54 protein-coding genes (2 of these 54 cut by a window edge) are annotated in these 56042 nt (G+C 64.6%); 9 read left to right on the forward strand and 45 right to left on the reverse strand.

All coding sequences use genetic code 11. The features are described from left to right. Nucleotides 1-480, forward strand: partial view of a response regulator transcription factor gene (locus ACEWPM_RS07005; protein ID WP_393963352.1) — the 3' portion only. The gene continues 234 nt to the left of window position 1, outside the view; 480 of the gene's 714 nt are visible here — the last part of the coding sequence; its start codon lies off the left edge, out of view; it ends in the stop codon at nucleotides 478-480. Here ACEWPM_RS07005 and ACEWPM_RS07010 read toward each other — a convergent pair. Beyond that, a complete protein-coding gene (locus ACEWPM_RS07010; RefSeq protein ID WP_393963351.1) occupies nucleotides 455-2404 on the reverse strand; it encodes an ATP-binding protein in 1950 nt (649 codons plus the stop codon). The two genes, ACEWPM_RS07005 and ACEWPM_RS07010, sit on opposite strands and share 26 nt — an antisense overlap. A 236-nt stretch (nucleotides 2405-2640) precedes the next feature. Between ACEWPM_RS07010 and ACEWPM_RS07015 the strand changes: the two genes are divergently transcribed. After that, on the forward strand, nucleotides 2641-3444 hold the full coding sequence (locus ACEWPM_RS07015) for a Crp/Fnr family transcriptional regulator (protein WP_393963350.1): 804 nt from the start codon (nucleotides 2641-2643) through the stop codon (nucleotides 3442-3444). A gap of 47 nt (nucleotides 3445-3491) precedes the next feature. Here the strand turns inward: ACEWPM_RS07015 and recN are convergent, their stop codons facing one another. From recN to ACEWPM_RS07090, 15 genes are all read right to left on the reverse strand, one after another. Further along, the gene (gene recN / locus ACEWPM_RS07020) at nucleotides 3492-5141 is read right to left on the reverse strand and encodes a DNA repair protein RecN (RefSeq protein WP_393963349.1); all 1650 of its coding nucleotides are present in this window, start codon (nucleotides 5139-5141) and stop codon (nucleotides 3492-3494) included. Nucleotides 5142-5180: 39 nt separating this feature from the next. Then, the gene (locus ACEWPM_RS07025; protein WP_393963348.1) at nucleotides 5181-6080 is read right to left on the reverse strand and encodes an outer membrane protein assembly factor BamD; all 900 of its coding nucleotides are present in this window, start codon (nucleotides 6078-6080) and stop codon (nucleotides 5181-5183) included. Between the two features lie 123 nt (nucleotides 6081-6203). Beyond that, the gene (gene lpxC / locus ACEWPM_RS07030; protein ID WP_393963347.1) at nucleotides 6204-7124 is read right to left on the reverse strand and encodes a UDP-3-O-acyl-N-acetylglucosamine deacetylase; all 921 of its coding nucleotides are present in this window, start codon (nucleotides 7122-7124) and stop codon (nucleotides 6204-6206) included. Nucleotides 7125-7387: 263 nt separating this feature from the next. Beyond that, the gene (ftsZ, locus tag ACEWPM_RS07035; RefSeq protein ID WP_393963346.1) at nucleotides 7388-9058 is read right to left on the reverse strand and encodes a cell division protein FtsZ; all 1671 of its coding nucleotides are present in this window, start codon (nucleotides 9056-9058) and stop codon (nucleotides 7388-7390) included. A 173-nt stretch (nucleotides 9059-9231) separates the two neighbouring features. After that, entirely contained in the window at nucleotides 9232-10563 is a 1332-nt protein-coding gene (gene ftsA / locus ACEWPM_RS07040; RefSeq protein WP_393963345.1) for a cell division protein FtsA, read from the reverse strand. Continuing rightward, the gene (locus tag ACEWPM_RS07045; protein WP_393963344.1) at nucleotides 10560-11465 is read right to left on the reverse strand and encodes a cell division protein FtsQ/DivIB; all 906 of its coding nucleotides are present in this window, start codon (nucleotides 11463-11465) and stop codon (nucleotides 10560-10562) included. Before ACEWPM_RS07045 ends, ftsA begins: the two co-directional genes overlap by 4 nt. Continuing rightward, nucleotides 11453-12373, reverse strand: coding sequence for a D-alanine--D-alanine ligase (locus ACEWPM_RS07050; RefSeq protein WP_393963343.1), 921 nt, complete (start codon nucleotides 12371-12373; stop codon nucleotides 11453-11455). Before ACEWPM_RS07050 ends, ACEWPM_RS07045 begins: the two co-directional genes overlap by 13 nt. 88 nt (nucleotides 12374-12461) lie before the next feature. Continuing rightward, on the reverse strand, nucleotides 12462-13427 hold the full coding sequence (gene murB / locus ACEWPM_RS07055) for a UDP-N-acetylmuramate dehydrogenase (protein ID WP_393963342.1): 966 nt from the start codon (nucleotides 13425-13427) through the stop codon (nucleotides 12462-12464). 8 nt (nucleotides 13428-13435) lie between these two features. After that, complete coding sequence (locus ACEWPM_RS07060) at nucleotides 13436-13714, reverse strand: hypothetical protein (RefSeq protein ID WP_393963341.1); 279 nt, start codon at nucleotides 13712-13714, stop codon at nucleotides 13436-13438. Then, a complete protein-coding gene (locus ACEWPM_RS07065; RefSeq protein WP_393963340.1) occupies nucleotides 13711-13986 on the reverse strand; it encodes a DUF2484 family protein in 276 nt (91 codons plus the stop codon). Before ACEWPM_RS07065 ends, ACEWPM_RS07060 begins: the two co-directional genes overlap by 4 nt. Nucleotides 13987-13989: 3 nt before the next feature. Next, on the reverse strand, nucleotides 13990-15405 hold the full coding sequence (gene murC, locus ACEWPM_RS07070) for a UDP-N-acetylmuramate--L-alanine ligase (protein ID WP_393963339.1): 1416 nt from the start codon (nucleotides 15403-15405) through the stop codon (nucleotides 13990-13992). Further along, nucleotides 15406-16509 carry an undecaprenyldiphospho-muramoylpentapeptide beta-N-acetylglucosaminyltransferase gene (murG, locus tag ACEWPM_RS07075; RefSeq protein WP_393963338.1) on the reverse strand — a complete coding sequence of 368 codons (1104 nt, stop codon included), beginning with the start codon at nucleotides 16507-16509 and terminating at the stop codon, nucleotides 15406-15408. Further along, nucleotides 16506-17672: a peptidoglycan glycosyltransferase FtsW gene (locus ACEWPM_RS07080; RefSeq protein ID WP_393963337.1), complete on the reverse strand. Its 1167-nt coding sequence runs from the start codon at nucleotides 17670-17672 to the stop codon at nucleotides 16506-16508. Before ACEWPM_RS07080 ends, murG begins: the two co-directional genes overlap by 4 nt. A gap of 168 nt (nucleotides 17673-17840) precedes the next feature. Continuing rightward, complete coding sequence (locus ACEWPM_RS07085; protein WP_393963336.1) at nucleotides 17841-17981, reverse strand: hypothetical protein; 141 nt, start codon at nucleotides 17979-17981, stop codon at nucleotides 17841-17843. Then, nucleotides 17978-18268, reverse strand: coding sequence for a redoxin domain-containing protein (locus ACEWPM_RS07090; protein ID WP_393963335.1), 291 nt, complete (start codon nucleotides 18266-18268; stop codon nucleotides 17978-17980). Before ACEWPM_RS07090 ends, ACEWPM_RS07085 begins: the two co-directional genes overlap by 4 nt. Nucleotides 18269-18394: 126 nt before the next feature. On the opposite strand from ACEWPM_RS07090, the gene ACEWPM_RS07095 reads away from it, so the two are divergent. After that, nucleotides 18395-19585 carry a BaiN/RdsA family NAD(P)/FAD-dependent oxidoreductase gene (locus ACEWPM_RS07095; RefSeq protein ID WP_393963334.1) on the forward strand — a complete coding sequence of 397 codons (1191 nt, stop codon included), beginning with the start codon at nucleotides 18395-18397 and terminating at the stop codon, nucleotides 19583-19585. Nucleotides 19586-19693: 108 nt separating this feature from the next. Here ACEWPM_RS07095 and map read toward each other — a convergent pair whose 3' ends face one another. From map to ACEWPM_RS07115, 4 genes are all read right to left on the reverse strand, one after another. Beyond that, nucleotides 19694-20518, reverse strand: coding sequence for a type I methionyl aminopeptidase (gene map / locus ACEWPM_RS07100; RefSeq protein WP_393963333.1), 825 nt, complete (start codon nucleotides 20516-20518; stop codon nucleotides 19694-19696). Between the two features lie 75 nt (nucleotides 20519-20593). Next, complete coding sequence (locus ACEWPM_RS07105) at nucleotides 20594-21553, reverse strand: OmpA family protein (RefSeq protein WP_393963332.1); 960 nt, start codon at nucleotides 21551-21553, stop codon at nucleotides 20594-20596. After that, the gene (locus tag ACEWPM_RS07110) at nucleotides 21550-22290 is read right to left on the reverse strand and encodes a GNAT family N-acetyltransferase (RefSeq protein ID WP_393963331.1); all 741 of its coding nucleotides are present in this window, start codon (nucleotides 22288-22290) and stop codon (nucleotides 21550-21552) included. The genes ACEWPM_RS07105 and ACEWPM_RS07110 overlap by 4 nt, the downstream gene beginning before the upstream one ends. After that, complete coding sequence (locus ACEWPM_RS07115; protein ID WP_393963330.1) at nucleotides 22287-23006, reverse strand: competence/damage-inducible protein A; 720 nt, start codon at nucleotides 23004-23006, stop codon at nucleotides 22287-22289. Before ACEWPM_RS07115 ends, ACEWPM_RS07110 begins: the two co-directional genes overlap by 4 nt. Before the next feature lie 65 nt (nucleotides 23007-23071). Between ACEWPM_RS07115 and sfsA the strand changes: the two genes are divergently transcribed. Beyond that, entirely contained in the window at nucleotides 23072-23779 is a 708-nt protein-coding gene (gene sfsA, locus ACEWPM_RS07120; protein ID WP_393963329.1) for a DNA/RNA nuclease SfsA, read from the forward strand. A 5-nt stretch (nucleotides 23780-23784) separates the two neighbouring features. On the opposite strand, the gene ACEWPM_RS07125 is transcribed toward sfsA, so the two are convergent. The 10 genes from ACEWPM_RS07125 to fnrL all read right to left on the reverse strand — a co-directional run bounded on the left by ACEWPM_RS07125 (nucleotide 23785) and on the right by fnrL (nucleotide 33218). Further along, nucleotides 23785-23979 (reverse strand): hypothetical protein, encoded by a 195-nt coding sequence (locus ACEWPM_RS07125; RefSeq protein ID WP_393963328.1) that lies wholly within the window; start codon nucleotides 23977-23979, stop codon nucleotides 23785-23787. Nucleotides 23980-23981: 2 nt separating this feature from the next. Continuing rightward, on the reverse strand, nucleotides 23982-24161 hold the full coding sequence (gene ccoS / locus ACEWPM_RS07130) for a cbb3-type cytochrome oxidase assembly protein CcoS (protein WP_393963327.1): 180 nt from the start codon (nucleotides 24159-24161) through the stop codon (nucleotides 23982-23984). Then, entirely contained in the window at nucleotides 24158-26272 is a 2115-nt protein-coding gene (locus tag ACEWPM_RS07135) for a heavy metal translocating P-type ATPase (protein WP_393963326.1), read from the reverse strand. Before ACEWPM_RS07135 ends, ccoS begins: the two co-directional genes overlap by 4 nt. Beyond that, on the reverse strand, nucleotides 26269-26745 hold the full coding sequence (locus tag ACEWPM_RS07140; RefSeq protein ID WP_393963325.1) for a FixH family protein: 477 nt from the start codon (nucleotides 26743-26745) through the stop codon (nucleotides 26269-26271). Before ACEWPM_RS07140 ends, ACEWPM_RS07135 begins: the two co-directional genes overlap by 4 nt. 1 nt (nucleotide 26746) lies before the next feature. Continuing rightward, nucleotides 26747-28450, reverse strand: coding sequence for a cytochrome c oxidase accessory protein CcoG (gene ccoG, locus ACEWPM_RS07145; RefSeq protein WP_393963324.1), 1704 nt, complete (start codon nucleotides 28448-28450; stop codon nucleotides 26747-26749). A 140-nt stretch (nucleotides 28451-28590) separates the two neighbouring features. After that, on the reverse strand, nucleotides 28591-29616 hold the full coding sequence (gene ccoP / locus ACEWPM_RS07150; RefSeq protein WP_393963323.1) for a cytochrome-c oxidase, cbb3-type subunit III: 1026 nt from the start codon (nucleotides 29614-29616) through the stop codon (nucleotides 28591-28593). After that, nucleotides 29609-29857 (reverse strand): cbb3-type cytochrome c oxidase subunit 3, encoded by a 249-nt coding sequence (locus ACEWPM_RS07155; RefSeq protein ID WP_393963322.1) that lies wholly within the window; start codon nucleotides 29855-29857, stop codon nucleotides 29609-29611. Before ACEWPM_RS07155 ends, ccoP begins: the two co-directional genes overlap by 8 nt. Nucleotides 29858-29867: 10 nt before the next feature. Then, nucleotides 29868-30698, reverse strand: coding sequence for a cytochrome-c oxidase, cbb3-type subunit II (gene ccoO / locus ACEWPM_RS07160; RefSeq protein ID WP_393963321.1), 831 nt, complete (start codon nucleotides 30696-30698; stop codon nucleotides 29868-29870). Between the two features lie 4 nt (nucleotides 30699-30702). Continuing rightward, a complete protein-coding gene (ccoN, locus tag ACEWPM_RS07165) occupies nucleotides 30703-32307 on the reverse strand; it encodes a cytochrome-c oxidase, cbb3-type subunit I (protein ID WP_393963320.1) in 1605 nt (534 codons plus the stop codon). 179 nt (nucleotides 32308-32486) lie between these two features. Continuing rightward, entirely contained in the window at nucleotides 32487-33218 is a 732-nt protein-coding gene (gene fnrL, locus ACEWPM_RS07170) for a transcriptional regulator FnrL (protein WP_393963319.1), read from the reverse strand. Nucleotides 33219-33288: 70 nt separating this feature from the next. Between fnrL and hemN the strand changes: the two genes are divergently transcribed. Next, complete coding sequence (gene hemN, locus ACEWPM_RS07175) at nucleotides 33289-34632, forward strand: oxygen-independent coproporphyrinogen III oxidase (RefSeq protein ID WP_393963318.1); 1344 nt, start codon at nucleotides 33289-33291, stop codon at nucleotides 34630-34632. 215 nt (nucleotides 34633-34847) lie between these two features. Beyond that, entirely contained in the window at nucleotides 34848-35528 is a 681-nt protein-coding gene (locus ACEWPM_RS07180) for a L,D-transpeptidase (RefSeq protein ID WP_393963317.1), read from the forward strand. A 4-nt stretch (nucleotides 35529-35532) separates the two neighbouring features. Here ACEWPM_RS07180 and ACEWPM_RS07185 read toward each other — a convergent pair whose 3' ends face one another. The 7 genes from ACEWPM_RS07185 to ACEWPM_RS07215 form a co-directional block, all read right to left on the reverse strand. Then, complete coding sequence (locus ACEWPM_RS07185) at nucleotides 35533-35820, reverse strand: hypothetical protein (protein ID WP_393963316.1); 288 nt, start codon at nucleotides 35818-35820, stop codon at nucleotides 35533-35535. A 264-nt stretch (nucleotides 35821-36084) separates the two neighbouring features. Further along, on the reverse strand, nucleotides 36085-36924 hold the full coding sequence (locus tag ACEWPM_RS07190; protein WP_393963315.1) for an NAD-dependent epimerase/dehydratase family protein: 840 nt from the start codon (nucleotides 36922-36924) through the stop codon (nucleotides 36085-36087). 68 nt (nucleotides 36925-36992) lie between these two features. After that, nucleotides 36993-37766: an HpcH/HpaI aldolase family protein gene (locus tag ACEWPM_RS07195; RefSeq protein ID WP_393963314.1), complete on the reverse strand. Its 774-nt coding sequence runs from the start codon at nucleotides 37764-37766 to the stop codon at nucleotides 36993-36995. Continuing rightward, nucleotides 37766-38983 (reverse strand): NAD(P)/FAD-dependent oxidoreductase, encoded by a 1218-nt coding sequence (locus tag ACEWPM_RS07200; protein WP_393963313.1) that lies wholly within the window; start codon nucleotides 38981-38983, stop codon nucleotides 37766-37768. Before ACEWPM_RS07200 ends, ACEWPM_RS07195 begins: the two co-directional genes overlap by 1 nt. Beyond that, on the reverse strand, nucleotides 38983-40686 hold the full coding sequence (locus tag ACEWPM_RS07205; protein WP_393963382.1) for a hydantoinase B/oxoprolinase family protein: 1704 nt from the start codon (nucleotides 40684-40686) through the stop codon (nucleotides 38983-38985). Before ACEWPM_RS07205 ends, ACEWPM_RS07200 begins: the two co-directional genes overlap by 1 nt. Nucleotides 40687-40703: 17 nt before the next feature. Then, nucleotides 40704-42782, reverse strand: coding sequence for a hydantoinase/oxoprolinase family protein (locus ACEWPM_RS07210; protein WP_393963312.1), 2079 nt, complete (start codon nucleotides 42780-42782; stop codon nucleotides 40704-40706). A 134-nt stretch (nucleotides 42783-42916) separates the two neighbouring features. Further along, nucleotides 42917-43822, reverse strand: a complete 906-nt coding sequence (locus ACEWPM_RS07215) for a LysR family transcriptional regulator (protein ID WP_393963311.1) — start codon at nucleotides 43820-43822, stop codon at nucleotides 42917-42919. A 148-nt stretch (nucleotides 43823-43970) separates the two neighbouring features. On the opposite strand from ACEWPM_RS07215, the gene ACEWPM_RS07220 reads away from it, so the two are divergent. From ACEWPM_RS07220 to ACEWPM_RS07230, 3 genes are read left to right on the forward strand one after another with little or no spacing between them, the layout of a single operon-like run. Continuing rightward, a complete protein-coding gene (locus ACEWPM_RS07220; protein WP_393963310.1) occupies nucleotides 43971-44696 on the forward strand; it encodes a phosphatidylserine decarboxylase in 726 nt (241 codons plus the stop codon). Continuing rightward, entirely contained in the window at nucleotides 44693-45466 is a 774-nt protein-coding gene (pssA, locus tag ACEWPM_RS07225) for a CDP-diacylglycerol--serine O-phosphatidyltransferase (protein WP_393963309.1), read from the forward strand. Before ACEWPM_RS07220 ends, pssA begins: the two co-directional genes overlap by 4 nt. 2 nt (nucleotides 45467-45468) lie before the next feature. Continuing rightward, on the forward strand, nucleotides 45469-46092 hold the full coding sequence (locus ACEWPM_RS07230; RefSeq protein WP_393963308.1) for a class I SAM-dependent methyltransferase: 624 nt from the start codon (nucleotides 45469-45471) through the stop codon (nucleotides 46090-46092). Nucleotides 46093-46107: 15 nt separating this feature from the next. Here ACEWPM_RS07230 and ACEWPM_RS07235 read toward each other — a convergent pair whose 3' ends face one another. The 8 genes from ACEWPM_RS07235 to ACEWPM_RS07270 all read right to left on the reverse strand — a co-directional run. Continuing rightward, nucleotides 46108-46494: a response regulator gene (locus ACEWPM_RS07235; protein ID WP_393963307.1), complete on the reverse strand. Its 387-nt coding sequence runs from the start codon at nucleotides 46492-46494 to the stop codon at nucleotides 46108-46110. A 45-nt stretch (nucleotides 46495-46539) separates the two neighbouring features. Further along, nucleotides 46540-48000 carry a sensor histidine kinase gene (locus tag ACEWPM_RS07240; protein ID WP_393963306.1) on the reverse strand — a complete coding sequence of 487 codons (1461 nt, stop codon included), beginning with the start codon at nucleotides 47998-48000 and terminating at the stop codon, nucleotides 46540-46542. After that, nucleotides 47997-49514 (reverse strand): ATPase domain-containing protein, encoded by a 1518-nt coding sequence (locus tag ACEWPM_RS07245; RefSeq protein ID WP_393963305.1) that lies wholly within the window; start codon nucleotides 49512-49514, stop codon nucleotides 47997-47999. The genes ACEWPM_RS07240 and ACEWPM_RS07245 overlap by 4 nt, the downstream gene beginning before the upstream one ends. A gap of 299 nt (nucleotides 49515-49813) precedes the next feature. Beyond that, complete coding sequence (locus ACEWPM_RS07250) at nucleotides 49814-50788, reverse strand: serine hydrolase domain-containing protein (protein WP_393963304.1); 975 nt, start codon at nucleotides 50786-50788, stop codon at nucleotides 49814-49816. A 99-nt stretch (nucleotides 50789-50887) separates the two neighbouring features. Then, on the reverse strand, nucleotides 50888-53095 hold the full coding sequence (locus ACEWPM_RS07255) for a xanthine dehydrogenase family protein molybdopterin-binding subunit (protein ID WP_393963303.1): 2208 nt from the start codon (nucleotides 53093-53095) through the stop codon (nucleotides 50888-50890). Then, nucleotides 53092-54084 carry an FAD binding domain-containing protein gene (locus ACEWPM_RS07260; protein ID WP_393963302.1) on the reverse strand — a complete coding sequence of 331 codons (993 nt, stop codon included), beginning with the start codon at nucleotides 54082-54084 and terminating at the stop codon, nucleotides 53092-53094. Before ACEWPM_RS07260 ends, ACEWPM_RS07255 begins: the two co-directional genes overlap by 4 nt. Then, complete coding sequence (locus ACEWPM_RS07265; RefSeq protein WP_393963301.1) at nucleotides 54081-54587, reverse strand: 2Fe-2S iron-sulfur cluster-binding protein; 507 nt, start codon at nucleotides 54585-54587, stop codon at nucleotides 54081-54083. Before ACEWPM_RS07265 ends, ACEWPM_RS07260 begins: the two co-directional genes overlap by 4 nt. Before the next feature lie 140 nt (nucleotides 54588-54727). Further along, nucleotides 54728-56042, reverse strand: partial view of a mechanosensitive ion channel family protein gene (locus tag ACEWPM_RS07270; RefSeq protein ID WP_393963300.1) — the 3' portion only. 338 nt of this gene lie beyond the right edge of the window; only the last 1315 of its 1653 coding nucleotides appear in the window; its start codon lies beyond the right edge, outside the window; its stop codon occupies nucleotides 54728-54730.

Raw genomic sequence — 56042 nt, forward strand, 5'->3', positions numbered from 1 at the left:
ATGATCTCGGGCCGAAGTGAGCCCTATGACCGCGTCCGGGGTCTGGAATGTGGCGCGGACGACTATATCCTCAAACCGTTTCACATCCGCGAAGTCATTCTGAGATTGGAAAAAACGCTGGAGCGTTATCGCTCGGTCGTCGAGGCGCCGTCCAAGGTCTTATTCAATCACAGCGAATTGGATCTGACCCGCAAGACCGCCCGGCATCTGGATGGCACCCCGCTGGATCTGACTGCAATGGAATTGCAGTTGCTGGAACTTTTCGTGCGCCATCCCGGGCGCGTGCTAAGCCGTGACGAGATTTCCAATGCGCTCTACGGGCGCGACTGGTCGCCTTGTGATCGGTCCATCGATGGCCATGTCGCGCGCCTGCGCCGCAAGATCGAAACACCGGATGATGAGGTCCTGCTCATCCGGTCGGTCCGCGGGGTGGGCTACGTTTTTAGCGGCGAGGTTACTCCCGTGCCTCAGCAGGCCTGAGCGCGCGCTCCACCGCCTGAGCAAGAACCGCCATCGAATACGGTTTCTTCAGCAGCTCCGGAACTGGCCCTGCTCCTTTATGCGGCGCGCGGCGGATCGAGATGTGACCTGAGGTCAACAGCACAGCCACTTGCGGATAATGCTGCGCGACTTCATCCGCCAGATCATAGCCCGAGATCCCGCCGGGCATGACCACGTCGGAAAACACCAGGTCCACCGGCTCGCCCTCGGCCAGCAAATTCAGCGCGCCAGAGCCATCGGAGGATTCGATCACCGCATATCCAAGCGCTTCCAGACGTTTCAGCGTCGCCTCACGGACCCTGTCGTCATCCTCGACGACGAGTATGAGTTCGCCATTTCCGAGCGGCATGTCCCGCTGCCTGATGCTTTGGGACGAGACGCACTCGGCAATCGGCAGGAAGAGGGATACCTTGGTTCCCTGCCCCGGCTCTGACTCAATCGTGATGAACCCGTCCGCCCGCGCAACCGAGGCGGCAACGCTGGTCAGGCCAAGCCCGGTGCCCAGTGTCGGCGGCTTGCTGGTGAAAAACGGCTCGCGCGCCTTTCGAATATCCGCCGCGGACATGCCGATACCGCGGTCCGACACGCTGAGCTCCAGAAACCGCCCCGGTCTTCCGTCTTCATAGCTTTTGGCCCGGTCCTCACTGATATCGACCGTGCGGGTTGCGATGACGATCTCGCCGCCCTCGGACTGAGCGTCGCGCGCATTGAGAACGAGGTTCAGAATGGCGCCGTCCAGTTCAGACGGGTTCATGCAAATGCAATGGTCCTCTCCGCCGGGCACGAAATGCAACGCCGCATGCTCGGTCAGCAGGCGTTCAAGCATGGCCCATGTCTTGAGGATATGATCGTCCAGCCTGATCAGCGGCGGCACGGCATCCTTCTGACCTGAGAGACTGAGCAGCTTCTTGTTGAAATCACCGCCCATTTCGGCCGATTCGATGGCGGATTGCAGCAGATCACTTGTCACCGGGTCGGTCACCCGCAGGGCTGCCAGTTCCAGATTGGCCAGAATGACGGAAAGCAGATTGTTGAAATCATGCGCGATGATGCCCGCAATCCGTCCCACCGTCTCCAGCCGCTGTGACCGGGCCAGCGACATCTGCAATTCGCTGTATGCGGTGCCGTCGATCAGGATGCCGACAAAGCGCGAGGGCTGTTTCTGGCCATCCCGCTCGGCGAACACGACGCGCCCGATGAGCTGCATGTCGCGCTTCTGGCCTTCGACGGTCGGTCTGACCTCGGATTTGAAAAACCCGTCCCCCGCGGGGTCTAGCGCGCGGCGCCGTGCCTCGCGAAAGGCCGCAGGATCAGGCGGCCTGAGCAGCTTGATCCAGCTATCCAGATCAGCGGGCACGGCGTCCTCGGCCAAGCCAATCAATCGCCGGAAAGTCGCGCTGGCCGCGCCCTCGCCAGTCTCCAGATCCCGCTCTACAAGACCGATCCCAACCGCGTCGATCATAAGGCGCAGCCGTGTTTCGCTATCGCGGCACCGGTCCCCCGCCGCTTTTTGCTCGGAGATGTCTTCGCAGTAGACAGCGACCCCCAGAACGTCCCCATTGGAGTCGCGTACCGGGGTGACGCGCCACCGCTCCCACGCGGTGCGCCCATCTTCACACTCGATGGCCTGTTCATCGCAGGACAGCTCTTCGCCTGCCAGCGCACGCTGATACGCATCATTCAGGCGCTTGGGCAGGCTGGGTGTCCCTTGCCCGTCCGCCGCGTCCTGCCGATCGGAGGTATCCGCCGCGTAGTGTTGCAGCCATTGTTGCGATCCCGCAACATACTGCATTTCGCGATCGAACATGGCCACAGCAACTGGTGCATGCGAGATGAACATGGACAAACGGACGTCAACACCTTGGGCATCCGATCGCTGGCCTTCGCGTGACGTGTCGCTCATGGTCGTTCCTTTTTCGAAGCCATGCGACACCAATCCGGCATCCCACGCACAATTCTATACAAATCTAGCCCGGACGTCGCGGCTGTAAAATCTTAAAATACCGCCATGTTTCCTGCGCTGGCGTGAAAGAATTTGCAACCATAGCACGCGATCGAAACCGGGGGGGGGCAATGGTTTATTCAACGACATCACCGCAACAATTCTTGGATGTTTGCGCATCCTGCGAGGCGGGCCGTGTGGGTCTTTGCAGCCTTCTTGACGGTATGGCCGCGACTGCCGTCTCTTCGAGAACCCAGAATATCCGCTACAAGGCCGGTGAAGAGATTGCCTTGCAGGGCGAAGTCTCGGATCGGATCGGAATTATTTCATCCGGCCTGGTCAAGATCGTATTGCTGACCCCCGATGGCGAGAACCACCTGCTGGAGCTTCTGAAACCGGGCCGTGTTGTCGGCGATCTGAGCAAACGGGAAAACGCCTTTTCTTGGGAGACCGTGACACCGGTAACGATATGCTGGTTCAACCGTGACACGCTGGATCAGCTCATGCATGAGCATCCGCAGGTCTATCGGGCGTATCTCGAGGTAGCAGCCCGCCAGCTTGAGGAGAACCGGCTGTGGGTGGCGGCCATGCGCGGGCGCAAGACACTGCAGCGCATCGCCTTCTGGGTGGTTCACCAGATATCGGTTGAGCATGAGCTTGGTACCCCGGTCATCAATATCGAGCTGAGCAGGCGCGATCTGGCGTCCCTTCTGGATATGACGGTCGAAACGCTGTGTCGCGGATTGCATCAGCTCTGTGACAAGGGCGCGATCAGATTGCAAACGTCGGACAGGATCGAAATTTCGAACCTTGCCAATCTGAGAAAAATCGCCAGATGCGAGAATTGCCGGAAGGATCAATCGCGCGGCGTAGAAAGACAAAAACGGGGCGTCGATAATCTGCTGTCCATTTCGCGCTACGCGCCGGGCAGTCAGGACCTCCGCAATGCTGTAAATGCAGGCCACGGAGGGCGCACCGCCCCCAAGGCGCGGCAATCCTGAAGGTATCGCGCGAGATGGTTCGCCGTCAGCAGCAAGAGTAAGCCGGCTCAGCCCGCCATCAACGCCTCGGCAGCCGCGCGTGCGGCGGGGGTGATAGTATCGCCCGAAAGCATGCGGGCGATCTCGGCCACGCGATCCTCTGGGTCGAGCGATGTGACGGTCGAAAGGGTCATCCCATCCTCCACGCGCTTTTCCACGCGCCAGTGATGCCTCGCCAGTGCGGCCACCTGCGGGCTGTGCGTGACCACCAGAACCTGCCCGCCCGAGGCCAGATCGGCAAGGCGGCGTCCCACCGCATCCGCCGTCGCGCCACCCACGCCGCGGTCGATCTCGTCAAAGATCATTGTGAGACCGGGCTGGCTGCCCGTCAGGCAGACCTTCAGCGCCAGCAGAAAACGGCTCAGCTCGCCGCCTGACGCGATCTTGGCCAAGGGGCCGGAGGGCGCGCCGGGGTTAGTAGCGACGCGAAACGCCACCTCGTCGATGCCGTCAGGGCCGGGCGGGATTTCGGTCATCGTGGTCTCGAACACCGCCCGCTCCATCTTGAGCGGGGCAAGCTCGGCCATCACGGCGGCATCGAGGCGGCCTGCCGCCTCGGCGCGGGCGGCGCTGAGGGTGCTTGCGGCATCGTCATAGAGCTTGCCCGCGCGCTTCAGCTCGGCGCGCAGAGCCTCAAGTTCGGCATCGCCTGCATCAAGTGCGGCCAGCCGCGCCTCCAGCCCCTCGGCAAAGCTGCCAAGCTCGTCTGGGATTACGTCATGCTTACGGGCAAGGGCGCGGATGGCAAAGAGGCGCTCCTCGGTTTCCTCCAGCTCGGCGGGGTTGAAGGCCAGCGCCTCAAGGCAATCCTCGACGCCGCGCGCGGCCTCGTCCAGCTCGGCCATGGCGCGGCCAAGGGCGGCAATCGTCGCCTCCAGCTGGCCATCCACCTGCGCGCTGGCATCCTCGAGCCAGCGCAGCGCGTCGCCTGCCGCACCCTCGGCCCCGTCATTGCCCAGCGCCTGCGCGGCCTTGGCGATATCGCTGCGCACGCGCTCGGAGGCCTGCATCATGCGGCGGCGGGCGTCCAGCGCGGCATCCTCACCCGGCTCGGGACTCAGGCTGCGCATCTCGGCCACGGCATGGCGCAGGAACTCCTCTTCGCTACGCACGGCCTCAAGGGCCGCTTCCGCGCGCTCCAGCGCCTTTTGCGCGGCCTGGCGTGCGCTCCAGGCGGCACGCACATCAGCCTTGAGCGCGTCAAGCTGGCCGTAATCGTCCAGAAGGATGCGGTGACCGCGCGGGTTCAGAAGGCCGCGATCGTCATGCTGTCCATGCAGCTCGACCAGCGTCTCGCTGAGGCTGCGCAACACTTCGCCCGAGCAGCGGCGATCATTGACCCAAGCCGTCTTGCGCCCGTCCACGGTATTGATGCGCCGCAGGATCAGCTCATCGGCGGCGGGCAGACCCGCCTCCTCCAGCACCGCATGGGCGGCGTGGCCTTCGGGCAGGTCGAAGACCGCCGTCACCTCGCCCTGCTCGGCGCCGCTGCGCACCAACTCGGCGCGGCCGCGCCAGCCGAGTACAAAGCCGAGGCTGTCCAGAAGGATCGACTTGCCTGCCCCCGTCTCGCCGGTCAGCGCGTTGAGGCCCGGCTGAAACCCCAATTCCAGCCGGTCGATGATCAGCATGTCGCGAATGTCCAGACTGCGCAGCATTGCGTGAACCCGTAGGGTGAGCCTAGCCCACCGCCTGTGTTACAGCCACTGGCCCTTGATCATCTGGCGATAGATCTGTGCCAGCCAGCTGTCACCGCGCGCCTCGAGGGCAAGACCGCGGCGCGTGAGCAGCTCATAGCTGTCCTCGTACCAGCTGGTTGCGCGGAAGTTATAGCCCAAGATGGCCCCGGCTGTCTGAGCCTCGTCCGTCAGGCCCAAGGACAGATACGCCTCGACCAGGCGATGCAGCGCCTCGGCGGTATGCGAAGTGGTCTGGAAATCCTCGACCACGACGCGGAAACGATTGATCGCCGAGGTGAAGTGATCGCGGCGCAGGTAGTAGCGCCCCACCTCCATCTCCTTGGCGGCCAGATGATCGAAAGCGAGGTCGAATTTCAGCATCGCGGTGCGCGCGTATTCGCTCTCGGGATAGAGCTCGATCACCTTGCGCAAGGCTTGCAGCGCCTGAAATGTCAGGCCCTGATCGCGGCCGACCTCGTCGATCTGGTCATAATAGCTGAGCGCGAGGAGGTATTGCGCGTAGGCCGCATCCTCATCCGTCGGATAGAAGTCGATATAGCGCTGTGCCGCGCTGCGGCTGGCCTCGTAATCGGCGTCGCGGTGATAGGCATAGGCCTGCATGATGACCGCGCGCTTGGTGAGGTCCGAATAGGGATATAGCCGCTCGATCTCGGCAAAGCTCTGCGCGGCCAGCGCGGGCTTGTTCGAGGCAAGATCGAACTCGCCCCGCTCGAAGATCTGCTGCGCCGTGTAATTCTCGTAATCGACATCGCCGCGCTCGACCCGGCTGTTGATGCCCCCGCAAGAGGCAAGCGCCGCCGTCAAAAGAAGTGCGCCAGCGGTCTTGGACGCCAGAAATCTTGCTTGTTGTGCCGCCAGTGTCGCGCGCCGTGTTGCGCCCTGTCTGCCAAACGTCATGCCTGATATGCCCTTCTTCGCCTCTGATCGGTTTGTAGCCCAATCATCCAGCCGGTGCCAGCACGGAATCCGGCGTGGCGAGGCAGGGACGCCGAGGGAATGACGGGGCGGATACGGGGTCACTCAGGCGACCTGCGGCACCTCGCCCCAATGCACACCGGCCCCCGGCAGACGCGCCGCCAGCGCCGCATCGCATGTCACCCATTCCACCGCGCCCGGCTGATCGAAAAGCGCGCGCAGCAGGTCGTTGGTCAGTGCATGCCCAGCTTTGTGGCCATGATAATGCGCCAGAAGCGGCGCCCCGGCCAGTGCGAGATCCCCCAAGGCATCCAGCATCTTGTGGCGCACCGCCTCGTCCCCGTGCCGCAGACCACCGGGGCTGAGCACTTGCGCGCCATCCACGACCACGGCATTTTCCAGCGAGCCGCCAAGGGCAAGGCCATTGGCGCGCATCAGGTCAACATCAGCCTTGCGGCAGAAGGTTCGGCTGCTGCTCAACTCTCGCACGAAACTGCCATTGGCCATGTTCAGGACCTTTTTCTGAGTCCCGATCGCGGCGTCGTCAAACATGATGTCGAACTCGATGGTCAGCGTGTCGCTGGGCGTCAGACTTGCCCACGCATCGCCGCGGCGCACGGTCACTTCGCGCATTACGCGCAGAGCCCGCACGGGGCTGGTCTGGCGGCCCACACCGGCGGCAAGGATACCGCGCACAAAGGCAAGCGAGCTGCCGTCCAGAATAGGCACTTCGGGACCATCCACTGTTACCAGCGCGTTATGGATCCCACACCCCATCAGCGCCGCCATCACATGCTCGACCGTCGAAAGCTGCAGACCCTCCGCATTTTCAAGACGGGTGCAGAGAGGCGATTGATGGACAAGGTTCCAGCGGGCCGGGATGTCGCCCGCGCCATCCTCGCAATCGAGGCGGCGGAAGATGATCCCGCTATCCACATCCGCCGGATGGATCACAAGACGCGCAGGCCGACCTGAATGCAGGCCGACGCCGTCGAAGGTGATGGGAGTGGACACAGTATTCTGCACGATGATCCTCAGATAAATTCTATGCGGGGACATCGCCCGCACTTGATTAACAGGGATTTACTGACCTTGTTCCCGAGGCTCAACTCAATCTTTGCAACCGATTGAAACATGCAGGAAAGACCTATGCGCGGCATTTCGCCGAAAGCCTTTTAATCGTTTAAGGTCAGCGTGTTACGCAGGCGAATTATCCCCGTTCATCACGGAAAAAGGCCGCCCAAAGACGGCCTTTTGTCATCATTTGCTGCACTGCCGTGAGGCCGCGATCAGTTGGCCTGACGGCGCAGGAACGCGGGGATCTCGATCTGCTCGTCGCGCTCTTCCTCGGGCTCGGCGCGGGCTGGCTGTTGCGCCTGCACGCTGGGCTGCTGACGCGGCTGGCGCGGCGCTTCACCTTCTTGGCCGTGACCGGTCATCCGATTCAGCAGCGAATTGATGCCAAAACGCGGACGCTCGGACTGCGGTTGCTGCTGAGGCTCGCGCGGCGGCTCTTGTTGTGCGCGGGGCTGCGGGGCCTGCGCGCCTTCGGGGCGGCGCGAGGCCGCGTTACCGACGGCGTGATGCAGACGTTCCATCGCCTCGGGCGAGGGCGTGCCGGGCGTCGGCGCGCGCGGGGCGACATAAGCGTTCAGATCTTCCTCATCCTCCTCCGTTGCGCGCGGCACGTAGGCGGGGGGAGGCAGATCGTCATCCGCGCGGGCCGCAGGACGCGGCGCGGGCGCGGCGCGCTCCTCACGCGGCTCGAAGATGTCTTCCATCTGGTCCTCGGCAGCGGCGCGCTCGGCCTCGACCTGGGTAAAGAGCGACGGCTCTCCCTGCTCTTCGCTGCGGGCAGCGACAGGCTCGGGCTGGGGCGCCGGGGCGGCGGGTGCAGGCTTGGCCGCGATGTCCTCACGCTCTTCGACGCTGGAGGTCTGGCGCAGCGGCTCGGCCAGCGACCGGCGGGGGACCGGAACTTCGGTGGTGGCGGGGGCGGCGTCGATGCCGGTTGCCACAACGCTGACGCGCATCATGCCTTGCATGCCGGGATCCATGGTAGAGCCGACGATGATGTTCGCCTCGGAGTCCACTTCTTCGCGGATGCGGTTTGCCGCCTCGTCCAGCTCGAACAGGGTCAGGTCGGTGCCGCCTGTGATGTTGATCAGCACGCCCTTGGCGCCTTTGAGGCTGATCTCGTCCAGCAGCGGGTTGGCGATGGCCTTTTCGGCGGCCTGGATCGCGCGATCCTCGCCCTCGGCCTCGCCGGTGCCCATCATCGCCTTGCCCATCTCGTCCATCACGGCGCGCACGTCGGCAAAGTCGAGGTTGATCAGGCCCGGACGGACCATCAGATCGGTAACACCCTTGACGCCCTGATAAAGGACATCATCGGCCATCGAGAAGGCTTCGGTGAAGGTGGTTTTCTCGTTGGCGAGGCGGAACAGGTTCTGGTTGGGGATGATGATCAGCGTGTCGACGACCTTTTGCAGCGCATCAACGCCGTCCTCGGCCTGCTTCATCCGCTTGCCGCCCTCGAACTGGAAGGGCTTGGTCACGACGCCGACGGTCAGTACACCCAGCTCGCGCGCGGCCTGCGCGATGATCGGCGCGGCGCCGGTGCCGGTGCCGCCGCCCATGCCGGCGGTGATAAAGCACATATGCGCGCCTGCAAGGTGATCGACGATCTGCTCGATGCTCTCTTCAGCAGCGGCGGCGCCGACCGAGGCACGGGCGCCCGCGCCCAGGCCTTCTGTCACCTTGACGCCCAGCTGGACGCGGTTCTCGGCGTTCGACTGCTGCAGCGCCTGGGCGTCCGTGTTCGCAACGACGAAATCGACCCCATCCAGCTCTTTTTCGATCATGTTGTTGACCGCGTTACCGCCAGCACCGCCGACACCGAAAACGGTGATGCGGGGCTTGAGATCTTCGCGTCCGGGCATGGTGAGGTTCAATGTCATTGCTCTGTCCGCCTGTGTTTGCGCCCACATTCGCGGGCCATTTTTCTGCCTTAATTGGAATTATTACCGGGGATTACCCGGATCGTCACCTAAAAAACGCTCTTTCTACACCAAATCTAGTCATTTTTTCGCGCTTTTTCGCGGGATTTTGCCGATGACACCCGATCTTGCGGTCACCAGTTGTCCTTGAACCATTTCACCGCGCGTTTGAGCGATCGCTGAGGATAGCGGTCGACCGGCAATTCGAAGTCCCACCATTCGTCCTGCGGGTTGGCAGCAAAGAGGCACATGCCCACCGCACTGGCAAATCCCGCGCCCGTCGCCGCCTGTGGCAACCCGTGCACGCGCAGGGGCCGTCCAAGGCGCACCTGCTGGCCGAGGATGCGCGAGGCCAGTCCGTCGAGACCGGGGATCTGGCTGCCCCCGCCCGTCAGCACGATCTGCTGGCTGGGCAGGCAATCGAAGCCCGCGGCATCCAGCCGCGCGCGCACTTCCTCCAGGATCTCCTCGACGCGGGGGCGCATGATGCCGATCAGCTCGGCGCGGCTGACGCTGCGGCGGTCATGGTCCCAGTCGCCGGTATCGCCATGGATCTCGATCATCTCACGGTCGTCCATCCCGGTGGCGACGACGCCGCCGTAGAAGGTCTTGATCCGCTCGGCGGTGGCCGTGGGCACCGACAGGCCCATGGAGATGTCGGACGTCACATGCTCGCCGCCCATGCGGACGCTGTCGCAATAGATCATGTGCTTCTTGATGAAGATCGATATGCCGGCGCTGCCGCCACCGAGGTCGATACAGGCGGCGCCCAGTTCCTGCTCGTCCTCGACGAGGCTTGAGATGCCCGCGACATAGGCCGAGCTGGCGACGCCCGCCAGTTCCAGATCGCAGCGCTTGACGCAATGGGCAAGGTTCTGGATCGCGGCGCCGTCAACCGTCAGCATATGCATGTCGGTGCTCAGCGTGTTGCCGATCTGACCGCGCGGATCGATCAGCCCCGAGCGGTGATCAAGCGCGAAATTCACCGGCTGCGCGTGGAGCACCTCGCGCCCGTCGCCGAAATCCGGGACCTCGCAGGAGGACAGCACCCGGCTCACATCCTGTTCCGAGACGTTATGTCCCTCAAGCTCGACCTGCCCGGCCAATCCGTAGCTGCGCGGGGAGGCGCCGGAGAAGCACGCGATGACATGATCGACGCGCATGTTCGCCATCTTCTGCGCGGCCTGAACCGAAGTTCGGATGGCGCGCTCGGTCTCGGCCATCGCGTCGATCTCGCCGAAACGCACACCGCGCGAGCGGGTGGTAGCCGCGCCGATGACGCGAAAGCCCGCCTGCCCCGCCATTGCGCCGATGCCGTCATCCTTGCGCGGGCTGGTCCCGTCGAAGCGCAACACGAGGCAGGCGATCTTGGAGGTGCCCACGTCCAGCACCGCCACGACGCCCCGCTGCATTGCCGCGCGCCGCATGTTGCGCATCGCGCGCTGGGATTCATAAAGTTCGATCATTCTGCGCCTGTCCCCGTCTTTTCATTCCGCACGCGCCACCATTCGGTCTTGGCTCGCTCTTTCATTCGCAGCGTCGGGCGATCCGACAGCCGCATGTCCACCACCGCGATATCGCGCTCCAGCATGTCCTGAGCCTCGCTGAGCACGATCACGCGCTCGAGCGCGCGCACCGGATCGTCCTCGGGCAGAAGGATGCGCTGGTCTCGGTCCAGCACCAAATCCCAGCGCCGCTCGCCCATGCGCACGAGGCCCCGCAGCCGTCCGGCAAGCGGCGCGGCGGCGGCGCGGATAGCCAGCGCCTCGGCCACGGCCTCTTCGGCGCCGGGGCCGGTCAGCACGGGAAGGTGGGGCCGCTCGCCGCGATGCGCAGCGGCATCCAGCGCAACGCCAGCCTCGTCCACGACGATCAGGCCGCCCTGCACGCGGATCATGGCGGCAGGGCGCCGCTCGCTGATGCGAATTTCCAGAACGCCGCCCTGGCGCACGCGCACGGCGGCGGCGGCAACGGCCGGAATTTCCTCGACTGCCAGACGTACGGCGTCGAGGTCCATGTCGAAGGAGCTGGCCGGAAGCGTATAGGCGAAGCTATCGCGCACGTCTTCGGCTACCCGGTCGCTGGCGCCCTCGACGGACATCAGCTTGACCATGAATTCGGGGCGTGTCTGGATCTGGTGACGCAAATCGACAATGGCCAGCCCTATGCGCTGCTGCACGGCGGGGTCCGAGAAATACCAGGTCCCGATGCCGAAGCTGAGGCAGAACGGAATGCCGAAACGCAGCATCCGGCGATACATTGGCGTCAGCAGCACGCGCTGCATCCGGTAGGACCAGCGCGACGGCGCGGGATCGGCCTTGGCGCCCGTCTGGCGGGCACTGCTTTGGCGGAGGCTCAGCGATCGCATGAGGCGTCCTCCACCATCCAGCGGCAGAGCGCGCCAAAGCTCATGCCTGTGGCCTGCGCCTGTTCCGGCGAAAGCGAGGTGGGCGTCATGCCCGGCTGCGTGTTCGTTTCGAGCAGGATCAGACCCGCCTGCCCCTTGCTTTCGTCCCAGCGGAAATCGGTGCGGCTGACACCCCGGCAGCCGAGGATTTCATGCGCCTTGAGCGCGTAATCCATGCACAGATCAAAGATGTCCTGCGGGATCCCGGCGGGCACGACATGGCGCGATCCGCCCAGCTCGTACTTGGCCGAGTAATCATACCAGCCCTCGGTGATGATGTCGGTCACCGTCAGTGCGCGGTCGCCGACGACCGTGGTGGTCAACTCGCGGCCGGGCGCATAGGCCTCGACCATCACGCGCTCGGGCATGTCATCGCTCAACTGCGCGGGGCCGTTGGCGTCCTCATGCACGATATAGACGCCGACGCTGGAGCCTTCATTATAGGGTTTGACCACGTAGGGCGGCTGCATCGGGTGCGCCGCGCGCACGTCATCGCGATTGGCAATGATACTGGGCACGACCGGCAGGCCTGCGGCGCGGTAGGCGGATTTGGTCGCCTCCTTGTCCATGGCGAGGGCCGAGGACAAAACGCCCGAATGGGTGTAGGGGATGCGCAGCCATTCCAGCAAGCCCTGCACGCAGCCATCCTCGCCCCAGCGGCCATGAAGCGCGTTGAAGACGACATCGGGTGCAATCTGGGACAGTTTTTGCGCGAGGTCCGCGCCAGCGTCCACCTCGGCTACATCATAGCCTTCATCCCTCAGCGCGGCGGCGCATTCACGCCCTGATGACAGCGACACGTCGCGCTCTGCCGACGACCCGCCCATGATTACCGCGACTTTGGGGTTTGTTCTGCTCGAACGAACCACCGATCTGCCTCAATGTCCCGGGCCGTTTGCGGCCCTTTTTTGATTTTTGGCCGTTCACGGCCCTGTTTTTATTGGTATCGGGCTGTTTTCAGCCCTGGTCTTTTTGGTCTTTCTTAGTGTCCTGTGCGGGAGCACCTCCCGAAGGGGCCGGTTCGCCGACCCTCATGATTTCCCACTCTAACTCTATTGCGCTGGTTTGAAAAACCTTTTTTCTGACATCTTCGCCCAGCCCCTCCAGATCGGCGGCCGTGGCGCCGCCGGTATTGACCAGAAAGTTCGAGTGCATCGGGCTCATCTGCGCGCCGCCGCGTCGCGCGCCGCGCATGCCGGCGTCGTCGATCACCTTCCATGCCTTGAGATCATGGACATCATCCGCCGCGCCCGTGCTGCTGAACCCTGCCGGATTGCGAAAGGTGCTGCCGGCGGTGCGGTCCTTGGTCGGCTGCGTCTCGTCCCGCTTTTTCAGCTGCGCCTCCATGCGCGCGGCCAGATCGGCAGGATCGCCCTCAGGCCCGGTCAGCGTGGCCGAGGTCAGCACCCAGCCCTCGGGCAGATCGGTCTGGCGGTAGCGGAAATTCAGATCCTCCGCCCCCAGCGTGACAATCTCGCCCTGCCGCGTGACCGCGCGGGCACTGACAAAGACGTCAGCCGTATAGGTGCCATAGCAGCCCGCATTCATCCTGAGCGCGCCGCCAATGGCGCCCGGAATGGTGCGCAGGAAAGTCAGATCGACCCCCGCCTCCGCCGCGCGCCGCGCGACATGGGCATCGAGCGCGGCGGCACCGGCGGTGACACGGGTGCCGTCGACCTCGATGGTGTTGAAGCCGCGCCCAAGGCGGATCACCACGGCGCGCAGCCCTCCATCACGCACGATCAGGTTGCTGCCGACGCCCATGGGAAAGACGGCGATGCCTGGGTCCAGATTGCGTAGGAATTCTGCCAGATCCTCTTCATCCGCAGGCTGAAACAGCCAGTCGGCAGGTCCGCCGACGCGCAGCCATGTGAGGTCCGCAAGGCTGCGCTGCGCCGTCAGGCGCCCGCGCGGGGTGGGCATGGGGCGGCTCATTTCTGGACTGCGCGGCGGACAAGGCCGACGATCAGGCCGACCAACGCCCCCATCATCCAGACGGGCAGGATCAGCCCGGTAAAGATCGCCGCACCCGGCCCGGCCTGCAACGCGTAGGCTGCCCATCCCAGAGCGACGACGACGGCACCGCAAACGCCCCAGCCGATCAGCGCGGCATGGCGGCTGTGCTGCATCGCCACGCGGTAGAAGATGCCCGCGCCCACGCAAAAGGCGGCAATCATCAGAAGGGTCAGCGTCGGCGGCAGGCCGGTCATGGATCTTCGGCCAGTTCAGGCGCGGGGGCGGCCCCGTTTCTGCGCAGCCAGCGCCACAGATAGATCACCGGCCAGCGCAGCATCGACATGGCCGCCAGAAGGCACAGCACACCCATCAGCGGACCGGTCTGATACGTCACATAGCCCACGATCGGGATTCCCACCGCGATCAGGACATAGGCCGCGCGCCAATGTTTGTCCCGGCTGGGGGTCATCGCCAATAGGTTGGCACCAAGCGCCCAGAGGCAGGCCAGTATCAGCGACGCGGGCATGGGCTATCCTTCCTGCATTTCCGAGACTTTCAAGGCGTCCGGCAGGCGGTTGGCCCAGCCGCTGATCGTGCCCGCGCCAAGGCAGACCACCATGTCGCCGGGGCGGGCATGGGCGCGGATCAGGTCGGCCAGATCCTCTTCGCCTTCGATGGCATGGGCGTCGCGGTGGCCTCTATCAATGAGGCCCGCGACCAGATCGTCGCGGCTGGCGCCCTCGATCGGATCCTCCCCCGCCGCATAGACCGGCGCGATGGCCACCACGTCGGCCTCGTTGAAGCAGGCGCAGAACTCCTCGAAATGGTGATGCAGGCGGGTGTAGCGGTGCGGCTGGTGCACGGCGATGACGCGGCCCTCGGTGGCATGGCGCGCGGCCTTCAGCACGGCAGAAATCTCGGTCGGATGGTGGCCGTAATCGTCGATGATCGTGACGCCATCCACCTCGCCCACGCGGGTAAAGCGGCGATTGACGCCGCCGAAGCTGGCCAGTGCATCGCGGATCTCGGCCGTTTTCATGCCCAGATGGCGCGCGATGGCCACGGCGCTGAGCGCGTTCGAGACGTTGTGATCGCCCGGCATCGGCAGGGTGCAGCCTTCGATCATCTTGCCTTCGGCCTGCAGCGCCACGTCGAAATGTGCGACACCCTTGGCATAGCGCAGGTTGACCGCGCGCACATCGGCCTGCGCGTTGAAGCCGTAGGTCACGACGCGCCGGTCGGTGATCTTGCCCACCAGCCGCTGCACATCGACATCATCGGTGCAGCAGACGGCGAGCCCGTAGAAGGGGATATTGCTGACGAAATCCTCAAATCCCTTGTGCAGCGCCTCTTCCGTGCCCCAGTGATCCATATGCTCGGGGTCGATATTGGTCACGATGGCGATGGTGGCGGGCAGCCGGTTGAAGGTGCCGTCGCTTTCATCGGCCTCGACCACCATCCATTCGCCGCCGCCGACGCGCGCGTTGCTGCCATAGGCGTGGATGATGCCGCCATTGATCACCGTGGGATCGAACTGGCCATAATCCAGCAGCGCCGCGACCATCGTGGTGGTGGTCGTCTTGCCATGCGTGCCGGCGACCGCGATGTTCGACTTGAGGCGCATCAACTCGGCCAGCATCTCGGCCCGGCGCACGACGGGCAGGCCCTGGCGGCGCGCCTCGTCCAGTTCGGGATTGCCCGGCTTGATTGCGGAGGAGATGACGACCACCTCGGCGTCCGCGAGGTTCTCGGCCCGCTGGCCTTCGAAGATCCGCGCGCCCTTTTCGGCCAGACGATCTGTCAGCGGCGAGCGCTTGAGGTCAGATCCCTGCACCGTGTAGCCATGGTTCAGCAGCACCTCGGCAATGCCGGACATCCCGATGCCGCCGATACCGACGAAGTGAATGGGGCCGACATCGCCGGGAAGTTTCGTGGCTGCGTTCATCTAGCCTTGGCCTTTCTGTGCGATGCTTTGGACGAGGTTCGCCAAATGCTGGGTCGCATCCGGCATGGCGCAACTCAGCGCCGCGCGCGACATCTGCGCCGCGCCTTCGGACTGGGTCATCACGGTTTCGATCTGCTGGGCCAGCGCCGTGTGATCCAGCCTGCTTTCGGGCACGATGATGGCGGCGCCCGCCTCTTTCAGCCCCTGCGCGTTGGCGGTCTGGTGATCGCCCGCGGCAGCGGCGTAGGGGATCAGGATCGACGGGCGGCCGATCACGGCGATATCGGCAATGGAGGACGCGCCCGCGCGGCTGATGATCAGCTGTGCCTCGCTCATGCGCCGCGGCACATCATCAAAGAATTCCTGCACATCGGCGTCGATGCCGTTCTCGGCGTAGTAGTGGCTGACCCGCTCCAGATCCTCGCCGCGCGCCTGATGCGCGACGCGCACGTTGCGCAGCAGATCCATCGGCAGGGCGGCAATGGCGGGCGGCACGACATCGCTGAGGATGCGCGCGCCTTGGCTGCCCCCGATCACGAGGATCGACATGGGATAATCGCCGGGCGCGATATAGCCCGCGCCAGCCCGCTCGGCCACGGCGGCGCGCACCGGATTGCCCACATGGTAGCCCTCGACGCCCTCGGGCAGATCGGTGGGCCATGTGCCGCAGGCCACCGCATCGACGCGCTTGGCAAAGACGCGGTTGACGCGGCCCAGCACACCGTTCTGTTCATGCACGGCGCGCGGAATGCGCAGGATCCACGCAGCCGCCAGCGCCGGAATGCTGGGATAACCGCCAAAGCCAATCACGACGTCGGGCCGCTCGCGCAGCATCCGCCATGTCGCAGCCACCGTGCCCGCCGCGATGCGCAAGGGCGCCAGCAGCTTGGCCGCCAGCCCGCCGCGCGCGAAACTGGCGCTGGCAATCTGCTCGATCCGTGTGCCTTCCGGAAAGCCCCCGGTATAGCGCGCGCCGCGCGCGTCGGTGCTGAGGCGCACCTGCCAGCCCTCGGCCAGCATGTATTCGGCGAGCGATTGCGCGGGGAACATATGCCCGCCGGTGCCGCCAGCGGCCATCACGATGAGGGGCTGGCGCGCGCTCATCGCGCCCGCCCTCGCAGGATATCCCCGATCTCGCCCTGGGGCCGCGAGCGGGTGAAGGCAAAGAGCATCCCCACCGCGATCCCGCCGGCGATCAGCGAAGAGCCGCCATAGCTGACGAAGGGCAGCGTCATGCCCTTGGCTGGCAGAAGGCGCACGGCAACGCCCATGTTGATCATCGCCTGCACGCCAAACATGCAGGCAAGGCCGGTGCCCGCGAGGCGGATGAAAGGATCACGCTCGCGCATCAGCCGCATCAGCGAACGCACGACGACCGTGCCGTAAAGCGCGATGATGCAAAGGACCAGAACCAACCCGTATTCCTCGGCCGCGACCGCGATGATGAAATCGGTATGTGCATCGGGGAGTGACCATTTCACCGTCCCCTCTCCCACGCCGACGCCGAAGAACCCGCCCTCCTGAATGGCATTCGTGGCAAAGCCCAGCTGCGTCGTCGGATCAACGTCGGGCGACAGGAAGCCGTCGATGCGGCGCGCGAAATGCTCGGAATTGGAATAGGCCAGCGTGCCAACCAAGACGACCCCGCCCGCCATCAGCGCCAGCAGCAGGATGGGAGCCCCGGCGACGAAATACATCACACCCCAGGCAAACAGCACCAGCGACGCCTGACCGAAATCCGGTTGCAGCGCCAGAAAGGCCACGATGATGATTGCCAAAATGAAGGACCAGCTCAGGCCCGGCGGCCCGCCAATCTCGCGGCTGGCGGCCATCATCCAAGCAGCGACCACGACAAAACCGGGTTTGAGGAATTCCGAAGGCTGCACCGAGGCGAAGCCAAGGCTGTACCAGCGCACCGCGCCCTTACCGAAATCCGTGCCAAGAAAGGGCAGCATCATCAGCGCGGCAAGAGAGGCCAGAAAGCCGATCACGGCAAGACGGCGCACCAGCAAGGGCGACATCATCGATGTCAGCAGCATGGCCAACATCGCGAGGCCGCCAAAAAACATCTGGCGCTGAACGTAATGGAACGGGGCGAACCCGTTCTTTTCCGCCAGAGGCGGCGAGGCCGCAAACCCCAGAAGCAGGCCGATGCCGAACAGCATCAACACACATGACATCGACCATTTGTCGATCGTCCGCCACCACTTGGGAAGGACCGGCTCGACATCCCGAACGGGTGCCGATCCATAGACCATTTCTGTCATTTGAGCCGCCGCATCTGCCTCGAACACCGCCCCTTTGCGGGGTCTGTTTTGCCAGCTTAGCAGCAATGGCAGGTTCTGGAAAGCCTCGTTTGACGCGGCAGCGCCGCCTTTTCGGCCCGCGCCGGCCCCGCGATCCCAGGGGGTCAGCGCAGCGTCTTGCAGCGCGCGCTATTCCTGATGGGTGCCGCGCACCGGGTAATCCTTGTCCCGGACGAAGGCGAGGCCACGCGCCAGCCGCGTCAACTCGGGCCGCGCAAAAGGCGCGCACGAGACGTCGACGATCTGCACCTTGCTCGCGCCATTGATCACGAAGACCGCCGGTTCGGGGAAAGGCCGGTCTTCTCGGCTATCTTGGTGGCCTTTTCCTCGGGATCGCCCGACAGGGCACCAACATCGACGCCCGCGTCAAGAAACTCCGGCTTAATCTCTTCCAGCTGGGTGAGGTATGTCTTGCAGATCGGGCAATGCAGTCCGCGATAGACGACGACCGCCCGCCAGTCATGGCCGCCGTCGGGCTGGCCCAGCGTCAGCGTGCCACCCCCGAGGCGCTGCACCTGCGACCGCGGAAAATCCTGCCCTGCATCAAGCGTATTCATCGTCTCTCTCCAATTCTGATGGTCATCTCACACCAGACCTGACTGCCCGCTTCTGGGTCACAAGCCGCAGGTGGCGGCCATCACACGATCTTGACCGCGCCGGGCGCTTCGGGCATCGCGTGGCCCATGCAAGTCGATACGCTGATCCTGGGCGCCGGAGCCGCCGGCATGATGTGCGCGGCCCACTCTGCGGGCCGCACGCTGGTCATCGACCATGCCCGCGCACCGGGCGAGAAGATCCGCATCTCGGGCGGTGGGCGCTGCAACTTCACCAATATCCATACCGAGCCTGCGAATTTCCTCTCGGCCAACCCGCATTTCTGCAAATCGGCCCTCGGGCGCTATTCGCCTTGGGAGTTCGTCGCGCTGGTCGACGCGCATGGCATCAGATGGCACGAGAAAACACTGGGCCAGCTATTCTGCGACGTGACGGCCAAGGACATCGTCACCATGCTGCGCACCGAGATGACCCGCGCGGGCGCCGATCTGTGGCTGAGAACCGAACTGACTGAGATCACCCATGACGGCAGCCAGTTCCGCGCACGGGTGACGCGCGAGGGCGCCCAGCACCACATCACCGCCCGCAATCTCGTGCTGGCCACGGGCGGCAAGTCGATCCCCAAGATGGGCGCGACCGGCCTTGCCTATGACATCGCCCGCCAATTCGGCCTGAGTGTCACGCCGACGCGGGCGGGCCTCGTGCCCTTCACCTTCCCGGATGGACGCTTTGCCGACCTCTCAGGCACCGCCCTGCCCGTCCGGGCCAGTGCCGGCGGCGCGTCCTTTGACGAGGCGATGCTTTTTACCCATCGCGGCCTCTCCGGCCCCGCCATGCTGCAGATCTCGTCCTATTGGCAGGAGGGCACCCCCATCACGCTCGATCTCGATCCCGGCGGCACACTCTACGAGACATTGCGCCATCAGCGCGCCCAATCGGGCCGCCACCAGCTCACCACCGAGCTTGCGCGCCACCTGCCTGCCCGCCTCGTCGCGGCCTTGCCGCAGCAGACCGGCCTCAGCCTCACCGGCAACCTCGCCGATCAAAGCGACGCGGCCCTCGGCCAGCTTTGCAGCGCACTGCAGGCATGGCAGCTGACCCCCGGCGGCACCGAGGGCTACCGCACCGCCGAAGTGACTCTCGGCGGCATCGACACGGATGGCATCAGCTCGAAAACGATGGAGGCGCACACACAGTCCGGCCTTTACGTCATCGGCGAGGCGCTGGACGTGACGGGCTGGCTCGGTGGTTACAATTTCCAATGGGCCTGGGCGTCGGGCATCGCAGCAGGCCGCGCGATCAGCCAGCGCCGCGCATGATGCGCCGCATGCCCAACTTCATCTTGGTAAAAATACTCACTGTTCCAAAGATTTTTCGCGAAAAACCTTGGCGCCGCGCGCCGCATCGGCGGCGCGCAACTCCTTGGCTCAGGCCTTGGTCGGATGAAACAGCCCGCCGGGCGAGAGGGTGAAAATCTCGGCCCCGTCTGCCGTCACGCCCACCGAATGCTCGAACTGCGCCGACAATGACTTGTCGCGCGTCACCGCGGTCCAGTCATCGGCAAGCGTCTTGACCTCCGGGCGGCCCAGATTGATCATCGGCTCGATGGTAAAGAACATGCCTTCTTCCAGCGTCGGCCCCGATCCGGGGCGCCCGAAATGCACCACGTTGGGCGGTGCATGAAAGACGCGGCCCAGCCCGTGACCGCAGAAATCGCGTACGACCGACATCCGGTGCCCCTCCGCATAGGCCTGGATGGCGTGGCCGATATCGCCGAAGGTGTTGCCGGGACGCACCGCGTCGATCCCGATCATCAGCGCGTCATGGGTGACCTGGATCAGGCGCTCGGCCTTGCGGCTGAGAGTGCCCGCGACATACATGCGGCTCGTATCGCCGAACCAGCCATCAACGATGACGGTCACGTCGATGTTCAGGATATCGCCGTCCTTCAGCACCTTGTCACCGGGGATGCCGTGACAGACGACGTGGTTGACGCTGATGCAGCTGGCATGGCGATAGCCCTTGTAGCCGATCGTCGCGGACTTGGCGCCAGCCTCGTTGACCATCGCTTCGATCATCTCATCCAGCGCGCCGGTGGTTTGCCCCACGGTCACATGCGGCGCTATATCGTCAAGGATCTGCGCGGCAAGGGCGCCCGCCTTGCGCATGCCTTCGAAATCCGCCTGATCGTGGATGCGGATGCCATCGCGCGTGGTGCGTCCGCTGTGCTTGTTCTGCATATCGGGCCTCATGTCCTTGCGTATCGCGCCCTACTTAGTGCCCTCGCGCGAAAAGGGCCAGAGGGTGCCGCCACACTGCCCCAAGGATCACTGCCCGCTCAGCAGAACCGCTTCGACCCGCCGGTTCGCCTCGCGCCCGGCCGCGTCCGTATTCGGCGCCTGCGGGGAGAGATAGGCGATGCCATCGGCCTCCAGCTGGTCGGCGGGGACATCCAGCGTCTCGACCAAGTGCTCCATCACTGCCCGCGCGCGGCGGCGCGACAGCACCAGATTGGCCTCGTATCCGCCCACGGTATCGGTATGGCCCACCAACGCGACGCGGCGCGAGGCATCCTCCATGAGAAACGCCGCCAGCGCCTGCAAGGACGCGTAAGGCCCTGCGCCAAGGCCTGCGGCCCCAGTACCGAAATCCAGGTCGCTCAGAATGACATGGCCATTCGCCCTGAGCGCCGCCACCAGCGCGGCATCGCCCACCTCGGCGCCGACCTGCGGACCGGATGACGCCGGCTTCTCGGGCGCCACGCCTTCGCCGCCCGTCTCGACCGCGCCCGTGGGCGTGATCCGTGTCACCTGCACATAGGTCGTCGCCCCTGACCGGCTGACCAGCAGCGTGACATAGCGCGCATCCGCCCCCGTCCCGCGCCGCGCCGACAAGAACCGATAGTCGAAGAGGTCGACGAACATTTCAGGTGGCGGCATGACCGGCAGCCCAAAGCGAAAGTCAAAGCCCCCGCACGCGGTGTCCTCGCAGCGGTAGAGCGCTTCAAACTCCGCCGCCTCGATCTGGGCAGCCAAGGTGTTCATGAGCTGCAGAGTGGTGATCGAACTGCCGGAAAGGCGCCACGCGCGGCGGGTCATCTTGCCCTGCGCCGTTACCGTCTGGGCCTGCCCGGCCGCCCAAGGGCCAGTAGGCACCGGATGGCTGCCCGGCGCGCTTTGCAATTCGCGTACCATCTCGGCATTGGATGGAAGCGTCAGCTGCTGCGCGCCCGCTGGCAATGCCACGGCAAGCGCGGCGCAGGTGAAAAATGATGCGCGGCGCATCATGCGGCCTCGCCCGGATGCTGGCGGTAGTGATATCGCCCCACCAGCGTCATCCCCATCCCGGAATACAGTGCATTGGCGGCCACGTTCTGCGCGGTGCAAATGACGGATAGGATCTCGGCCCCCTCGCCGCGCGCCCAGATGGCCGCCTCGGTCATCAGTGTGCGCGCCACGCCGCATCGGCGATGCTCGGGCAACACCTCCAGCGTGTGCACCATGGCCGTCTTGCCATCCATCGCGGCAAAGCCCGTGGCCGCCGCGCGCCCAGATGTTCGTCCCAGAAGCGCAGTCTTGGGGCCACGTACGCGCTCCATCACCGCAATCCGCGCCGGCCCGATGCCGCCGCTGGCCCAGATATCGCGCTGGATCGCCAGAGGCTCCCACAAGTGAAAGCTGGCAGTGGCTTCGGGCGGGGTCAGGTCCAGATCGGCAAGGGCGATCGCGTATATGTTGACAGGATCGACGATGTCGTAGCCCGCCTCCTCCAGCAGCGCATCCAGCGGCGCATCACCCTCGCGCAGCATGAAAAGCGGACGCTGCCCCATCTTGCGCATCGCCGCCTCGGCCTTGGCCACATCCTGTGCGCCCACATCACCGCGGGCCGTCGCCGCCGACACGCGCTTGCCCCCGCCCTGCCCGTCGCGCAAGGTCCACGGCCCCTCTTGCCACCGGGCGGCGGGGGGCCATGTGGCCTCGATCACATCATAAAGCTGCGCCGCGCCCGGCAGGGAGGTTGTCACCCGAAGAGGTCCTTCATCTCGGCCAGCGCCGCGTCCAGTTCGGCCGTGTCCTGACCGCGTGCAACGATGTTCGTGCCATAGGCGCCCTGCCGCTGGTAGGGGTAGGAGCCGAAGCTGAGCGTCGGAAAGCGCGCCGCAAGCTCGGCCAGCGGCGCGGCCACATCACCCTCGCCGCGCTGCACATCCATGCTGCGCGACACCACGGGCGCGCCGCCCGTCAGCATGGGTACGACCGAGGCAACCATTGCGCGAAAGATGCTGGGCACCCCCGCCATCACATGCACATTCCCCAGGATGAACCCCGGCGCCGCACTGACCGGGTTGTCGATCAGCGTGGCGCCGTCGGGGATGCGCGCCATGCGCAGGCGCGCCTCGTTCAACTCGATCCCGGCCCTGTCGTAATGCTCGGCCAGGATGGCGCGCGCATCCTCGCGCACGTCGATCTTGCGGCCCATTGCCCGCGCCACTGCGTCGGCGGTGATGTCGTCGTGGGTCGGGCCAATCCCGCCCGAGGTAAAGACATGGTCGTACCGCGCGCTCAGCGTCTGGACCGCCGAGATGATCGCCGCCTCTGTATCGCTGACGACGCGCGCCTCGCGCAGGTCGATACCGGCCTCGGTCAGCATCCCGGCAAGATGATGCGTGTTGCTGTCATGGGTACGGCCCGACAGGATCTCGTCTCCGATGACCAGCATCGCGGCGGTGGGGTTGGGCATCTGGCCTCCTTCATGCGTCACGGGCGCGCTTGATCGGCCCTTGTCTTGGGTATAGGCCCCGGCACATGCGGTTTCAAACCCCACTTTTGCGCGCAAGGCTGCTGCGGCGCTACAAGCGTTTCCTGGCCGATATCCGGCTGGAGACGGGTGAGGAGGCCGTGGCCCATTGCGCCAACCCCGGCAAGATGACCGGGCTGGCCGAGCCCGGCAGCACGATCTGGGTCGAACGGAACGACGATCCCCGGCGCAAGCTGCGTTATGCATGGCGTCTGGCGGGTTTAACAGACGGACATATGGCCTGCGTCGATACCGCCGCCGCCAACCGCGTGATCCGCGAAGCGCTGGAGGCGGGCGCGATCCCCGAGCTTGCGGGCTATGGCACCCTGCGCCCCGAGCAGAAATACGGCACCGCCAGCCGCATCGATTTCCTGCTGCAAGACGGCGCAGGGCCGGACGCCTATGTCGAGGTGAAATCGGTGACGCTCTGCCGCCAGAGCGGTCTGGCGGAATTTCCGGACACCCGCACGTCACGCGGCACGCGCCATCTTCAGGAACTGGCCGAGGTCGCGCAGTGCGGTCAGCGCGCGGTGCTGCTCTACCTGGTTCAGCGCAGCGATTGCAGCCATGTCACGACCGCCGCGGATATCGACCCCACCTATGCGGCTGCGCTGGCCGAGGCCCGCGCATCGGGCGTCGAGGTGCTGGCCTTCCGCGCGCGGATCTCGCCCGAGCAGATCACGCTGGGTCCTGCCCTGCCCGCCCCGGCGCAGTAAGACGCCTAGCGGCGGGATTTCCACATAAGCCAACCGATAAAAAGCAGCGCCGCGCCACCAAGTGCGGTGAAGTATCCCACCGGAATCAGCCATCGCGGCAATCCGGTAGCCGTGGCGAGGAATGTCAGGGCCAAACCCGCAACAACCGCCAACAGCGAAACCCACGCAAGGCGCGAGCGCGTCAGGTAACTGGGTGCCATTTCTAGTCCTCCTTGGACGAAGGCTCGGGCGCGCGTGGTGCATCGTCATCATCCAGCAGAATGCGCGCGGCGTCACCTTCCAGATCTTCGTACTGGCTATGACGTAGCGTCCAGATACAGGCGACAAGGCCAAGCGCCCCAAGAAAGACGGAAACGGGAATGAGGACGATCAGGATATTCATCGGCGCACCGCGTTCATGACAACCGTGACCGAGGATAACGACATCGCCAGCGCGGCGGCAAGCGGCGAGGCAAACCCGGCCAGCGCGATGGGAATGGCAATGGCGTTATAGCCCGCCGCGATCCCCAGGTTCTGCCGGATCCGCCGCAGTGCCATGCGGGCCGAGCGGAGGGTCTGGGGGATGGCCATCAAGTCGCTGGCCAGTATCAGCCCATCCGACGCGACTCGCGCCGCGTCCAGCGCGCTGGCAGGCGCAAGCGACACATGCGCCGCCGCAAGCGCTGCCGTATCGTTCAGCCCGTCGCCCACCATCAGCACGCGGCGGCCCGCTTTGCCCAACTCCTCTACCAGCGCGGCCTTGTCCTCGGGGCGCATGGCGGCGTGAACATGGGCAATGCCCAGCTCATCGGCCAGCTTGCGCGCGGGCCCCGTCCGGTCGCCCGACAGCATCCGCACCTCGTAGCCCGCCTTGCCGAGGGCCGCGACCATGCGCGCGGCGCCGGGGCGAAGCGCTTCGGTCATCGGCAGCGGGGTGATCTGGCCCTCGATGGTCAGCTCGGTGCCCTGCGGCCCGCGCGCCAACGATACCGGCGCTCCGTTCCACATCCCGCTGACACCCTCGCCGGCGACCTCGCGAATATCGCTCACGTCGGCGGCGGCGTGGCCCGCCAGCGCGGCGGCGATGGCGCGCGAGACCGGATGATCCGAGGCCAGCGCCAGCGCCAGTGCGACGCCGGTCGCGTCCTCGTCCAGCTTGGGCAACTGGGGCGTGCCCTGCGTCAGCGTGCCGGTCTTGTCCAGAAGCACGCAGTCGACATCGGCCAGACGCTCAAGCGCGGTTTCGGACTTCAGCAGAACCCCGCTGCGGAACAGGCGTCCCGTCACGCTGGCAGTGACGGCAGGCACGGCAAGGCCGAGCGCGCAGGGGCAGGTGATGATCAGGACCGCCGTGGCGATGCCGATGGCCAGATGCATGTCGCCCGTGCCGATATACCAGCCAACAAAGGCCAGCGCGGCCAGGCCATGAACCAGCGGCGCATAGAGGCGCGCGGCGCGGTCGGCGATGCCGGAATAGCGGTGGCGGCCCGTCTCGGCCACCTCGACCAGCGCCGCAAGGCGGCGCAGCGCGCTGTCCTCGGCACGCGCGGTGGCGCGCAGGATCAGCGGCGCCTCCATCACTGTCTCGCCCGCGCAAATCACCTCGCCGGGGGCCACGCGCACCAGCGCCGACTCGCCCGTCAGGGCCGATCGGTCGAGCGTCGCCGCCTCTTCGGCCACACCATCCACGGGCGCGCGCGCGCCCGTGGAAAGCGCGATACGGTCGCCCGGCGCGATATCAGCCACGGCGACCGTGCGGCGCGCATCACCCTCCAACAGCGTTGCGCGCGGCACTTCCAGCGCGGTCAGTTCGGCCGCCGCCGAGCGCGCAGTGGCGCGCGCGCGGTGGTCCAGATAGCGCCCTGCGAGGAGGAAGAAGGTCAGCGACAGCGCCGCGTCGAACCACGTATCGGCGCCCGCGCCGAACATCGTCTCATGCAGCGAAGTGGCGCAGGCCAGCGCGATGGCCAGCGCGATCGGCACATCCATGTTGACGCGCCGCGCCCGCAGCGCGGAGGCGGCGGAGGCAAAGAACGGCACGGCGGAAAAAGCCAGTGCAGGCAACGCGATGGCCGCCGAAATCCAGTGAAACATCGCCTCGGTCGTGGCGCTGGCGCCGGACCATACGGCGACCGAAAGGGCCATGACGTTCATCATGGCAAAGCCCGCAACAGCAATGCGCGCGAGAAGCGCGCGGCCCGGATCGTCGGCCTCGCCGCTCAGGGCGGAATTGTCCAGTTCATGCGCCTCGAAGCCGGCAGCGTCCAGCGCGGCCAGCGCGGGCGCGGCGCCCAGCCCCGGCTGGGTCACGATGCGCACGCGGCGGCGGCCCAGATTGACCCGCGCGGCGCGCAAGCCCGGCACGTTCGCCAGCGTGCCCTCAACCCCCGCGATGCAGGCGGCGCAGCTGATCCCCGGCAGCGACAGGTGCAGCACCTCGCCCGAGGCATCCCGCGCCGTCTGCGCCGCCGAAGGCGCGGCCGAGCAGGCCGGGCATGCGGCGAGTGCGCTCATCGCGGCACCCTCAGGGGGATGCGGCGCCGGAAGGGCGTGCCATCCTCGGCCCGCAGATCGATCCTCAGGTTCCAGTTACCCGGCGCCAGGTCCACGGGCGCGACATAGCGCATGCCGTCCCACTCAAAGGCCGGCGTGCGGTCCTCGGTCACGGTCGTCGCGCGGCCCAGAGTGGCCTCGACGATTTCCGGCGCGACCGCGTTGCCGTAGGCATCCACGATCTCCAGCGCCAGCAGGCCGTCCGCCAAATTCAGACCCACGTCCCAGCCCAGCGCATCCTGAGCCGCGCGGTCCTCGTCGAATGTCTGGCTGGCCACGTAGGAACTGTCGGTTTCGATCCCCGGAAAGGTGCGCACCGCGCTGAAGGCGAGCCAAAGGTTGACGCCAATGATGATGACAAAGCCCCCGACGAACATGGCCAGGACATGCCAGCCCGTCAGGCGGCGCTCACCCCGCGTTGCCGCTTCGCCCATCTCAGCTCTCCTTGCCATTGAAAATGGTATCGCGATACGCCCGCTCGCCCGAGGCCGTGTCCTCGACCCAGAAGCGGAACGGGCTGCGTTCGGCATCCGCCGCCGGTGTGCCCGGCTGGGCGATCACATAGACCCGCTGCAGCATGGTGGAGTCGGCGGGCACCTCGACGGTCGTGCCCTCGGCGCCTTCCAGCGCAATATCGAGCGCGCCCTCGGAGGTCAGCGACAGCTGGAAATCACGCGCCTCGCCATGCTTGTTACGCAGACGAATATCGTAGGTGTTGCGGATCGAGCCGTCAGATAGCGTGACGTAGGTCGGATTGCGCACCGGCGCGACCGTCAGTTCGATCTCGGGCCGGATGAAGAGCGCAAAGACCAAGGCGATTCCGATGGTTGCCCAGATCGCCGTATAGATCAGCGTCCGGGTGCGCAGCACATGCTTCCACACCGGCTGCGGCTGCCAGTCGCGGCTGTGGGGCGTGATGAAGGGCGCATCGGCGGCGTTGGGTGCGGGCGCGGCGTCGCCGGCGACGGACGCCGTCGCGGTACCATCCGAACTCACGTCCGATCGCGCGGCGGCCGTTGGCGCGGGAACGCCCGTTTCGGCGCCCTCATTCTCGGGCGCATCGGTGCCCATGGGGCGCACCGGCGCATGCTCGCCCGGCAGCACCGGGGGGCGGTCGTCCAGCGCGAGGTAGTCGATCAGGCCACGCGGGCGGCCGATCTTGGCCATCACCTCGTCGCAGGCGTCGATGCAGAGCGCACAGGTGATGCACTCCATCTGTTGCCCTTCGCGGATGTCGATGCCCATCGGGCAGACGTTGACGCAGGCCATGCAGTCGATGCAATCGCCCAACTCTTCGCCGGTGCGCGACATGCGGGGCGCCGCGACATCCTTACTGGCGCCGAGGCCATAGCGCACCTGCTGCGCGTTGCCGACATCATCGGCCACGGCCTTGCGTTTCGCACCACCCCGGCCGCGCGGCTCACCGCGCCAGTCGCGGTATCCCACGGTCAGCGTGCCCTCGTCCATCATCGCGCCCTGGATACGCGGCCAGGGGCACATGTAGATGCAGACCTGCTCGCGCATGAACCCGCCAAAGACGAAGGTGGTCGCCGTCAGGATGCCGATGGTGATATAGGCCACTGCGGCCGCGTTCCCGGTAAAGAGCTGCACCGCCAGCGTCGGCGCGTCGGCAAAGTAGAACACCCATGCGCCGCCCGTCGCGATCGCGATCACCAGCCAGATGACCCATTTGGTCACGCGCAGGCGCCATTTATGAAAGTTCCACGGCGCCTTCCAGAGGCGCAGTCGCGCGTTTCGGTCGCCCTCTACCCATCGCTCGACCAGGAGGAAGAGATCGGTCCAGACGGTCTGCGGACAGGTATAGCCACACCAGACCCGGCCCAGCGCCGAGGTAAAGAGGAAAAGACCCAGCCCCGCCATGATCAGCAGGCCTGCGACGAAATAGAATTCGTGCGGCCATATCTCGATCCAGAAGAAGTAGAAGCGCCGCGACGCCAAGTCGACCAGCACGGCCTGATCGGGCAGGTTCGGGCCACGATCCCAGCGGATCCACGGCACGAAGTAATAGATGCCCAGCGTGATCGCCATGATCCACCACTTCAGGCGCCGGAAGAAACCCGAAACCCGGCGCGGAAAGATCGGCTCCTGCGCGGCGAAAAGAGGGGGATTGTCGGACATGGCTGTCGCTTTCATTCTGGCTGTGCGTTGCCGCCTTCTCCTCCAAGCGAGGCGGGCACGCTTTGAGATGGATCAACCGCCGCCTGCCTTTCCAAGGGGCATGCGGCGGTTTACCTGTTTTTACGGGCTGTTAGGCTGCGCTATTCAGTCGCAGACTGGCCTTCTTCGCCCGTATCGGCCTCGGGTGTGACCGCAGGCTCGCCGGCCTCGGTCGGAGTTTCCTCGGCATCCGCGGGATAGCTCGCGTCCGGCACGCTGGCCGCCTCTTCGGCCTCGGCTTCGGTGGCCGGATCGGCTACGCTGGCCTCGCCGCCGCCCAGGCCATGGACATAGGCCGCAACCGCGCGCACCTGCGCCTCGCCAAGACGTTCGTCCCAGGGGGGCATCACGCCGAACCGGGAGTTCGTGATGGTCTCGGTCACGGCTTCCTCGGTGCCACCGTAGAGCCAGATCGCGTCGGTCAGGTTGGGCGCGCCCTGCATGCGGTCGCCCATGCCCTCCGCTCCGTGGCAGGCGGCGCAGTTCATGTCGAAAAGCTCGGCCCCCACTTCGGTGCCCTCGGCAAGGCCCGACAGGCTGCGCACATAGGTCGTCAGCTCGGCGATCTCGTTTTTCTCCAGCAGGTCGCCAAAGGCGGGCATCTGCGACCAGCGCGCGTCGGGATCATCCTCGTTGCGGATGCCATGACGCACGGTCATTGCGATATCCTCGAGCGTGCCGCCCCAGAGCCAGTCATCGTCCAGCAGGTTGGGATAGCCCGCGGCCTGCACCCCTGCCGCACCCGCGCCATGGCACTGCGAGCAGTTGTTGGCAAAGACCGACGCGCCCGCCGAGACTGCGAAGCGGTGCAGATCCTCGTTCTTGGGCAGAACGGCAAGATCCACGTTCACGAGGCTTTCCGTGATCTCGGCGTTCGACAGGTTCACCGCCTCGATATCGGCGGCAACGAGGCCACGCGTCGACCAGTTGAGGATGCCCTGTGTGGTGCCCGAAACCAGCGGCCATGCCGGGAAGAGGATGGTATATATGACCCCCCAGACAATGGTCGCGTAAAAGGTCCAGAGCCACCAACGCGGGAGCGGCGTATTCAACTCTTCGATGCCGTCCCAGCTATGGCCGGTCGTCTCGGTGCCTGTCGCTTCGTCTATGCGCTTGTCATCAGACATCACCGCTTCCTTTCACATTATGCGCAGCGCCCGCCTGGCGCCCGGATGAGGGGGTCGCGCGGGCCTCCGTGCGCGGGGCCGGCCGCTCGTCGTCATTGCGAAACGGCACATCCGCCGCATCATCGTGGAGCGGGCGCGATCCGGGGCGGAAGGCCCAGAAAATAACGCCCAGAAAGATCACCGTCAGGGCCAGCAAGGCCCAGCTGTCGGCAAACTGCCTCAGGACAGAATAGGTTTCCATCGTGCCCTCCTCAGCGAACCGCGTCAGGCGTGAAGGTCGAGAAATCGACCAGCGTGCCCAGCATCTGCAGATAGGCGATCAGCGCATCCATTTCCGATGTGCCCGGCTGCCCGTCGAAATTGCGCACCTGCGCGCCGGGATAGCGCTCGACCATGGCGTCCCAATCTCCATCGGGATCGGTCTGCACCTGGAAGTCGGCAAAGGACGCTTCGACCATTTCATCGGTATAGGGAACGCCGACAAAGCGGTGCGTCGAAACCAGATCCTCGATGTGCTCTCCGTCGATCAGCGTATCGGCGAGGAAGGCATATTTCGGCATCACGCTTTCGGGGACAACGGATTGCGGGTCGGTCAGGTGATCGACATGCCATTCGTCGCTGTAGCGCCCGCCGATCCGCGCCAGGTCGGGCCCGGTCCGTTTGGAGCCCCACTGGAACGGGTGGTCATACATCGACTCGGCGGCCAGGCTGTAATGGCCGTAACGCTCCACCTCGTCCCGCATGGGGCGGATCATCTGGCTGTGGCAGACATAGCAGCCCTCGCGGACATATATTTCGCGCCCGGCCAGCTCCAGGGGGGAGTAAGGGCGCATGCCCTCGACTTCCTCGATGGTGTTCTCCAGCCAGAAGAGCGGCGCGATCTCGACGACACCGCCGACGGCCACCACGGCAAAACTGGCCACCAGCAGCAGGGTCGCGTTCCGCTCGAGCCGCTGGTGAAAGGTGATCGTCTGCGTCTCGGGCGGCAGCTCGTTCGGGATGTCGCCCGGCAGGTCGCCCGCGGTCGAGACCTTGGGATCGTCCTTGGGGTCGTAGTCGGGGCTTTTGGGGTCTTTTGTCATGCTCTTACTCCGCAGGCGTTGCGACAGCGGCGGTGCGCGGTTCGCGAATTGTCATCCACATGTTCCACACCATCAGCAAGGCGCCCGTCAGATAGAACACACCACCAAGGCCACGGACCACATACATCGGGAACTTGGCATCCACCGTGTCGGCAAAGGAGTTGACGAGGAACCCGTTGGCGTCGACTTCGCGCCACATCAGACCTTCCATGATGCCCGACACCCACATCGAGGACGCGTAGAGAACGATACCGATCGTGGCGAGCCAGAAATGCGCGTTGATGGCCGGGATCGAGTACATCTCTCTGCGGCCCCACAGCTTGGGCGTCAGGAAGTAGAGCGCGCCGAAAGTGATCAGGCCGTTCCAGCCAAGCGCGCCGGAGTGAACGTGACCGATGGTCCAGTCAGTGTAATGCGACAGCGAATTGACCGCGCGGATCGACATCATCGGGCCTTCGAAGGTCGACATGCCGTAGAAGGCGAGCGAGGCCACGAACATCCGGATGATGGGATCGGTGCGGATCTTGTCCCAGGCGCCTTGCAGCGTCATCAGGCCGTTGATCATGCCGCCCCAACTGGGCATCCACAGGATGATCGAGAACACCATGCCCAGCGTCGCGGCCCAGTCGGGAAGCGCCGTGTAGTGCAGGTGGTGCGGACCCGCCCAGATATAAAGGAAGATCAGCGCCCAGAAGTGGATGATGGACAGCTTGTAGGAATAGACCGGACGGCCGGCCTGCTTGGGCACGAAGTAGTACATCATGCCCAGGAAGCCCGCGGTCAAGAAGAAGCCGACGGCGTTATGGCCGTACCACCACTGCGTCATCGCATCCTGCACGCCCGAGAAGAGCGAGACGGACTTGGAGCCCCAGATCGACACCGGAATTGCCAGATTGTTGACGATATGCAGCATCGCGACGGTGACGATAAACGCCAGATAGAACCAGTTGGCGACGTAGATGTGCCGCTCGCGGCGCTTGATGATCGTGCCCATGAATACGGCCAGATAAGCCACCCAGACGATGGTCAGCCACAGGTCCGTGTACCATTCCGGCTCGGCATATTCGCGCGATTGCGTTGCGCCCAGCAGGTATCCGGTCGCCGCCAGCACGATGAAGAGGTTGTATCCCCAGAATACGAACCACGCCATGTTGCCGCCCCAGAGGCGGGCCGAGCAGGTGCGCTGCACCACGTAAAGGGACGTGGCGATCAGTGCGTTGCCGCCGAAGGCAAAGATGACGGCCGAGGTATGCAAGGGACGCAGGCGGCCAAAGTTGGCAAAGGGCTGAGCCCAATCGATATTGAGTGCCGGGAAGGCAAGCTGGAAGGCGATGTAGGTGCCCACCAAGAAGCCCGCGATGCCCCAGAAGGCCGTGGCGATCATACCGTAGCGGATCGGGCCGTCCATATAGGCCAGCTCGCGCTCGGCCAGAGCAGTTGCGCTCAGCGGCTCGTCGATGCGGCGCAGTTGCCACACGAACATTCCGCCCGCAACGAACATGATGATGAACGCGTGGACCAGATAGGCCAGATCCCGCGCGAAATTTGCGGCGATTGCAGCGAATAGCGCAATGAGGCCAAATGCAATCAGCTTGATGTAGTCAGACATCGCCCGTCCCTTTTCCGAACATTTCAGGGGTGAATGTCAGACCGGGGGGATCGGCACTTTGATTTAAGTCAAGAAACCGGCCGCGATCGGAGATTCACGTCTTCTGTTACGCAGCCGCAGGTTGTCTCGGCGGCAAAAGCCCGCGGCGCGCAACCTGCAGGCTATCCTTTGTGGATGGTTCACGCCAGCGGAATACCGTCCTCGTCGTCGCCCGCTGCGGTCAAAAGCGCGGGCAAATCAGCGCAGGAGATGCCCCGATGGCCCTGCATCTCGATCACGCCTTCCTTGCGCAGCGCCGTCATCTGGCGGCTCACCGTCTCGATGGTCAGACCCAAATACGAGGCCATCGCATCGCGCGTCAGCGGCAATTCGGCGCGCAGCGGATGCCCGGACGAAGCGGCGCGGCGCAGGATATTGGCCAGCAGAGTTGCCACCTTTTCGCGCGCCGTCTTGCGGCCGAGGAGGATCATCCAGTCGCGGGCGGCATCCAGCTCGTCCAGCGACATTTGCAGCATACGCTCCATCAGATGCGGCGTGTCGCGCACCAATTCCTTGAATTCGGCGCGGCGAAACAGGCAGAACGTCACATCGGTCGCGGCGACCACCTCGTAGGCAGCGGTCGCGCGGTCATGGCGGCCAACGAAATCGGATGGCAGCAACAGGCCGACCATCTGGACCCGCCCATCCTCCATCGAGCGCGTGAGCGTGGCGCACCCACTGACGACCGAGCCGACGAAGGGCAGCTCCGCGCCTTCCATCAGGATGGTCTCGCCCGCTTTCCAGGTGCGATAGGATTTGATGTCGGACAGCCGATCCAGCTCCTCCGTATCGCACGACGCACAGATGGCACGGTGACGAATCGGGCAGGCGGAGCAGGCCGAACAGGCAATCTGAAGGTCTATTCGTGTCATGCCCGGCTTTTGGCATTTTGTTTGACCTCGATCAAGGTTCAGAATGACGTTTAGGGGTTAGCTGGGCACCATGACACATCTCGATCCCAAACTCACAAACCGGGCACTGGCCTCTCGCGCACCGCGCTACACCAGCTACCCCCCCGCGACACAGTTCGGGCCCAGCATCGGGCCCGATACCATGCTGGACTGGCTGTCCCAGATCGAACCGGGCGCAAAAATATCGCTTTATGCGCATATTCCGTTCTGCCGGCGCCTTTGCTGGTTCTGCGCCTGCCGCACCCAGGGCACCAGCACCGAGGCCCCTCTTGCGCCCTATATAGACGCATTGGAGGCCGAGGCCGACATCATTGCGGCCGCCCTGCCCGCCGGCGTCATGACGTCGCACCTGCATCTTGGGGGCGGCACGCCCACGTTTTTGCCGCCCGATCTGCTGATGCGCCTCTTCGGCCTTCTGGAAGAGCGATTCCCCCGTGCGCCGGGCGCCGAGATCTCGATCGAGGTGGACCCCACCGAAATCGACGATGCGCGCCTCGATGCGCTGGCCGCCTCGGGCGTGACCCGTGCCAGCCTCGGGGTTCAGGATTTCGAACCTGCCGTTCAGGCCGCCATCGGCCGCCCGCAGAGCTTTGAGCAGACCAAGTTCGCCGTGGACGGGCTGCGCAAGCGCGGCATCAATGCGATCAACCTCGATCTGCTCTACGGCTTGCCGCATCAGACGCAGGCGACCCTGCAGCGCACCTTGGAGATGGCGCTGTCGCTGTCGCCGGACCGGATGGCGCTTTATGGCTACGCGCATGTGCCCTGGGCATCCAAGCGTCAGGTGATGATCCGCGAAGAGGATCTGCCCCGCGCGCAAGAGCGTCTGGCCCTCTCGCAGCGCGCCGCCGAGCGCATCGTCGAGGCAGGATATACTGCCATCGGGATCGATCATTTCGCCAAGCCGGGCGACACCATGTCCATCGCAGCCAATGCCGGCGCGCTGCATCGCAACTTTCAGGGCTATACGACCGACGGTGCCCAGACATTGATTGGCCTTGGCGCCTCGTCGATCTCGCGGTTGCCGCAGGGCTATGCCCAGAACGCACCCGCCACCGCCGCGTGGAAAGCGCGCATTGAAAAGGGCCGCCCCGCCACGATACGCGGCCACACGGATACCGAGGATGACCACCTGCGCGCCGCGGTGATCGAGCGGCTCCTGTGCGATTTCCAGGTCGATCCGGCAAATTTCACCGATCCGGACCTTGTCCGTGAATTGACCGCCAAAGCCGCCGCCGCATGGGACAGCGCCGTCTGGCTCAACGCCGAGGGCGTCCTGTCGATCAAACCCGAGGCACATCACCTGGCCCGCATGATCGCGATGGAGTTTGACGCCTACGCGATCTCGTCGGACCGCCACAGCGCGGCAATCTAGCGACGGCAAACCGGGGCGCGCTCGCTTCTTTCGTGCGTCATGCCCAGCCGAAAGGCACCAATGCGAAAACCGAAGGCAATTCAGCCTTCGGTTTTTCGTTTTTATGTTATATTGGGCCACTGAAGGAAAAAACGGTGGATCTGTTGGATCCTTAAGGGATGCTACACCGTTATGATGGTATCACCCGAGCCACCGCTTGAAAGGAACTTTGGACCATGCTGACCAGACGCCATTTCGTGATGACCGGCGCGGCCCTTTTTTCGGCGCCGCTCGTCTCGGCCTCCATGCCCGGCGCGGCTGTCGCGGCGCCGACCTCGAACCAGTCGAAATGGTCAGCGTGGGACGCGCGTGTGACACCCGCCAGCTATGATCCCGCCACGTCAAATCCCTGGGGGCTCGACCCTAGATTCCTGCCCCAGCGGGTAGAGGCTAATGATGGGCTGGTGCCGGGCGACATCCATGTCGATGCCGTCGCACGCTATCTTTATCACATCCGTCAGGATGGCACCGCCATGCGCTATGGCGTCGCCATTGCGCGCGGCAATCTTTACGAGCCGGGGACCTATACAATCCGTCGCAAGGCAAAATGGCCGACCTGGACCCCGACCAAGGCGATGATCAAGCGGGATCCGCAAATCTATGCCCAGCATGCCGACGGGATGGATGGTGGCCCGAACAATCCTCTGGGGTCGCGTGCCTTCTACCTGTTCGTCGGAAACCGCGACACGTATCTGCGCATCCACGGCTCACCGCAGCCGCGCTCGATCGGCGGGCGGGCCAGTTCGGGCTGCGTGCGCATGGTGATGGCTCATATCATCGGGCTTTATGACCATGTTCAGACCGGCTCGACCGCGCATCTCTACCCGGCCGAGGATCGCCTCGCGGCCCGCAGCTAAGGGATCAGCTGGCGGGCGTTTCTTCTGCGACAGTGCAGATCGGTCGCCCGTCCGGGGTGCGCAGCGGTAGCAGCGTCGTCTCGACCGGGCCGACATAGCGATAGACGAAGCAGCCGCTGGCCGGATCAAGTTTGGTCGCGTTCAGGTTCTGATACGGCGCGGCCAAGGCGACCACGTTCTCGGGCGCCTGGCTGAGGCCATTTGCAGGTCCATCGCCACCGGTGGTGCCAATGTCATCGCAAGCGGCCAAAAGCGCCAGCGCGGCAGCAGGCATCCAGACTGTTCTTTTCATGAATGATCTCTCCTTCTTTGGGCGAAGAATGGTCTATACCCGCCCTTGGAACCAGCGATTTCCGCACAAGATGTCGCAGTCCGGCGCACTTGGCGCAAGCGGGGCACAGTCATTGCAACGCCCCGCCCCGCATGTGGTCCTTCTCCAGCGCCTAAAGCGTTTCGCCTTTAACCCGAGACATCAGATAAAGGCGAAACGCGCGCAACATTGAAGCGTGGCACGCGCTTCGCGAAAATCAGTGATTCAGGTTTCTCGCCAACCGCTTTAGCCCTTGGAGGTATCGTCGCTCTTGAGGTTCAAATGCGCGACGCCGCTATGGCCCAGTTCGATCGAGGCGAACGGGCCGCCATGGCAGGCATTGCCGGGGTCCAGCGGATCCAGCGGCCCGGACTCGGCATAGATCTCCTTGGCGAACTGCTCGGCGTTGTCCCTGGGGCGGTATCCCAGATGGCTGGCGCCCGCGTTGTCGACCGGCGCGCGGTCATTGTTCGACACACCGTAAACCACCGAATAGCCGGTAATCGGCGTGTCGATGGCGCGCTCGACCAGCTGGATCAGGTCGTCATAGCTCAGCCACGAACCCACGGCGCGCGGGTTCGACACCTGCGCGCAGGACAGGATGCGCATGCAAACCGATTCCAGACCGCGCTTGTCCCAGTAGAGGCTTGCCAGATCCTCGGCAAAGCACTTGGCGAGGCCATAGAACGTATCGGGCCGGTGCGGTGCATCAACGCCGATGAATTCAGTCTTGGGGTGCATGCCCACCGCATGGATCGACGAGGCATAAACGACACGGCGCAGCCCGTTGCGATGCGCGGCCTCCCAGATGTTGTAGGCACCGACGATGTTCGAGCCGAGGATGTCGTCAAACGGTGCCTCATCGCCGATGGCGCCGAAATGCACCACCATGTCCGCGCCCTCCAGCAGCGAGACCATTGCATCCAGATCCTGCAGATCGGCCTTCACATAGCGCTCGCCCGGATAGGTCTGGCCGACATCCTCGGCCAGATCGGTCGAGACCAGCTCGTCGCAAAGCTTGCTCAGAGGCTCGCGCAGATAGGATCCAAGGCGGCCGGCGGCGCCGGTCAGAACGAGTTTTTTCATGTCAGGTCTCCTGGTATTTTTGGTGTTTCAAGTCTGCCCGATGCCGCGATGCCGTGCAAAGGGGCGGATCAGCCGGCCCCGCCCCTGACCTCGGCCAGCAGCGCATCCGCGCCCTTGGCCAGCAGTGACGAATCCGCGCCGCAGGCTACGAAGGTAAAGCCGTCATTCAGCAGCCCGGCTGCAAAGGCGGGGTCCATCACCAGCGTGCCGACAGGCATGCCCTTCTCGATCAGGCGCTGTGCGCAGGGCCTGATCCGCTCCCACACCTCGGGGGCCATCGGGTTGCCCAGCTGGCCGATGTCGGCGGCGATGTCGGCGGGGCCAAAGAAGATGCCATCCACGCCATCGACATCCGCGATCGCCTCGGCCCGCTCCATCGCGGCGCGCGTCTCTACCTGCAGCAGAACCGCCGTCTCGGCCTCCACACGCTGGGGATAATCGGTGATGCGGCCAAACTGGTTGGCGCGGGTCGAGCCGCTGAAGCCGCGCACGCCATGCGGCGGATACCGCGTTGCGGCGACGGCGCGCTCGGCCTCCTCCACCGACTGGATCATCGGAAAGAGCACGCCCGGCGCGCCCAGATCCAACACCCGCTTGACCGCCACCGCGTCATTCCATTCCACCCGCACGATCGGCACCGTGCTGTGCGCAGCAAAGGCCTGTAACTGCGCCAGCGTGCTGAAATAATCGTTGGGGCTGTGCTCCATATCGATCACCGCCCAGTCATACCCGGCAGAAGCGACCGCCTCGGCGGCAAAACTGCTGCCGAGCGTGATCCAGAGGCCGATCTGCCTCTCGCTGGCGGCGAGGGCGTGCTTGAAGGTGTTTGCGGGCAGTTTCATCAGATGATGGCCTTTTCAAAAATGGGCCGCCCCGCCGCGATTCGCTCGTAGCTGAACGGGCTGAGATCCAGCGCGCGATAGCTGCCATAGGTCAGCCATTCCGCCATGCCGCGTCCCATTGCGGGAGATTGTTGCAGGCCGTGGCCGGAGAACCCGTTGAGAAAGAGGAAATTGGTCAGTTCAGGATGCGGGCCGACGATGGCGTTCTGGTCGAACGTATTCATCGCGTAATGCCCCGTCCATTCCGATTGTACCTTGATCGCCTCGAATTGCGGGATGCGCGCGGCGATCGTGGGCCAGACATGCTCCTCCCACAGCGAGAAATCCATGACGAAGTCATCCGGATCGACAGCCGGGTCGATATCGGCATGTGCGCCTGCCTGGTAGGTGCCGCCGCCATTCTCGCGCACATGCACGCCCGACGGGTCGATGGTCAGGGGCAGGTCGCGGTCCAGCGGCTGGGCCGCGTCGAAGATCCAGGAATAGCGCTTGCGCGGCTCGACCGGCACCTCCAGCCCCGCCATCTGCGCGGTGCGCGCCGCGCGCGGGCCCGAGGCGTTGACCACTTGGCCGCAAGGCACCACCTCGCCCGATTTCAGCGTCACGCTTTCCACCTGCGTGCCCGCGGCGTTGCGGGTGATCGCGATCACCTCGTTCTCGATATACTCGACGCCCCGCTCGCGCGAGATGCGGCGCATCCAGTCGAAGACGGCGGTGGCATCCCACAGCCCTTCATCCACCACATTGATCGAGCCCAGCAGGATATCGTCCACATTGTAGAACGGATAGGCTTCCTTGATCTGCTCGGGCGTCATCAGCTGCGTGGCGGCCCCGGCGGCAATCTGCACCTCGCGGCTCTGGCGCAGCACCTCGGCGAAGTCGGGCGTGTCGGCCAGATACATATAGCCAAAGCTGCGAATGCCCAACTCGGGCACGCGATCATCGCCGCCCATGTAGCCGCGCAGGTTCTTGATGAAATCCGCCGCGAACTGGCTGATGCGCACATTCAACTCGGCCGAGAATTGCTGGCGGATGCACGAGGTCGTGTGCATGGTCGAGCTGTTCTCGTAGCTGGGATCGCGCTCGACCACCAGGACCGAGCCGTCGAAATCGGTGTTGTCGCTGAGATGCCACGCGGTCGAGGCGCCCATGATGGCGCCGCCGATGATCACGACGTCATATTTGCCCTTCGCGGGCGCCTGCACGATGTCTGCCATCAAAGCGCCTCCCCTCTTTTGACGGCCGCCGCGACGGCGTCGATGTCATCCTGCGACAAACCATAGTCGCGCAGCGCAGCTTCGGCCGAGATGTAGCCGCGCGCAAGGTCGCGTTTGACCAGCACCGGATCGCGGTCCTCCGGCGCGCCATAGCCCGCGCCCCCAGGAAACGCCATCAGCACCTTGCGACCATGGGGCACGAACTGCTTGCCCTTGACGCGCATCGGCGTGCCGTCATCCTGAGCGATGGTCGTGGGCCCGCCCGCCTTGCCGCCGCGCCGCCCGCGCGCGGGATACTCGCCCCGGTCGAACATCGCCTGCAGATCGAACTCGTGCCCCTCCATCGCGCCGACCTCCATATACTGGCCCAGCCCGCCACGCATGCGGCCCGCGCCGCCGCTATCGGGACGCAGCTCCTTGCGCCAGATGATGACGGGGCCGGCGTGCTCGGTCGCTTCAATAGGCATCGTCATCACCCCCGAGGGAAAGGCGGTGGCGTTCAGACCGTCATGCTCGGGCCGCGCGCCCGAGCCGCCCGAGTTGAACGTCAGCACTTCCGAGCGGCGCGCATCTGGCGGCGCGGGCGCATCGGTGCGCGGGCGCAGCGAGACCTGGAAATTGCACAGGCACCCCGCACCCTCGGCCGGCACGAGGCCCGGCACGATCTGATCGAACGCGGCAAAGACCGTATCGGGCACGAAATGCCCGACGATATGACGCAAGGCTACGGGCGCCGGGTGCAGAGCGTTGACGATGGTATTTTCCGGCGCGGAAATGCGGAACGGCGCCAGTGAGGCGGCGTTGTTCGGTATCTCGGGCGCAATCGCGACCTTGAGCGCATAGCACGCATAGGCCTTGGCATAGACCAACGGGCAGTTGATGCCCTTCTTGTCCACCCCGGAGGTGCCGGCGAAATCCGACAGGATGTGGTCCTCATGGACCGAAACCTTGACCTTCAGCGTTATCGGCGTGTCAAATCCGTCGATCGTCATCTCGCCCGTCGCCTCCTTGCGAGGCAGCGCAGCGATCCGCTCCAGCGTGGCGCGGCGCGAGTTTTCCAGGATGAACTGCGAGATGCCCTCCAGATCGTCCAGATCGAATTCCTGCATCATATCGATCAGGCGTCGATGGCCGATCTCGTTGCAGGTGGCCAGCGCATACATGTCCCCGATCAGCTGATCAGGCTCGCGCACATTGCCGCGCACGATGCGCACCAGCGTCTCATCCACCTCGCCGCGCTCGGCGAATTTCATGATGGGGATATAAAGCCCCTCCTCGTAAACGCTGGCCGCATCTGCGCCAAACCCGCGCCCGCCGATATCCACGATATGCGCCGTGCAGGCGAAAAAGCCGACCAGCGCGCCCTTGTGGAAAGAGGGCGTGACCATGGTGATGTCGTGCAGATGGCCCGTCCCCTCCCACGGATCGTTGGTGACGTAAACGTCGCCTTCCAGAATATTCTGCCGCCCGATCCGGCGGATGAAATGCGCCACCGCGTCGGCCATGGCGTTGACATGGCCCGGCGTGCCCGTGACCGCCTGCGCCAGCATCTGGCCCTGCAGGTCATAGACCCCCGCCGAGAGGTCCCCCGCCTCGCGCACCGAGGTGGAGAAGGCGGTGCGCACCAGCGCCTGCGCCTGTTCCTCGACGACGGAAATCAGGCGGTTCCACATGACCTGATAGGACACTTTGGACTGTTTCATGCTCATTTCTGCTCCCCTTACCCTTTGATCACGACGTCGATGCAGCCATCGGGCTGGCGGATCGCATCGCGGCTGGCGGGCACGATGATGGTCGTCTCGGCTTCGGTCACGGCAGCCGGGCCGCTGGCCCGCTGGCCGGTCTGCATCGCGCTGCGCTGGACCAGGCCCGCGTCGACGAAAGCGCCCGTCGCGGCATCGAACAGCGCGCGGGTGCCGCCGGACTGCGCCGCGCCCTCGCCGGTGACGGTCTCGACCTCCGCCACCTCTTCGGGCGGGGTGGTGGCGTTCACCGACCAGACGGTGATTTCAACATCCATGCCCGCAACGGGGCGGCCGAAGAGGCGAGTGTAATCCTCTTCAAAGCGCGCCAGAAACGTTTCGGCGTCCGGCGCCATCGCCTGCGCCTCGGTCAATTCTATCGGGATTTCCCAGCCTTGGCCGGTGTAGCGCATGTAAACCTTGAACTCGGACAGAATCTCGGCGTCGGCGTCGCAGCCCCGGACGAAACTGGTCGCCTCGCTTTGCAGATCGCTCAGCAGGGTCTTGATGCGCGCGGGGTCGAAATCGCTCAGCTTCATGTAGACCGAGCGGTTGGCCTCGAAGCTGAAGGGCGCGCGCAGGAAGCCGATGGCCGAGCCGACGCCCGCGCCGGGCGGCACGATCAGGCGGTCGATGCCCAGCTTTTCACACAGGCGGCCCGCGTGTAGCGGCGCGGCGCCGCCAAAAGCGATCATGGTGTATTCGCTCAGATCCTCGCCATTTTCTACCGCATGCACGCGGGCCGCGTTGGCCATGTTCTCGTCCACCACCTCGGCCACGCCGAAAGCCGCCTCGGTCGCATCCATATCCAGCTTTTCGCCGATATGGGTGCTCAGCGCCGCCTCGGACTGATCCGGGTAAAGCCGGATCGAGCCGCCGGCGAAATTGTCGGCGTCGAGCTTGCCCAGCACCAGATCGGCATCCGTCACCGCAGGCCGCGCGCCGCCGCGGCCATAGCAGGCGGGCCCCGGCTCGGATCCGGCGCTTTCGGGGCCGACGCGGATCTGGCTCAGCGCATCGATATGCGCCAGTGACCCGCCCCCTGCCCCGATCTCGACCATGTCGATCACCGGGATCGAGATCGGCATGCCCGAGCCTTTCTTGAACCGGTAGGTGCGCGCCACCTCGAACACCCGCGCCGTTTTGGGGGTCTGGTTCTTGATCAGGCAGATCTTGGCCGTCGTGCCGCCCATGTCAAAGCTGAGCACCTTGTCCAGACCGTAGCGCGCGGCGATATGCGCGGCGAAGACCGCCCCGCCCGCCGGGCCGGATTCGACCAGCCGCACTGGAAAATCCGCCGCATTCTCGATCGAGATGATGCCACCGCCCGAATGCATGAGGAAAATGTTGCACTCCGCCCCCTCGCCGCGCAACCGCTCTTCTAGACGGCCCAGATAGGATTTCATCAGAGGCTTGATAAAGGCATTGGCAACCACGGTGTTGAAGCGTTCGTATTCGCGCATCTGCGGGCTGACCTCGGACGAGATCGAGATCATCACATCCGGCAGCCTCTCGACCAGAACGTCGCGGATCAGCCGTTCATGCGCGTCGTTGAGGTAGCTGTGGATGAGGCCGACGGCGACGCTCTCGATGCCCGCCTCGGCGATCTGGTCGGCGACGGCCTCGATCTCGGCGCGGTCCAGCTGGATCATCACCTCGCCCTTGGCATTGACGCGCTCGGGTACGGTAAAGCGCAGCTGGCGCGGCAAAAGCGGTTCGGGCAGGTTCAGGTTCAGATCGTATTGCTCGAACCGGCTCTCGGTGCGCATCTCGATGACATCGCGAAAGCCCTGAGTGGTGATCAGCGCCGTTTTCGCCCCGCGCCGTTCGATCAGCGCGTTGGTCGCAAGGGTCGTGCCGTGGATGATCTGCTGGATGTCGGATGGCGCGGCCCCGGCCTTGGCGCAGACCTGATGCATGCCGTCGATGATCGCATCCTCGGGCGCGCTATAGGTAGTCAGCACCTTGGTCGAGAATTGCGCCCCGTCCTTTTCCAGGACAACATCGGTGAATGTGCCACCGATATCGACGCCCATACGGATGGAGGATGATGTCATGCAGAGATCCTTTTCGGCAAACGGCTGAGATGGGGCGGAAGCGCGCAGGCGGTATCGCCGCAGCGCGCACCGTCGCGTGATGCCCCGAGAAATACAAATTGTTAGAATTTCTCGGGGTGATAGATTTTCGTGATCTAATGCGCCTCTGCCTTGGCGGTTTCGATCGCACAGTCCGCCGCCGCGCGCACAAAACGCGGCGCACGGGTCTGATCGAAGCGCGCACAAAGCTCGAGCGGCGATGGCAGCCAGCCGCAATCGATCCATTCCAGCCGCCCGTCCTGCGCCGCGCCCCGCACCAGAAGTTCCGGCAGAAGGGCGATGCCCATGCCGTCCTCGGCCATCTGGATGCAGGACGAGAGGCTGCTGGAATGCACGATCCGGTCGCCCGCAAGCCCCTTGGCGCTCACGAAGGCCGCCAGTTCCCGCGAAGCCAGCCCGTGGCGCGCGTGAGTCAGAACGGAAGAGCCAAGCATCGTCGCCATATCCGGCCTGCGCCCGACGCGGCGCGCAAGATCAGGCGCGGCCACCCAGGCATAGGGGTAGCGGCCCAATGGCAGCGAGGCCGAGGTTTCGTGTTGGAACGGGCCGGTTTGCAGTGCCAGGTCCAGCTGCCCTTCCGACAGTCCCCTGTCGATCTCGACAGACAGGTCGACCTGCAATTCGACCACGACCGACGGATAGGCCTCGCGAAAGCGGCGCAGAAAAACATGAAGCCAGCTACAGGCGACCAGCTCGGTCACGCCCAGCCGCAGACGCTCGGCGATCAGATCCTGCCGCGCGGCGGTCTCCAGAAACGCCTCGGACGCCCACAGGATTTGGCGCGCGGAGACCAGCAGCACCTTGCCCTTCTCCGTCAGCCGGACGGACCCTGCATCGCGGTGCAGCAGCAGTATACCCAGACGCTCCTCCAGCGCCGAGATACGGGCCGAGATGTTCGGCTGGGTCGTGCCGAGCAGAGTGGCGGCCTTGCGAAACGTTCCGATATCGACGACGCAGACAAACGCCTCCAGCTGTTTCAATGTGAACTGGCTTTTTATCATCAAGCAAGCCTCCGATCAGGAATTTGGATACAGAAGCCCGGATGCCTGTCTGCGTCAATGATGCATCTGCACCGGGCTTCACTGACCGAAGATCACCGTCGCGAGATGACCGCCCTGAAATGCGCTTGCACTCAGATGCTATCACCTTATGAGGGTGCGAGTAGCCGCTGACAGGGATGCCGCAATGAATATGCTGAGCACGTTCATCAAGCCGATGCACCCAGAGGGCATCAAGTTCGTTTCCATTTTCGGTGCCATCACGGTGGTTCTCTTTTTGATTTCATCCATTCTGGGATGGATCGGGGTGGGCCTGACCGTCTGGTGCTACTATTTCTTTCGCGATCCCGAGCGTGTCACGCCAGACCGGCCGGGCCTGATCGTCAGCCCGGCGGATGGCATCGTGTCGCTGATCGAGCCGGCAGTCCCGCCCGCCGAGCTGGGCATGGCCGATGCGCCCCTGACACGGGTCAGCGTTTTCATGAACGTCTTTAACTGCCATGTGAACCGCACGCCCATCGCCGGCGAGATCACGGCCGTCGCTTATCGTCCTGGCAAGTTCTTCAACGCCTCGCTCGACAAGGCCAGCGCCGACAACGAGCGCAACAGCCTGTGCGTGCGCATGTCAAACGGCCAGGATCTGGCCGTGGTGCAGATCGCCGGGCTGGTCGCGCGGCGGATCGTCTGCTTTGTCAAACCCGGCGCAAGGCTGCACACGGGCGAACGGTTCGGCCTGATCCGCTTTGGCTCGCGCCTCGATGTCTACCTGCCCGACGGCGTGCCCCCACTGGTCAGCATCGGGCAGACCATGGTCGCTGGCGAAACCGTACTGGCCGAGTTGCCTGCGCATGCAAGCGCACAAGCTCCCACCTTATGAAAGACGCAGGCGACAAGTCCATCAGCGAAATTCCGTTGATCCACCTGCTGCCGAACATGCTGACAATCGCATCGATCTGCGCGGGCCTCTCGGCGATCAGGTTTGGCGTGCATGGGGATTACGCTCTGGCCGTGAAACTGGTTATTGCCGCCTGCGTTCTCGACGGGCTGGACGGGCGCATCGCGCGCCTTATGCGCAGCGACAGCAAGATGGGCGCCGAGCTGGACTCGCTGGCCGATTTTCTCAACTTCGGCGTCGCCCCGCCACTGATTATTTATTACTGGGCGCTGCAGGACATGCGCAGCGCCGCGTGGATCGCCGTCATGGTCTTTGCGATCTGCTGCGCAATGCGTCTGGCGCGGTTCAACGTCGCCACCAAGGCCGAGGCCGAGACGGGCAATGCCACCTCAAGCGCCTATTTCAGCGGCGTGCCATCGCCGGCGGCGGCGCTGCTGGCCCTGCTGCCCATGTCGATCTCCTTCGCCTTTGCCGACTCGCCGATTTTGCCCGATATCATCATCTGCGCGCATCTATTGCTGGTGGGATGGCTGATGATCAGCCGCATCCCGACATGGTCCTTCAAGAAAACCCGTGTGTCGCGCAAATATGCCAAGTTCTACCTCGTGGGCTTTGCCATCATCGGGGCGGCCCTGCTGACCTATGCGTGGATCACGCTGGTCGTGCTCTGCCTGGCCTATGTCGGGTCCGTCCTCTGGTGCGTCGCCAAGACGCGCCCCACCGATCGGCCCACTCTGAACGAGGAACCCTGATCATGGATATTGATGCCGTCGAGACATCCTACGCCCGCTGGGCGCCGATCTATGACAAGACATTCGGGGTCCTGACCAATATGGGCCGCCGCCGCGCGGTCGAGTATATCAACACTCTCACCGGATCGCTTCTGGAGGTCGGGGTAGGCACCGGCCTGTCCCTGCCGCATTACAAGCCGCATCTGAAGGTGACCGGTGTCGATTTCAGCGCTGAGATGCTGGCCAAGGCGCAGGCGCGGGTTCAGCGCATGGGCCTGTCGAATGACGTGATCCTTCGCCAGATGGACGCGCGCGAGTTGGACTTTCCCGATGGCAGCTTCGACACCGTGGCGGCGATGCATGTCCTCTCCGTCGTGCCCGAGCCCGAGCGCGTCATGTCCGAGATTGCCCGCGTGCTCAAACCTGGCGGCCGTGTGGTGATCACCAATCATTTCGTGCGCACCGAAGGCGTCCTGGCTTTTCTCGAACGCATCTCGGCGCCTTTTGCCAACATCCTTGGCTGGCATTCCGATTTCGAAATCGAGACCGTCCTGCAAGAGCAGGCGCTGTCGGTAGACATGCAAAAGTCGCTGCCGCCCTTCGGAATGATGACCTTCCTGGTCCTCACAAAGACTGGGCGCATCTGAGCAAGCGCGCCGCCGCTAGGACCTCGGACGCCGGGCGATGTCTGACAGCGCCTCGATGATCTTGCTGGTCGGATAGGGTTTGGGGAAGAATGCCGCGCCATCGGGCAGTTCCGTCCGGTCGACATCAACGATGCCCGATGCGATGATGATATCGATCTCAGGCCAATGCTTGCGGACATGGTCGGCCAGCTCTAGCCCGTCCATCGAGCCGGGCATGTCCACATCGGTAAAGAGGATGCCGATATCCTCCTCGCGCTCCAGCGCCAGCAAGGCGGCATCGGCCGATTTGGCCCCATAGGTGCGAAAGCCCGCATCCTCGATCATGTCGATCGCTTCCATGCGGATCAGTGGCTCGTCCTCGACGACGAGGACGGCGGGAAGGGATGTGCTGTCTCGCGTCATGGGGAACCCAATTCGACTGGTTGAAAAGTGACTGCCCGCGTCATTTCAGGCCGTCAGACCCGAAACAGGCGCTTCGAGGTTAAAGAGCAAACCGCGCGGATCGTAATCGAGTTCCGCAGCGCCATTGAAATACCCCGCCAGCGCCTGCTCGACCATTCGGCTGCCAAAGCCCTGACGGCGCGGCGCGGCGACGGGCGGCCCGCCGCTCTCGCTCCAGCCGAAACGGAAAACCTCGCCATCCTCGCCCGGCTGGACGGACCACGCGACCCGCACGCGCCCCTGCGCATTCGAGAGCGCGCCGTATTTGACCGCATTGGTCGCCAGCTCGTGCAGGGCCATGGTCAGGGCCAGCGCCTGCTTCGACCCGATGGGGATGTCGGGCCCAGTGATCTCAAAGCGGCCCTGCCCGGTGCGATGCGGCGACAGAGCGGCATCGACGACCTCCCCGATGCGCGTCTCGGTCCAGACAGATTGGACAAGACGATCATGCGCCCGCGACATCATGCCGATGCGTGACTGGATCGACGCCTTGGCATCCTCGAGATCGTCGGCCTGCCGCAAGGTTTGCGACACGATCGCATGCACCATGGCCAGCGAGTTTTTCACACGGTGGTTCATCTCGGCCAACATCAGCTGACGCTGTTCTTCGGCCTGCTTGATCTTGTGAATGTCGGTGCAGGTGCCATACCAGCGCACAATTTCGCCATCTGCCCCCCTGACGGGCTGCGCGCGCCCCAGAACCCAGCGATATTCGCCCGAGCGGTGCCTGAGCCGGTATTCGATCTCGTAAGGCTCGCCCGTCTCAAGGCTATGGCGCCATCGCGCCCATGCGCTGTCCTGATCTTCCGGGTGGAACATGTCGTTCCAACCCTCGCCATCGGTCGAGCCTTCAGGCATGCCCGTGAACTCGTACCAGCGGCTGTTGTAGTAATCGTGAAACCCGTCCGGCAGCGTCGACCAGATCATCTGGTCCACGGAATCGGCGATGGCGTGAAACTTGGCCTCGCTTTCGAAAAGCTGGCGCTCGCGCAGTTGGAGCTGTTCCATCTGCGCGCGCGCCTCGTGCTGGCGCGCGCGAGCGGTCAGGGCCGAACGGACGGCGCGCGCCAGCTCTTCGGCATGCAGTGGTCGCGACAGAAGAACGGCATTGCGCAGAGTATCCATCCGCGTTGCCGCCCGGTCCGAGCGATGCCGGACCGCGCCATTGGCGAGAACGATAAACGGGACGTCGGACCACGCCTCCTGCTGCGCCAACGCCTGCGCAAGATCCTCCTCGCCCGGCCCGCTCAGCGCCTCTTCGGTCACGAGAACGGCACCGATCTGCCCCTCGATCAACGCGGCAACGGCGCCCAGCGTGGACACCACGATGGCCGCAATCCCGTCCCTTGCCAAAAGCTGGCGCGCGACCTCCGCGTCGCGCCCCCGCGGCGCAAGGATGGCAACCGCCGACAGGATGTCGGCGCCCTCCTCCTGCGGCGGGGTCGAGAACGCGGCCACATCGGTCACGGTCGCGCGGCCTCTCCGTCGCTCTCAAGCGACAGCAGGCTGCCATTGCCGGGGTTGTAGACCGGCGCGCCCGACAGAAGGCCCGAGAAGCTGCGGATGGGTTGCCCGACTGCGATGCCGTCCTTGTCGATCCTGAACTCGCGCACGCTGCGCTCATGATCCGAGGTCCGGGTCTTGATGACGGCAATGGATTTGCGCACCTCCCCCTCGGCCTCAAAGAACCTCAGCATCATCACCGTATCGGCTAGATAGCTGATATCCAGATCCGAGCGCAGATCGCCCGTCACCCCGTGTTGGCCCAGGATCATCAGCGAGACGACCCCCTGCTGCGCCAGATAGCTGAGCAATTCATGCATCTGAAGCACAAGGAAATTATCGCTGGGCATCGCATGCAGATAGGCGTTGAGGCTGTCGATCACCACGACGCCGACATCATCCTCTTCGACCGCACTGCGCACCGCGCTGGCAAACTCGCCCGGCGACAGTTCCGCCGGGTCAATCTGACGGATCACCAGCAACCCGTCGTCGATGAAAGGCTGCAAATCCATGTTCAGCGCCTTCGAGCGGATCATCAGGGTGGACAGACGCTCATCAAAGAGAAAGAAATGCGCCTTTTGTCCACGCTTGAGCGCCGCGATCATGCAGCGCACGGCCGTCGTCGTCTTGCCGACGCCCGCAGGCCCGACCAGCAGCGTATTGGTGCCGGGAAAGAGGCCCTCGCCCAAGAGCGCGTCCAGTTCGGCAAGGCCGGTCGTTACCGGATCGGTGGAAAAACTGCGGTGATGCTCGGCGGCGATAAGGCGCGGATAGACACATATGCCGCCCCGTTCGATGCTGAAATCATGGTAGCCGCCATGGTATTTCAGGCCGCGCATCTTGACGATCCGCAGGCGCCGGCGCTCGGACCCGAAATCATTGGCCAACTGTTCCAGCGAAATCACCCCATGGGCAATCGAGTGCAGTTGCAGGTCCCCCGGCTCGGCGGTCCGGTCGTCCAGCATCAGCACGGTGCATTTCCTGCGCGCGAAGAAATGCTTGAGCGCCAGGATCTGGCGGCGATAGCGCAGAGGGTTCTGTGCCAGCAGGCGCAGCTCGGACAGGCTGTCAAGCACGACACGGGCGGGGTCCGTCCTCTCGACCAGTTCGATGACACCGCGCACCGTCTCGCCCAGTTCAACCTCGCTCGGATGCAGCAGCGTTTGCTCGTGATCGAGACCGAACTCGTCTTCGGCGACCATTTCGAACAGCTCGATCCCGTCCAACGTCCAGTCATGCGAAGCTGCAACCGCGCGCAGCTCGTTCTCGGTTTCGGAGAGGGTGATGTAGAGACCCTGCTCGCCCGCCTCCCGACCTTCCATGAGGAATTTGAGCGCCAACGTGGTCTTGCCAGAACCGGGTGTGCCCTCGATCAGATAGAGGCGCGAGGGCGTCAGGCCACCCCGCAGCACATCGTCCAGACCGCGCGTTCCGGTCAATATCCGGGGCTGGGGATCACTTGTTTTGGGGGTATTCATATCATCGCTTTCCGGAGACGCCTTGCGGATTCGCCAATGCCGTCTTTAATGCCAACATGGGCCACAACTTATTACGCGGCCCATGCGCTTGGCAATTCGATCATGGTTGCGCAGGAGTGCCGAACCTATGATTTGCACCCAGCCAGTTTGAGGCGTCTTGCTTCCGGTGCGGACGAATTGGATCAACATGCGTGATACCAGCGTCCAGACCAGCGCGCCCGGTTGATGGCGATAGGTTGAGCGATGCGTTGCAGCGATATCGCCCACCCACAGCGCCGGGTATCGTTGCCCCCAAATGACTATCCAGCAGCCAGGATCGGGCCATTCAGCAGGCGCATCAGATCGCCGAAATACCCTTCGGAGCGGGCGGGCTGCGCCGGGTCCGACGTGATGGCAACGGCCAAATTCTTGCCTCGGTGCGCCGCTATGATCTGGCCGCCATAGCCGCGCGCAAGCGCGTAGCCAGAGGGCGTCAGGAACCAGCCATAGCCATATGACAGCCCTGACCATGGCGAGCGCGCGCGGGGCTGGATCGACGCGTCGATCCACGAACGCGGGATGACCTGTTGATCCGCAAATTGGCCTCCATCGCGCAGCATGGTCGCGATATCCAGCATGGCGGTCGGCCTCAGCGCCATTTCATTGCCGCCGAGATAATAGCCCTGCGGATCGCGCGTCCAGCCGGGGATTTCAAACCCCATCGGCTCGCCCAAGCGGGTGCGAGCCTGCGCCAGCAGGCTTTGCCCCGTCGCCTCCGCCAATGCCGCGCCAAGGATATGAGTGGAGCCGGTGGAGTAGAGCATTCTGCCCCCCGGCTCAGCCACCATCGGGCGGCTCAGCGCATCAGCCAGCCAGTTGGACGAACTGACCCAAGCGCCGTAATTCGGCCCTGACGTGCGCTCAAGCCCCGCGCGCAGGGTCACCAGATCCTCCATCGTGATATCGGCCGCGCCGGGCGTCGCACCCTGCGGCAGGATACCGGGGGCGATGCTGCCCAGCGTCGCCTTGACGCCCGGCACCTCGCCCTGTTCAATCGCGGCTCCGAGCAGCAGGGCGACGATGCTTTTCGAACAGGATTTTATATTGGCAAGGCTGTTCAATCCGGGCCCGCGCGGCGCTTTGGCAAAGACTGTCTCACCGCCGCGTCGCACCTGCAGCGAGTGAAGCTGTGGAAGCGCCTCGACAGCCGCGTCCAGATCGCTGCCTTGCGCGCGAACGATATTCGGGACGGCAAGCGCCGTGGCGGCAAGGCAGAGGGTGCGGCGGGTGATCATACGGCCAGGATGCGCGGGCGGCGGACCACTGTCCAGCGCGACACGCTCACATTTGCGTTGGCGCCACGGTCGGTGACGCACGCCAAAGATTGCGCCCGCTCAGCCAAGTTCTGGCAGCCCGTCCAGCACCTTGTCCAGCGTTGCGGGATAGTCGCGCACGCGCGTACCGGTGGCATTGTAGATCGCGTTCAGAACCGCGCCCGCGGCGCCGCAAAAGCCCAGCTCGCCGATCCCCTTGGACTGGATCGGGCAGGCCCAGTTATCACGCTCGTCCAGCAGGATCACGTTCAGCTGCGGCACGTCCAGATTGACCGGCAGGTGATATTCGGCCAGATCGTGATTGACGATATGGCCGTCGCGCGGATCATGCACCATCTCCTCGGTCAGTGCCATTCCGATGCCCCAGACCATGCCACCATAGCATTGCGACGTGGCGGTCTTCTCGTTCAGGATGCGGCCCGCGCCGAATGCGCCTGTCATACGGCGCACGCGCGTCTCGCCGGTCACGGCATTAACCGCGACCTCGCAGAAATAGGCGCCATAGGAGGCCTGGCTGACATCGCTGCCCGCGTCGCCCGGCTTGACCGTGCCCTCGGCAAAAAGGGCGCCCTCGGACAGGATCTCGGTCAGATCGCGGCGCACATTCCCGGCGACCGCCTCGCCATCGCGGATGTCGAGATCGGCGTCGCGCACGCCCAGCGTCTTGCAGATCTCGGCTCGCACCGCCTCGCAGGCCAGAAACACGGCCGAGCCAACCGATGACGCGCCCCATGATCCGCCGGAGCCCGAGCCCTTGGGATGCTGCGAGTCGCCCAGCTTGGCCGTCACCTGCGACATCGGCAGGCCCAGCATTTCGCCCGCGACCTGGCTGAGGATGGCGTAGGTGCCGGTGCCGATATCAGTCATGTCCGTCTCGACCGTGGCATGGGCCAGACCGTCCTCGCCCAGCGACAGGGTCACCCGGGCCGAGGCATCGCCGATCATGTTGACGCGGCTGGCCCCGGCCATGCCGTGCCCGATCAGCCATTCGCCCTCGCGCAGCCCGCCAGGCGTGCGGTTCCGCTGATCCCAGCCAAAGGCCTTGGCCCCCGCATCCATCGCCTCGGCATATTTGCGGGAGGAATAGGGAATGTCCCTTTCGGGATGCCGCTCGGGCAAGTTGCGCTTGCGCAGAACGACGGGGTCCATGTCCAGCTTCTCGGCCAGTTCGTCCATCGCGTTTTCCAGCGTGGGCATTCCCACAGCCTCGCCGGGGGCGCGAACTGATCCCGCGCAGGTCCGGTTCAACCGGGCAATGTCGATGGCCAGCTTGCGATTCTCGGCAGCATAAAGGAAATGGGTCGACTGGGTAACAGGCTCGGAAAACGCCTCGCCTTCGAGGTTCGACACGCGCGCCTCGTGTCCCAGACCGGTCAGTTTGCCATCCGCATCAGCGGCGAGGCGCAGACGCTGCGTGGTTTCGGACCGACGCATCGTCGCCTCGAAAATCTGCGGCCGGGTCAGGGCGACGACCACGGGCCGGCCCAGTTCCTTGGCCGCGATGGCCGCGCCAACCGCTTCGGGCGCGAGACCCAGTTTCGAGCCGAACCCACCCCCAACATAAGGCGCGCACATATGGACATGGCTCACGTCAATGCCCAGCGCATCGGCCAGCTCGTTCACGTTGAAGTTCAGCATCTGGTAGCTGCCATAGAGCTTCAGGTCGTCGCCATTCCATACGGCGGCCGAGCAATGCGGCTCCATCGCCGCGCTGCTGTGGCAGGGGGTGGTGTAGGTGGCATCGACGCTGGCATGGGCAGACTGCATCGCCGCCTCCAGATCGCCTTGCGAGAAATTCTCGCCCTCTTCGGTCTCGGCCTCTGCAGGATCAAAGACGCCCTTGGCCACATCCCATGTCATCTTCAGGTTCTGCGCACCGTGCCGCGCGGCCTCGAACGTTTCGGCCACGACCAGCGCGACGGGCTGGCCCATGTAATGCACGTCCTGCGGCCCTTGCACGGGGGCCTCGTTTGCGGTGCCCTGCGCCGGGTTGCGCAACAGGCGCTCATCGGTGATGACGCCCAGCACGCCCGCCATGTCCTCAACCGGGCCGGTGTCGAAGGATGTGATCCTGCCCCGCGAAAAAGGCGCGCCGACGAAGACGCCATAGGCGGTGCCGGCGAGGTTCCATTCATGCGCATAGGTCGCGGTGCCGGTCACCTTGCGCGGGCCATCGGGCCGGTCCAGAGGCTTGCCGACCAGTCCCTGCACCATATCGTCCAGCCGCCGCTCTGTTGCCGGAGCGTCCATCGTGACTGTCTTGTTCATGCTGTCTCTCCCGCAGCGCATACTTCGCGCAGAACCGCCTTCAGCGTCCTTCGCGTCAGGGGAATCTTGAAATCATTGCCGCCATGGCCCTTGGCGTCCTTCAGGAGAACATCCGCAGCCTCGGCAAAAAGCGCGTCCGACGCGACCTCGCCCCGCAGCACGTCCTCGACCGCGACATCGCGCCAAGGCATGTGCGCGACCCCGCCAAAGGCCAGCGCAATATCGGTGATCCGGCCCCCGCCCATCTGCGCGACGGCCGCCACCGAGACGAGCGCAAAGGCGTAAGAGGCCCGGTCGCGCACCTTGCGGTAGGCATGGCGCGCGCCAGTCATGGGTGCGGGCAGGATCACGGCGGTGATCAAATCGCCCGGCTCCAGAGTGTTATCCTTGTCAGGCCGGTCCCCCGGCAGGCGATAGAATTCCTGCAAAGGCAGTGTGCGCACCGCACCGCCCTGCCCCTCGATCTCGACCTCGGCGCCGAGCGCGCGCATGGCGACGGCCATGTCACTGGGATGGGTCGCGATGCAGGAGGGGCTGGCGCCAAGGATGGCGTGAATGCGGTTGAAGCCCTCCATTGCCTGACATCCCGAACCCGGTTCGCGCTTGTTACAAGGCATATCGGTGTCGTAGAAATAATAGCAGCGCGTGCGCTGACAGAGGTTGCCGCCCGTCGTCGCCTTGTTGCGCAGCTGGCCCGAGGCACCAGCCAGCAAGGCACGCGACAGGACCGCATAGTCACGACGGGGATCCGGATGCGCAGCCAGATCGCTGTTGGTGACCAGCGCGCCGATGCGCAGCCCGCCCGCATCCGTCCGAGTGACCTGTTTCAGGTCCAGACGATTGATGTCGATCAGCCGGTCCGGGGTCATCACCTCAAGCTTCATCAGGTCCAGCAGGTTCGTGCCGCCCGCGATGATCGTGGCGCCCTGCGCAGCCGCCTGCGAGGCGCCGGATGTGTCGGTGGCGCGGTCGTAGTCGAAAGGCTTCATGTCTTCTCTCCGGCGATCTCGGCAATGGCGGCGACGATGTTGGGATAGGCGGCGCAGCGGCAGATATTGCCGCTCATCCGCTCGGAAATCTCCTCGGCGGTCAGGCGCACCTGCGCATCCAGATCCTCCGAGACGTGGCTGGGCCAGCCCGCCTTGATCTCCTCCAGCATCGCCGTGGCCGAGCAGATCTGGCCGGGGGTGCAATAGCCGCATTGATAGCCGTCATGGCGCACGAAGGCGTCTTGCATATCGGACATGCCATCCGGTGTGCCCAGCCCCTCGATCGTGGTGATCTCATCCCCCTCATGCATGCAGGCGAGGGTCAGGCAGCTGTTGATGCGGCGTCCGTTGACGAGGACGGTGCAGGCCCCGCACTGGCCGTGGTCGCATCCCTTTTTCGAGCCGGTAAGGCCCAGATGATTGCGCAGCGCATCCAGAAGCGTGGTACGCGTATCCGCGTCGAGCTCATGGGAGGTGCCGTTGATCTTGAGTTCGGTTTTCATGGTGTCATCCTGCTGGGTCCGGTCATGCCTGCACATGGATGCAGACGCGGTGCCGCGCGTAGGGCGACGCTGGCTTAACCCGGCAGATGCCCGCTGGTTCCGTGATCAGGTTGGCAGAAACGCATCCCGATAGCGCCGCGTTACTTGCGCTGCAACTCCAGCCGGTCTTGCGGCCACCAATCGGGATAGTCGTCGCGGATGCGCTTGAGCAGGCTTTCCCGCAGGCGCATCGCCGTCTCCCATCCGGTAGAGGGATCGGGGGACATCGCGTAGAATGACAGCTCCTGTCCCGCCTCGCTATGCCCCGTGACCGCCGCGAAGAGGTGATCATGTTCGATCACACCGTCGTCGTTCTTGGCCAGATCAAAGAAGATCTCGCGCAGAACACCCATATCGGCGCGGTGATCCAGAAAGATTGTGATCGTCTTGAGGATGCGCGCATCCGTCACGGACCAGTTCTCGAAGGGTTGCGAGACGAAATACTTGACCGGCACGATGATGCGCCGCTCGTCCCATGTGCGCAGGCGCAGGAACGTGTAGAAGATGCTCTCGACATAGGCCCAGTTGCCCTCGAAGAGAATGCTGTCGCCGATGCGGATCGGCTTGGCGAGGGCAATCTGCAGCGATGCCATGATGTTGCCCAGCACCGCCTGCCCCGCGATACCCAGCAGCACGGTCAGAACACCCGCCGAGGCCAGCAGCGACATGCCCAGCGAGTCGAAAAGGTTGAGCCGTGCCAGCACCACGATCACTGCAATCCCAACCATGAGCAGCACGATGATCCGCCGGATCGCGTAAATCGAGGTGTAAAGCTCGCGCTCGTCCAGACTGCGCGTGTCGTCGATATCGCCGATCACGCCGCGGGTGACGCGATCGAGCACCGCATCGACGATCTTGAGCGCGGTAATGCCTATCCCCGCCACCATGACGATCAGCAGGAAGGGCCGCAGGATGGTCGTCGCCGGGCCCGAGAAGGACACACCGATCTTCAGCATGAATTGCGCCGCTAGGGCTACGGCGACAAAGCCCAGCGGCACGCGCGAGCGATCCAGCGCCTGACGGATCAGAGGCCGGTTTATCTTGGCCGCCGCCCAGCCGACGATCCGGCTGACGACCCAGCCCAGACCAAAGAGCGCGGTCAGCATGACAGGCAGCAGCAACCACTCCCACAGGCGCAACCCGCCCAGCTGCATCGTCAGGCGGTCGGGGATGTAGCGCTCGAAATGACGCGGCCCGAAGGCATCATAAAGCACCGGAATGTTCTGAACGGTCTGGGGAGTGAAGAGCCAGACGGCGTCCATCTCGGGCGCCTTGTAGCGGCCCAGCCGGATCTCGTAGGCCTGCCCGTTCACATCGACCATCTTCAACCCGATATCGCGCCGCGGCTTGCCGGCAAGCGCGTTATTCGACGTTCCCGTCTCGAGCATCGCGTCGGGCCGTGCCGAAAGGCCCGCC

Source organism: Roseovarius maritimus, assembly GCF_043355895.2.
Lineage (GTDB): Bacteria > Pseudomonadota > Alphaproteobacteria > Rhodobacterales > Rhodobacteraceae > Roseovarius > Roseovarius maritimus.

Excerpts from the sequence above, each read along its gene's own strand:
- ACEWPM_RS07010 (WP_393963351.1), bottom strand. The coding sequence starts at position 2,404 with ATGAGCGACACGTCACGCGAAGGCCAGCGATCGGATGCCCAAGGTGTT.
- recN (WP_393963349.1), bottom strand. The coding sequence starts at position 5,141 with ATGCTGCGCAGTCTGGACATTCGCGACATGCTGATCATCGACCGGCTG.
- ACEWPM_RS07025 (WP_393963348.1), bottom strand. The coding sequence starts at position 6,080 with ATGACGTTTGGCAGACAGGGCGCAACACGGCGCGCGACACTGGCGGCA.
- ftsZ (WP_393963346.1), bottom strand. The coding sequence starts at position 9,058 with ATGACATTGAACCTCACCATGCCCGGACGCGAAGATCTCAAGCCCCGC.
- ftsA (WP_393963345.1), bottom strand. The coding sequence starts at position 10,563 with ATGATCGAACTTTATGAATCCCAGCGCGCGATGCGCAACATGCGGCGC.
- ACEWPM_RS07045 (WP_393963344.1), bottom strand. The coding sequence starts at position 11,465 with ATGCGATCGCTGAGCCTCCGCCAAAGCAGTGCCCGCCAGACGGGCGCC.
- murB (WP_393963342.1), bottom strand. The coding sequence starts at position 13,427 with ATGCCCACCCCGCGCGGGCGCCTGACGGCGCAGCGCAGCCTTGCGGAC.
- ACEWPM_RS07060 (WP_393963341.1), bottom strand. The coding sequence starts at position 13,714 with ATGACCGGCCTGCCGCCGACGCTGACCCTTCTGATGATTGCCGCCTTT.
- ACEWPM_RS07065 (WP_393963340.1), bottom strand. The coding sequence starts at position 13,986 with ATGCCCGCGTCGCTGATACTGGCCTGCCTCTGGGCGCTTGGTGCCAAC.
- murC (WP_393963339.1), bottom strand. The coding sequence starts at position 15,405 with ATGAACGCAGCCACGAAACTTCCCGGCGATGTCGGCCCCATTCACTTC.
- murG (WP_393963338.1), bottom strand. The coding sequence starts at position 16,509 with ATGAGCGCGCGCCAGCCCCTCATCGTGATGGCCGCTGGCGGCACCGGC.
- ACEWPM_RS07080 (WP_393963337.1), bottom strand. The coding sequence starts at position 17,672 with ATGACAGAAATGGTCTATGGATCGGCACCCGTTCGGGATGTCGAGCCG.
- ACEWPM_RS07090 (WP_393963335.1), bottom strand. The coding sequence starts at position 18,268 with ATGAATACGCTTGATGCAGGGCAGGATTTTCCGCGGTCGCAGGTGCAG.
- ACEWPM_RS07095 (WP_393963334.1), top strand. The coding sequence starts at position 18,395 with ATGCAAGTCGATACGCTGATCCTGGGCGCCGGAGCCGCCGGCATGATG.
- map (WP_393963333.1), bottom strand. The coding sequence starts at position 20,518 with ATGAGGCCCGATATGCAGAACAAGCACAGCGGACGCACCACGCGCGAT.
- ACEWPM_RS07105 (WP_393963332.1), bottom strand. The coding sequence starts at position 21,553 with ATGATGCGCCGCGCATCATTTTTCACCTGCGCCGCGCTTGCCGTGGCA.
- ACEWPM_RS07115 (WP_393963330.1), bottom strand. The coding sequence starts at position 23,006 with ATGCCCAACCCCACCGCCGCGATGCTGGTCATCGGAGACGAGATCCTG.
- sfsA (WP_393963329.1), top strand. The coding sequence starts at position 23,072 with ATGCGGTTTCAAACCCCACTTTTGCGCGCAAGGCTGCTGCGGCGCTAC.
- ACEWPM_RS07125 (WP_393963328.1), bottom strand. The coding sequence starts at position 23,979 with ATGGCACCCAGTTACCTGACGCGCTCGCGCCTTGCGTGGGTTTCGCTG.
- ccoS (WP_393963327.1), bottom strand. The coding sequence starts at position 24,161 with ATGAATATCCTGATCGTCCTCATTCCCGTTTCCGTCTTTCTTGGGGCG.
- ACEWPM_RS07135 (WP_393963326.1), bottom strand. The coding sequence starts at position 26,272 with ATGAGCGCACTCGCCGCATGCCCGGCCTGCTCGGCCGCGCCTTCGGCG.
- ACEWPM_RS07140 (WP_393963325.1), bottom strand. The coding sequence starts at position 26,745 with ATGGGCGAAGCGGCAACGCGGGGTGAGCGCCGCCTGACGGGCTGGCAT.
- ccoG (WP_393963324.1), bottom strand. The coding sequence starts at position 28,450 with ATGTCCGACAATCCCCCTCTTTTCGCCGCGCAGGAGCCGATCTTTCCG.
- ccoP (WP_393963323.1), bottom strand. The coding sequence starts at position 29,616 with ATGTCTGATGACAAGCGCATAGACGAAGCGACAGGCACCGAGACGACC.
- ACEWPM_RS07155 (WP_393963322.1), bottom strand. The coding sequence starts at position 29,857 with ATGGAAACCTATTCTGTCCTGAGGCAGTTTGCCGACAGCTGGGCCTTG.
- ccoO (WP_393963321.1), bottom strand. The coding sequence starts at position 30,698 with ATGACAAAAGACCCCAAAAGCCCCGACTACGACCCCAAGGACGATCCC.
- ccoN (WP_393963320.1), bottom strand. The coding sequence starts at position 32,307 with ATGTCTGACTACATCAAGCTGATTGCATTTGGCCTCATTGCGCTATTC.
- fnrL (WP_393963319.1), bottom strand. The coding sequence starts at position 33,218 with ATGACACGAATAGACCTTCAGATTGCCTGTTCGGCCTGCTCCGCCTGC.
- hemN (WP_393963318.1), top strand. The coding sequence starts at position 33,289 with ATGACACATCTCGATCCCAAACTCACAAACCGGGCACTGGCCTCTCGC.
- ACEWPM_RS07180 (WP_393963317.1), top strand. The coding sequence starts at position 34,848 with ATGCTGACCAGACGCCATTTCGTGATGACCGGCGCGGCCCTTTTTTCG.
- ACEWPM_RS07185 (WP_393963316.1), bottom strand. The coding sequence starts at position 35,820 with ATGAAAAGAACAGTCTGGATGCCTGCTGCCGCGCTGGCGCTTTTGGCC.
- ACEWPM_RS07190 (WP_393963315.1), bottom strand. The coding sequence starts at position 36,924 with ATGAAAAAACTCGTTCTGACCGGCGCCGCCGGCCGCCTTGGATCCTAT.
- ACEWPM_RS07195 (WP_393963314.1), bottom strand. The coding sequence starts at position 37,766 with ATGAAACTGCCCGCAAACACCTTCAAGCACGCCCTCGCCGCCAGCGAG.
- ACEWPM_RS07200 (WP_393963313.1), bottom strand. The coding sequence starts at position 38,983 with ATGGCAGACATCGTGCAGGCGCCCGCGAAGGGCAAATATGACGTCGTG.
- ACEWPM_RS07205 (WP_393963382.1), bottom strand. The coding sequence starts at position 40,686 with ATGAAACAGTCCAAAGTGTCCTATCAGGTCATGTGGAACCGCCTGATT.
- ACEWPM_RS07210 (WP_393963312.1), bottom strand. The coding sequence starts at position 42,782 with ATGACATCATCCTCCATCCGTATGGGCGTCGATATCGGTGGCACATTC.
- ACEWPM_RS07215 (WP_393963311.1), bottom strand. The coding sequence starts at position 43,822 with ATGATAAAAAGCCAGTTCACATTGAAACAGCTGGAGGCGTTTGTCTGC.
- ACEWPM_RS07220 (WP_393963310.1), top strand. The coding sequence starts at position 43,971 with ATGAGGGTGCGAGTAGCCGCTGACAGGGATGCCGCAATGAATATGCTG.
- pssA (WP_393963309.1), top strand. The coding sequence starts at position 44,693 with ATGAAAGACGCAGGCGACAAGTCCATCAGCGAAATTCCGTTGATCCAC.
- ACEWPM_RS07230 (WP_393963308.1), top strand. The coding sequence starts at position 45,469 with ATGGATATTGATGCCGTCGAGACATCCTACGCCCGCTGGGCGCCGATC.
- ACEWPM_RS07235 (WP_393963307.1), bottom strand. The coding sequence starts at position 46,494 with ATGACGCGAGACAGCACATCCCTTCCCGCCGTCCTCGTCGTCGAGGAC.
- ACEWPM_RS07245 (WP_393963305.1), bottom strand. The coding sequence starts at position 49,514 with ATGAATACCCCCAAAACAAGTGATCCCCAGCCCCGGATATTGACCGGA.
- ACEWPM_RS07250 (WP_393963304.1), bottom strand. The coding sequence starts at position 50,788 with ATGATCACCCGCCGCACCCTCTGCCTTGCCGCCACGGCGCTTGCCGTC.
- ACEWPM_RS07255 (WP_393963303.1), bottom strand. The coding sequence starts at position 53,095 with ATGAACAAGACAGTCACGATGGACGCTCCGGCAACAGAGCGGCGGCTG.
- ACEWPM_RS07260 (WP_393963302.1), bottom strand. The coding sequence starts at position 54,084 with ATGAAGCCTTTCGACTACGACCGCGCCACCGACACATCCGGCGCCTCG.
- ACEWPM_RS07265 (WP_393963301.1), bottom strand. The coding sequence starts at position 54,587 with ATGAAAACCGAACTCAAGATCAACGGCACCTCCCATGAGCTCGACGCG.